The 55857-nt window shown below is 63.7% G+C and carries 55 protein-coding genes, 1 tRNA gene and 1 pseudogene (1 of these 57 only partly in view); 35 read left to right on the forward strand and 22 right to left on the reverse strand.

Annotated features, from left to right (window positions below):
- The first annotated feature begins 14 nt into the window (after positions 1–14).
- A complete protein-coding gene (locus Q2941_RS13150; protein WP_458192745.1) occupies positions 15–305 on the forward strand; it encodes a MarC family protein in 291 nt (96 codons plus the stop codon).
- A gap of 416 nt (positions 306–721) precedes the next feature.
- Here Q2941_RS13150 and Q2941_RS13155 read toward each other — a convergent pair whose 3' ends face one another.
- Both Q2941_RS13155 and Q2941_RS13160 read right to left on the reverse strand, forming a co-directional pair.
- The gene (locus Q2941_RS13155; protein WP_458192746.1) at positions 722–1309 is read right to left on the reverse strand and encodes a hypothetical protein; all 588 of its coding nucleotides are present in this window, start codon (positions 1307–1309) and stop codon (positions 722–724) included.
- 78 nt (positions 1310–1387) lie between these two features.
- Positions 1388–1900, reverse strand: a complete 513-nt coding sequence (locus Q2941_RS13160; protein WP_027526446.1) for a DUF1269 domain-containing protein — start codon at positions 1898–1900, stop codon at positions 1388–1390.
- A gap of 877 nt (positions 1901–2777) precedes the next feature.
- On the opposite strand from Q2941_RS13160, the gene Q2941_RS13165 reads away from it, so the two are divergent.
- The 4 genes from Q2941_RS13165 (at position 2778) to Q2941_RS13180 (ending at position 6633) form a co-directional block, all read left to right on the forward strand.
- The gene (locus Q2941_RS13165) at positions 2778–3128 is read left to right on the forward strand and encodes a hypothetical protein (RefSeq protein ID WP_051390030.1); all 351 of its coding nucleotides are present in this window, start codon (positions 2778–2780) and stop codon (positions 3126–3128) included.
- A 498-nt stretch (positions 3129–3626) separates the two neighbouring features.
- The gene (locus tag Q2941_RS13170; protein WP_458192747.1) at positions 3627–4133 is read left to right on the forward strand and encodes a cupin domain-containing protein; all 507 of its coding nucleotides are present in this window, start codon (positions 3627–3629) and stop codon (positions 4131–4133) included.
- Positions 4134–4820: 687 nt separating this feature from the next.
- Entirely contained in the window at positions 4821–5507 is a 687-nt protein-coding gene (locus Q2941_RS13175) for an alpha/beta fold hydrolase (protein WP_254111773.1), read from the forward strand.
- A gap of 301 nt (positions 5508–5808) precedes the next feature.
- The gene (locus tag Q2941_RS13180; RefSeq protein ID WP_027526442.1) at positions 5809–6633 is read left to right on the forward strand and encodes a hypothetical protein; all 825 of its coding nucleotides are present in this window, start codon (positions 5809–5811) and stop codon (positions 6631–6633) included.
- 113 nt (positions 6634–6746) lie between these two features.
- Here the strand turns inward: Q2941_RS13180 and Q2941_RS13185 are convergent, their stop codons facing one another.
- Complete coding sequence (locus Q2941_RS13185) at positions 6747–7646, reverse strand: helix-turn-helix domain-containing protein (protein ID WP_458192748.1); 900 nt, start codon at positions 7644–7646, stop codon at positions 6747–6749.
- A gap of 193 nt (positions 7647–7839) precedes the next feature.
- On the opposite strand from Q2941_RS13185, the gene Q2941_RS13190 reads away from it, so the two are divergent.
- From Q2941_RS13190 to Q2941_RS13200, 3 genes are read left to right on the forward strand one after another with little or no spacing between them, the layout of a single operon-like run.
- Positions 7840–9966 (forward strand): molybdopterin-containing oxidoreductase family protein, encoded by a 2127-nt coding sequence (locus Q2941_RS13190; protein ID WP_458192749.1) that lies wholly within the window; start codon positions 7840–7842, stop codon positions 9964–9966.
- 2 nt (positions 9967–9968) lie between these two features.
- The gene (locus Q2941_RS13195) at positions 9969–10274 is read left to right on the forward strand and encodes a ferredoxin family protein (RefSeq protein ID WP_027526439.1); all 306 of its coding nucleotides are present in this window, start codon (positions 9969–9971) and stop codon (positions 10272–10274) included.
- Positions 10271–11587 carry an FAD-dependent oxidoreductase gene (locus Q2941_RS13200; protein ID WP_458192750.1) on the forward strand — a complete coding sequence of 439 codons (1317 nt, stop codon included), beginning with the start codon at positions 10271–10273 and terminating at the stop codon, positions 11585–11587. Before Q2941_RS13195 ends, Q2941_RS13200 begins: the two co-directional genes overlap by 4 nt.
- A gap of 37 nt (positions 11588–11624) precedes the next feature.
- Here the strand turns inward: Q2941_RS13200 and Q2941_RS13205 are convergent, their stop codons facing one another.
- Entirely contained in the window at positions 11625–11843 is a 219-nt protein-coding gene (locus Q2941_RS13205) for a DUF3126 family protein (RefSeq protein WP_007602550.1), read from the reverse strand.
- Positions 11844–11976: 133 nt separating this feature from the next.
- Positions 11977–12801, reverse strand: coding sequence for a serine O-acetyltransferase (gene cysE / locus Q2941_RS13210; protein WP_458192751.1), 825 nt, complete (start codon positions 12799–12801; stop codon positions 11977–11979).
- Positions 12802–13071: 270 nt separating this feature from the next.
- Between cysE and Q2941_RS13215 the strand changes: the two genes are divergently transcribed.
- Positions 13072–14448 carry a hypothetical protein gene (locus Q2941_RS13215; RefSeq protein ID WP_458192752.1) on the forward strand — a complete coding sequence of 459 codons (1377 nt, stop codon included), beginning with the start codon at positions 13072–13074 and terminating at the stop codon, positions 14446–14448.
- Here the strand turns inward: Q2941_RS13215 and Q2941_RS13220 are convergent.
- Both Q2941_RS13220 and Q2941_RS13225 read right to left on the reverse strand, forming a co-directional pair.
- Positions 14434–15189, reverse strand: coding sequence for an alpha/beta fold hydrolase (locus tag Q2941_RS13220; RefSeq protein WP_027526435.1), 756 nt, complete (start codon positions 15187–15189; stop codon positions 14434–14436). The two genes, Q2941_RS13215 and Q2941_RS13220, sit on opposite strands and share 15 nt — an antisense overlap.
- A gap of 36 nt (positions 15190–15225) precedes the next feature.
- The gene (locus Q2941_RS13225) at positions 15226–16365 is read right to left on the reverse strand and encodes a hypothetical protein (RefSeq protein WP_458192753.1); all 1140 of its coding nucleotides are present in this window, start codon (positions 16363–16365) and stop codon (positions 15226–15228) included.
- Positions 16366–16667: 302 nt separating this feature from the next.
- Between Q2941_RS13225 and Q2941_RS13230 the strand changes: the two genes are divergently transcribed.
- Positions 16668–16913, forward strand: coding sequence for a zinc-finger domain-containing protein (locus Q2941_RS13230; RefSeq protein ID WP_027526433.1), 246 nt, complete (start codon positions 16668–16670; stop codon positions 16911–16913).
- A gap of 20 nt (positions 16914–16933) precedes the next feature.
- The gene (locus Q2941_RS13235; RefSeq protein ID WP_458192754.1) at positions 16934–18136 is read left to right on the forward strand and encodes an FAD-dependent monooxygenase; all 1203 of its coding nucleotides are present in this window, start codon (positions 16934–16936) and stop codon (positions 18134–18136) included.
- A gap of 15 nt (positions 18137–18151) precedes the next feature.
- Here Q2941_RS13235 and Q2941_RS13240 read toward each other — a convergent pair whose 3' ends face one another.
- Positions 18152–18598, reverse strand: coding sequence for a hypothetical protein (locus tag Q2941_RS13240; protein ID WP_027526431.1), 447 nt, complete (start codon positions 18596–18598; stop codon positions 18152–18154).
- 212 nt (positions 18599–18810) lie between these two features.
- Here Q2941_RS13240 and Q2941_RS13245 point away from each other — a divergent pair.
- Positions 18811–18899: transfer RNA gene (locus Q2941_RS13245), tRNA-Leu, on the forward strand.
- A gap of 82 nt (positions 18900–18981) precedes the next feature.
- Here Q2941_RS13245 and Q2941_RS13250 read toward each other — a convergent pair.
- Positions 18982–19563 carry a peroxidase family protein gene (locus Q2941_RS13250; RefSeq protein ID WP_458192755.1) on the reverse strand — a complete coding sequence of 194 codons (582 nt, stop codon included), beginning with the start codon at positions 19561–19563 and terminating at the stop codon, positions 18982–18984.
- Positions 19500–20576, reverse strand: coding sequence for a peroxidase family protein (locus Q2941_RS13255; RefSeq protein WP_458192756.1), 1077 nt, complete (start codon positions 20574–20576; stop codon positions 19500–19502). Before Q2941_RS13255 ends, Q2941_RS13250 begins: the two co-directional genes overlap by 64 nt.
- Positions 20577–21277: 701 nt before the next feature.
- Between Q2941_RS13255 and Q2941_RS13260 the strand changes: the two genes are divergently transcribed.
- Complete coding sequence (locus Q2941_RS13260) at positions 21278–22528, forward strand: multidrug effflux MFS transporter (protein ID WP_254111761.1); 1251 nt, start codon at positions 21278–21280, stop codon at positions 22526–22528.
- A gap of 59 nt (positions 22529–22587) precedes the next feature.
- Positions 22588–22719, forward strand: coding sequence for a hypothetical protein (locus Q2941_RS13265; RefSeq protein WP_256375318.1), 132 nt, complete (start codon positions 22588–22590; stop codon positions 22717–22719).
- A 6-nt stretch (positions 22720–22725) separates the two neighbouring features.
- Here the strand turns inward: Q2941_RS13265 and Q2941_RS13270 are convergent, their stop codons facing one another.
- Together Q2941_RS13270 and Q2941_RS13275 are read right to left on the reverse strand one after the other, a co-directional pair.
- Complete coding sequence (locus Q2941_RS13270; protein WP_254111760.1) at positions 22726–24327, reverse strand: glycosyltransferase family 39 protein; 1602 nt, start codon at positions 24325–24327, stop codon at positions 22726–22728.
- 219 nt (positions 24328–24546) lie between these two features.
- A complete protein-coding gene (locus Q2941_RS13275) occupies positions 24547–26151 on the reverse strand; it encodes an ABC transporter substrate-binding protein (protein WP_254111759.1) in 1605 nt (534 codons plus the stop codon).
- Between Q2941_RS13275 and Q2941_RS13280 the strand changes: the two genes are divergently transcribed.
- From Q2941_RS13280 to Q2941_RS13330, 11 genes are all read left to right on the forward strand, one after another.
- Positions 26138–26449 (forward strand): hypothetical protein, encoded by a 312-nt coding sequence (locus tag Q2941_RS13280; RefSeq protein WP_254111758.1) that lies wholly within the window; start codon positions 26138–26140, stop codon positions 26447–26449. The genes Q2941_RS13275 and Q2941_RS13280 overlap by 14 nt on opposite strands.
- Positions 26424–27554: a M20/M25/M40 family metallo-hydrolase gene (locus tag Q2941_RS13285; RefSeq protein ID WP_254111757.1), complete on the forward strand. Its 1131-nt coding sequence runs from the start codon at positions 26424–26426 to the stop codon at positions 27552–27554. The genes Q2941_RS13280 and Q2941_RS13285 overlap by 26 nt, the downstream gene beginning before the upstream one ends.
- A 235-nt stretch (positions 27555–27789) precedes the next feature.
- Positions 27790–28731: an ABC transporter permease gene (locus tag Q2941_RS13290; RefSeq protein WP_027526424.1), complete on the forward strand. Its 942-nt coding sequence runs from the start codon at positions 27790–27792 to the stop codon at positions 28729–28731.
- 9 nt (positions 28732–28740) lie between these two features.
- Positions 28741–29628 carry an ABC transporter permease gene (locus tag Q2941_RS13295; RefSeq protein ID WP_027526423.1) on the forward strand — a complete coding sequence of 296 codons (888 nt, stop codon included), beginning with the start codon at positions 28741–28743 and terminating at the stop codon, positions 29626–29628.
- A 122-nt stretch (positions 29629–29750) separates the two neighbouring features.
- Positions 29751–31397, forward strand: a complete 1647-nt coding sequence (locus tag Q2941_RS13300; protein ID WP_458192757.1) for an ABC transporter ATP-binding protein — start codon at positions 29751–29753, stop codon at positions 31395–31397.
- 264 nt (positions 31398–31661) lie between these two features.
- Positions 31662–33167 (forward strand): M81 family metallopeptidase, encoded by a 1506-nt coding sequence (locus tag Q2941_RS13305; protein WP_458192758.1) that lies wholly within the window; start codon positions 31662–31664, stop codon positions 33165–33167.
- Between the two features lie 15 nt (positions 33168–33182).
- Complete coding sequence (locus Q2941_RS13310) at positions 33183–34355, forward strand: M20 aminoacylase family protein (protein WP_458192759.1); 1173 nt, start codon at positions 33183–33185, stop codon at positions 34353–34355.
- Positions 34348–35769 (forward strand): amidase, encoded by a 1422-nt coding sequence (locus Q2941_RS13315; protein ID WP_458192760.1) that lies wholly within the window; start codon positions 34348–34350, stop codon positions 35767–35769. The genes Q2941_RS13310 and Q2941_RS13315 overlap by 8 nt, the downstream gene beginning before the upstream one ends.
- A 139-nt stretch (positions 35770–35908) precedes the next feature.
- Positions 35909–36799 (forward strand): crotonase/enoyl-CoA hydratase family protein, encoded by an 891-nt coding sequence (locus Q2941_RS13320; protein WP_027526418.1) that lies wholly within the window; start codon positions 35909–35911, stop codon positions 36797–36799.
- On the forward strand, positions 36796–37467 hold the full coding sequence (locus Q2941_RS13325; RefSeq protein WP_027526417.1) for an alpha/beta fold hydrolase: 672 nt from the start codon (positions 36796–36798) through the stop codon (positions 37465–37467). Before Q2941_RS13320 ends, Q2941_RS13325 begins: the two co-directional genes overlap by 4 nt.
- 480 nt (positions 37468–37947) lie before the next feature.
- A complete protein-coding gene (locus Q2941_RS13330; RefSeq protein ID WP_198031877.1) occupies positions 37948–38568 on the forward strand; it encodes a hypothetical protein in 621 nt (206 codons plus the stop codon).
- A gap of 727 nt (positions 38569–39295) precedes the next feature.
- Here the strand turns inward: Q2941_RS13330 and Q2941_RS13335 are convergent.
- Together Q2941_RS13335 and Q2941_RS13340 are read right to left on the reverse strand one after the other, a co-directional pair.
- Entirely contained in the window at positions 39296–40270 is a 975-nt protein-coding gene (locus Q2941_RS13335) for an NADPH:quinone oxidoreductase family protein (RefSeq protein WP_254111751.1), read from the reverse strand.
- Positions 40270–40880: pseudogene (locus tag Q2941_RS13340) on the reverse strand (DsbA family protein). The gene Q2941_RS13335 and the pseudogene Q2941_RS13340 overlap by 1 nt, the downstream one beginning before the upstream one ends.
- Positions 40881–41008: 128 nt before the next feature.
- On the opposite strand from Q2941_RS13340, the gene Q2941_RS13345 reads away from it, so the two are divergent.
- Together Q2941_RS13345 and Q2941_RS13350 are read left to right on the forward strand one after the other, a co-directional pair.
- Positions 41009–42031: a methionine synthase gene (locus Q2941_RS13345; RefSeq protein ID WP_458192796.1), complete on the forward strand. Its 1023-nt coding sequence runs from the start codon at positions 41009–41011 to the stop codon at positions 42029–42031.
- A gap of 23 nt (positions 42032–42054) precedes the next feature.
- The gene (locus tag Q2941_RS13350) at positions 42055–42255 is read left to right on the forward strand and encodes a hypothetical protein (RefSeq protein ID WP_245288176.1); all 201 of its coding nucleotides are present in this window, start codon (positions 42055–42057) and stop codon (positions 42253–42255) included.
- 94 nt (positions 42256–42349) lie between these two features.
- Here Q2941_RS13350 and Q2941_RS13355 read toward each other — a convergent pair whose 3' ends face one another.
- The 4 genes from Q2941_RS13355 to Q2941_RS13370 are packed head-to-tail and all read right to left on the reverse strand — an operon-like array spanning position 42350 to position 45119.
- Positions 42350–42994, reverse strand: coding sequence for a hypothetical protein (locus tag Q2941_RS13355; protein WP_458192761.1), 645 nt, complete (start codon positions 42992–42994; stop codon positions 42350–42352).
- The gene (locus tag Q2941_RS13360; protein ID WP_458192762.1) at positions 42994–43806 is read right to left on the reverse strand and encodes a class II aldolase/adducin family protein; all 813 of its coding nucleotides are present in this window, start codon (positions 43804–43806) and stop codon (positions 42994–42996) included. Before Q2941_RS13360 ends, Q2941_RS13355 begins: the two co-directional genes overlap by 1 nt.
- Positions 43807–43825: 19 nt before the next feature.
- Complete coding sequence (gene gpt, locus Q2941_RS13365; protein ID WP_458192763.1) at positions 43826–44350, reverse strand: xanthine phosphoribosyltransferase; 525 nt, start codon at positions 44348–44350, stop codon at positions 43826–43828.
- Positions 44351–44381: 31 nt separating this feature from the next.
- Positions 44382–45119, reverse strand: a complete 738-nt coding sequence (locus Q2941_RS13370; RefSeq protein ID WP_458192764.1) for a competence/damage-inducible protein A — start codon at positions 45117–45119, stop codon at positions 44382–44384.
- 281 nt (positions 45120–45400) lie between these two features.
- Here Q2941_RS13370 and Q2941_RS13375 point away from each other — a divergent pair, with 281 nt between their 5' ends.
- The 3 genes from Q2941_RS13375 to Q2941_RS13385 all read left to right on the forward strand — a co-directional run bounded on the left by Q2941_RS13375 (position 45401) and on the right by Q2941_RS13385 (position 48751).
- The gene (locus Q2941_RS13375) at positions 45401–46819 is read left to right on the forward strand and encodes a circularly permuted type 2 ATP-grasp protein (RefSeq protein ID WP_027526408.1); all 1419 of its coding nucleotides are present in this window, start codon (positions 45401–45403) and stop codon (positions 46817–46819) included.
- Between the two features lie 5 nt (positions 46820–46824).
- Complete coding sequence (locus Q2941_RS13380; RefSeq protein ID WP_458192765.1) at positions 46825–47769, forward strand: alpha-E domain-containing protein; 945 nt, start codon at positions 46825–46827, stop codon at positions 47767–47769.
- 139 nt (positions 47770–47908) lie between these two features.
- The gene (locus Q2941_RS13385) at positions 47909–48751 is read left to right on the forward strand and encodes a transglutaminase family protein (protein ID WP_027526406.1); all 843 of its coding nucleotides are present in this window, start codon (positions 47909–47911) and stop codon (positions 48749–48751) included.
- A gap of 116 nt (positions 48752–48867) precedes the next feature.
- On the opposite strand, the gene Q2941_RS13390 is transcribed toward Q2941_RS13385, so the two are convergent.
- Positions 48868–49254, reverse strand: a complete 387-nt coding sequence (locus tag Q2941_RS13390; RefSeq protein ID WP_458192766.1) for an SEL1-like repeat protein — start codon at positions 49252–49254, stop codon at positions 48868–48870.
- Between the two features lie 154 nt (positions 49255–49408).
- Between Q2941_RS13390 and Q2941_RS13395 the strand changes: the two genes are divergently transcribed.
- A complete protein-coding gene (locus Q2941_RS13395; RefSeq protein ID WP_458192767.1) occupies positions 49409–50167 on the forward strand; it encodes a proteasome-type protease in 759 nt (252 codons plus the stop codon).
- A gap of 23 nt (positions 50168–50190) precedes the next feature.
- Complete coding sequence (locus Q2941_RS13400) at positions 50191–50949, forward strand: SDR family oxidoreductase (RefSeq protein ID WP_027526403.1); 759 nt, start codon at positions 50191–50193, stop codon at positions 50947–50949.
- 107 nt (positions 50950–51056) lie between these two features.
- Here the strand turns inward: Q2941_RS13400 and Q2941_RS13405 are convergent, their stop codons facing one another.
- Complete coding sequence (locus Q2941_RS13405; protein ID WP_458192768.1) at positions 51057–52277, reverse strand: MFS transporter; 1221 nt, start codon at positions 52275–52277, stop codon at positions 51057–51059.
- Positions 52278–52439: 162 nt separating this feature from the next.
- Between Q2941_RS13405 and Q2941_RS13410 the strand changes: the two genes are divergently transcribed.
- Complete coding sequence (locus tag Q2941_RS13410; protein WP_458192769.1) at positions 52440–53690, forward strand: NupC/NupG family nucleoside CNT transporter; 1251 nt, start codon at positions 52440–52442, stop codon at positions 53688–53690.
- A gap of 117 nt (positions 53691–53807) precedes the next feature.
- Here the strand turns inward: Q2941_RS13410 and Q2941_RS13415 are convergent, their stop codons facing one another.
- The gene (locus tag Q2941_RS13415) at positions 53808–54341 is read right to left on the reverse strand and encodes a cupin domain-containing protein (RefSeq protein WP_027526400.1); all 534 of its coding nucleotides are present in this window, start codon (positions 54339–54341) and stop codon (positions 53808–53810) included.
- A 162-nt stretch (positions 54342–54503) separates the two neighbouring features.
- A complete protein-coding gene (locus Q2941_RS13420; RefSeq protein ID WP_027526399.1) occupies positions 54504–54791 on the reverse strand; it encodes an usg protein in 288 nt (95 codons plus the stop codon).
- Positions 54792–55169: 378 nt separating this feature from the next.
- Here Q2941_RS13420 and groES point away from each other — a divergent pair, with 378 nt between their 5' ends.
- Positions 55170–55484, forward strand: coding sequence for a co-chaperone GroES (gene groES, locus Q2941_RS13425; RefSeq protein ID WP_212407848.1), 315 nt, complete (start codon positions 55170–55172; stop codon positions 55482–55484).
- A 91-nt stretch (positions 55485–55575) separates the two neighbouring features.
- On the forward strand, positions 55576–55857 hold the 5' portion of the coding sequence (gene groL / locus Q2941_RS13430; protein ID WP_458192770.1) for a chaperonin GroEL. Its footprint extends 1359 nt past the window's final position; only the first 282 of its 1641 coding nucleotides appear in the window; its start codon is at positions 55576–55578; the stop codon falls past the right edge of the window.

The raw sequence follows: 55857 nt of genomic DNA on the forward strand, positions 1-55857 counted from the left end.
GTGTATAAGAGACAGTGTGTGGACCGGGCGCAATCGCGACAATCCTCGGAATGGCGTCGACAATCAAGCATTCCGCGACTGAACTCGCCTCGTTTGTCGCTATCGCGGCGGCCATCCTGGCTACGATGTTTGTGAGCTTTCTGTGTCTTGTTTACGCAGGCAAGCTTTCGGAGAAATTAGGTGCGATGGGGATTGATGCCATCACTAGGATCGTCGGCTTTTTCGTCTCCGCTATGGGCGTCGCCCTGATCTTTAACGGCATCATTGAGGCATTGGAAACGCATGGCGTCACCTCTCTCCACTGAAAGCGATTGCAGAAATGGTCCGCAGCATGATCTGCCGCCCTTCACCCGTCTTTGACCGGTTCTAGAACCTGATCGAGGATGCAGCTTGCCACATCGTCTCTGATACAAAATTGCCACAAGCGACTAGCTCTGGGCCTGCGCCTCACCCCACAGCGGCGCGGCTGATCGTGCCGGGAAAGGCCTGCCCCATCATGCCGCCACCGGCGGCCACGAGGACGAGGAAGAACGTTCCGAGCAGCTCGGAGAAGAGACGGCGCCACTCTTGGTTCGGATCGCGGAAGTCGTTCAGCGCCGCGACAATCTCGTGATCCAGATGACTCAGTGTTTGGTCGGCCTCTGCGTGCGCCGTGAGCAGCTCCTTCCTCTAGTCGATGCCCCCGTCCGTTAGCCTCTCGCAGCCATGCTTGCCCACCTCGTTATCGCCCTGCGGCGCGCGTCAGGATGGCGGCCATCAATTGGCTCGTTGTCTGACCCGAGGCTGCGGCTTGGCTCCTGAGCTCCCGAAAGACGCCGGGAAGAAGCGGAACGTTGGCGACGATCAGCTCCCCTGGCGCCATCAAGTTCGCCGCGATCTGCTGTTCCACAACGCTGCTGAACTGGCGCATGCGGCTCCATCGCTCGGCGGCGGTGAACCCCGCTTTGCGGGCGACGACGCGACAATACGCTGCAATCAGCACATTCTGCACGTCGCTCCACGAGACATTCGGATTGGCGAGTTGCAGCCGATTGATCGCCTCGTTGATTTCGTTAGCGAGATCGACGCGGTTTTCACTGACGAACAGCCCGCCGCCGGAAGCGTCGCCCATGAGATCAGAAACGGACGCAGCGCTGATTTCCGGACATTCCAGATTTTCGGCGCCATAGCTGTTTTGCGCACCCCAGCAGAGAAGCATCAAGAGCACAAACACCGAGGTGACACGTCGAAAGCCGTGCTCTAAAATCACGATCAGCGAACGCGATCGTGCAACTTCTCCGACGCGAAGTCGGGTTGGTCCGAATGACATGGCATGGCCTCTCAATGTCCGTTACCGCCGGACGGCGACGCTCGCTTCCAGCCTCGCCGTCGAGTTCGCGACGGCCAGTCAGGCGGCCGCAGCGGGCATGGCCGCCTTGACGCCGGCTAAAGCCGCCTGAAGCGCTGCTTCCTTCGTGTGATCGAGCGAGGTTTTCAGCACTGTACCGCCTTCCCCCTTGAGACCTTCCAGCACCTTGTCTGCGGTTAGCTTCCGCACGAGGACGAACAGCGCCGCTGTCCCCGGCTTGATCGCAGCCGCCGTGTCCTTCATGAACTTGTCGTTGATACCAACATCCGTTAAAGCACCGCCGACGGCACCGCCGGCGGCGCCCAAGGCGGCACCTGCAAGCGGCATCAAAAATATCAAGCCGATCAGTGTACCCCAGAATGCACCACCAACAGCGCCAGCTGCAGTCGTGTTTATCATCTGATTCAGCTTGATATTGCCCTTGTCGTCCTTCACCGCGACCACGGCATCGCCCAATTCGAGCAAATATTCCTTTTGCATGGCCAGCAGTTTCTGACGGACTTCTTCTGCCTTCGTCTCAGTCGGAAATGCGATTACGACGAGATCACTCATAGGATCCTCCTTTACGTTCATACTTTTCAGCGCACCGCACTCACGCGCGTACACAACTGAGCGCCCCAAAACACACGACGGTTCGCGCCATCTCTCTGACCATGAACCAAAGTTAGTATGGGAAACTATGCGCTTTCGGCAGATTTAGTTGCAGTGAGCAGCCGAGGTCCGCTCCCGGTCAAAAGCAGCGGTGCATGCGAGCATGGATCAGCGTCCGGTGTACTGCTAACAGCAGACCTATCCACACCCACGACGCTCAGTAGTCCGGCGGCATCGGCCTCCCTTGGATAACCCGACCAAGTGGCAATGGCGCTGCGGCTTCTATCCCGGATCACGTCCCAACGAATGCACCTCCGGCACCGCCGTGAGCTTCGAGAGCGCACGCGCAGCTTTCTCGGCGGCGTGGGCGATGCTCTTGTTCAAGCGGACCGAAGCCGACTTTGAGGCGTGGCGAGAACAGCTAGATTGGACGGCGCGGAAGCATGCGACATGGGCGCGCAGCGATTAGCTGTCTGCCCGACGAACGACAACCATGACATTGTCCTGATCAGGGAAAGGCGGGACCGAAAGCCCCGCGCCCTTTGCGCGACCGCCTTTTCCCTGAGTGAAACACAACGCCGCCCGCTCGAAATAAATGCAGGCGGCGCTGTCCAGCCCCGGGACGGGTGCTGCAAAATCCCGGATCCTGTCAGTATGGTTGATGCGTTTCGAATTGTCAGTTCGGTAAGCGACATTGGCGAAGGCGGTGGGCTGACGTTCAAAATCTTACCGCATACCCGATTGAGGTAATCCGCATTTGCAAGCCGCCCGTGGCATAAGCCCGCTTGGGCGGTGTTCATCGTCACAGCCTTCCACTTCCGGGGCGGGAGTGTTTGTTATGTCTCGCTCGCCACCCATCGTGCCGAAAGATTTAAACGACGACACCTACATCGTGCTGGACGCCTCCGGAACTTGGGTAGGGCGCACCTGGTGGTACGGTGAGGATAACCATGAAAGACTGATCTGCGACTTATTGGAGGGCCGCTATACCCCTCCCCTGCGCATCGTCTGTTTTAACACCACCGAGGGCTGGTCGCGCGTTGTAACGACAGACATCGCCGCTGAGCTGCAGCGGCGTTCGGCCGAAGGGGAAAATATCCCAGCCTTTCTGCAATATTTGTTGCAAATGGCCATCCCCACAGAGCAGAAACACCTTGGAGCTGCCCGCCGCTCAAAACGCCCCCGCTAAGGGGCGAGGCAGCGCGCAACGGTTCGTCCTAGGTGGCTCGGTCGGTCCCGAGCGTTTCCGCGCGGCGCGCAGCATGGGGCGCGAGGGCCTTTTCTCCAAGCACCGCGATCGACCTTACCGAGGCCAGCGGCAGAAGCATCGGGTCAAGGTGAAGAACCGGCAGCATCCGGCGATGGAGCGAGAGCTCTAAAGCGGTCGAAAAGTGACAGGCCGCGCTGGGTCGTACACGTCGTCAGCGACCAGAACTGCTTCTGCTTCGCAGGTGTATCATTCGCCACCGTGAGCTTATGGCCAGCTTGCAGCGGCCCCACGGTTACAGCGTGACCGTGAAGGACGGGCATAGTAAGATGGTTGCAAGTCCGAAAGGCAAGTATGCCGATTTCCGGATCATTGGCGTCGAACAGAAACAAGCCACCGTATCTGGGCGCTACGAGGGGGGATGCCCAACCCTCTAGCTTGTGGTGAGTGAAGTGAGAAGTAAGCCAAGGAGGAAAGGAAATGAAGCGACCAACCGTATCACTTGCCGTTGCTTCTGGCCTTGCTGTCGTAGCAGCAGCACAGATCATCCTGCCGAAGGCGGCACCGCAGGCCGCCGAGATGCAAATGAAGCCTCCAGTCAATGTGGAAGACATTAAGTGGGGTCCCGCTCCACCGACCATCCCGCCCGGCGCGCAGCTCGCCGTCGTAGCTGGTGACCCCAGCAAGGAGGGGCAGTTCACAATGCGGTTGAAGATGCCGGCCAACTACAAAGTTCCGGCCCATAACCATCCCACCGACGAATTCGTGACAGTGATCTCCGGTGACTTCCGTGTCGGTCTCGGCGACAAGCTCGATATGGACAAGGGGCAGTCCCTGAAAGCCGGAGCTTTTGGCGAAATGCCAGCAGGCATGAACCACTATGCCTGGACCACGGAAGAGACCGTGGTTCAGATCGCCGGACCCGGGCCGTTCGCTATCAACTACGTCAATCCGGCCGACGACCCGAGCAAACAGGCCATGAAATAACGGGTGAGCGAGAAGCCAGCATTATGAATGCCGGCGATCGACCGCCTACGCCTTATGCGCTTCGAACTGCCAGATGATCTTGTCGAGCGCTAGGTGAAAAGCGAATGGTGGCAGGGCCAGAGCGTCGCAAGGTGGCGCGGCGTGCGCAACCCCTATTTGCGACGATGCGGCTTGTATTTCGGAGGGTCCGTCCCCGTAATTGCCCGATACCACGCGGCGTCTGATTGCGCCTGTGCTCTGGCAGCGGCGAGCTCCGATTGTCCCTGATAGAACTGGCTTAGGGCGAGGTAGCAATCGGTGCGTGCCGGTCCGCGAGGTATCGTGCTGCAGTCCCTCTGCGCGATCGCGGTGGCAGGACAATTCAAGAGCCCAATCGCGACGACGCTCGCGGTCAAATATCTCATGACGCCTCCGCGCTGCATTGGTCCAGGTCGAAATCAAGTCCTCGCCGCAAGAGGAGCATAGCGGATCGTCTCAATGGCGACCTCCCTTGATTTCGAACATCAACTGTTCAGGGACGGAGAAAGAGACAAGGTCGCTGCCACTCCCTTGTCGGGAGTGAATCGACTTCCTCTGTGCAGCTCGTGACTCCAACCAGCCCGGCCTCACATCATAGTGAGATCAATCCCGATCAAGCGGGGCAAGCTCGTTGAGCAACTATTCCGGCAGCAACGGAGGAGAACTCATATGGGAACATTCGTCCTTGTCCCCGGGGCAGGCGGCATGGCTTGGTATTGGCACCGCGTGGCCCCGCTCATTCGCGCGGCGGGGCACGAAGCCATCGCGGTCGATCTGCCTGGCGACGACAGAAACTCCGGTCTCGCGGCGTATGCTGACATCGTCATCCGCGCGATCGCGAAACGAAGCGACGTGATACTTGTCGCCCAGTCGCTCGCGGGCTTCACGGCTCCCCTCGTTTGCAAGCGTGCGCCCGTGCGGATGGCCGTGCTCGTCAACGCGATGATCCCCGAACCCGGGGAGACCGCCGGCGCATGGTGGGGCGCCACGGGAGCGGTCGAAGCGCGGGAAAAAGCTGCGACGCGCCGCGGCTATGCGACGGAATTCGATGTCGCAACCTATTTTCTGCACGACGTGCCGCAGGACGTGCTGCGCACCGGCCCGGAACACCCACGCGAGGAAGCCGATGCCGTTTTCGGCGAGCCCTGTCGCTTCGAGCGCTGGCCCGACATCCCCATTCATGTTCTTGCGGCAAAGGACGATCGTTTCTTCCCGGTCGAGTTTCAACGGCGTGTCGCGCGTGAAAGGCTTGGAAAGGAACTAGAGGAAATTCCCGGTGGCCATCTCGTCGCCTTGTCGAATCCGAAAGGACTGACCGATCGCCTTCTTGCGTATGAGAGGCGCCTGGCACGCTAGCCCGTAGGATGGTGGAGCGCAGCGATACGCGTCCTACAAGCCGCGTTGGAGTCGTCTCCCGTGCATCAGAGCAGAGAGCCATGAAACGGGCGACGAGTTTTTTTCTCCCGACGGGTCAGGGTTCCTTCCGTAGTTCTCCGGCCGTGAACATAGTTCCGCCTTCTCGGCTGCGTTAAACCGAGCCCTGGAAAGCGTCGCAGACTCAAGAACCATCTGCGTTCCGTTGAACATAGCTTCGCCGCAGCGCAGATGCGTGGACCGCTCTCAGGCGGATGCCAATGCATTTGATACGGAGCAGCCAATGAATTCCACGCTGGACGACAATCTCGCGGAAGGACAGATCGCGAGCCTGGAGGAACAGCTTTCGAATTTGGCACGCGAAGCGGGGGTCAGTGCCACGGACCCGCCGACCAGCATCCCGCTGGCTAACACGAAGACGTCTCGCGCCCCCCTGGCAGCGATTCATCGATTGGCAGATTGGCGCTATGCGGCTCTCGCCGGTTCTCTGTTGGCGGCTTCCATTGGTATCGCTGCCTCGTGGTCGTCATCCTCCGTTGATACCGCGATAATGCCCCCCGCAGACACCGCACGTCTGACACACGCCACGCCCGACATCGCCGCGCCGAAAGACGTCGCGCCAACTGTCGTGGACCTGCATTCCGAGTTGGCGCAGCAGCTCCAACCGATCGCACGCGACGTCGCTGCCTTGAGCCAAATGGTCGAACAGCTCAAAGCGAGGCAAGACCAATTGGTCAGCGACAATGAAAATCTCGCGACCCAGCTCAAGGCGAGCCGGGATGAAAGCGCGCGCAACAAGAGTATCATCGACCAGATCAAGGCGGACCAGACCGAGATGGTGCACGAAAGCCAGATGCTTGCCGAACGGTTCAACGCGAGCCAGGAACAACTCGCCCAGGTCGTCGCCAACACTTCCGAGCCAAAGGCGACGCCCGACACGCCACCAAAGGTGAGCCCCGAAGAGCCAAAGGTAATGCCCGCAATACCACTGCCGCGTCCGCGGCAGGCGGCCAGTGTCGCCCAGACGCAAAAGCCGGCGCAAACCGCGGAGCGGTCGCAAGCCAAGAAACCGCAACCATTATTGGCATGGCCATGGTCAGCGCGCTAATCCGGACAGCAGCCGCTTGGCGACTGACCGGTCGCCCTCTCAAGACTACCAAGCGCCAACCTTGCGTTCCTCCCATCCTATGAGTCGCGCGGGGCCGAGGGCAGCCCGCCGCGTCAGTCGCGAACCTTCTGCGCGCGATAGAGGCTCGGCGTCGTGCCGACGGCCTTGCGGAAAGCGCGGTTGAAATTGGCCTGCGACGAAAATCCCGTGGCATAGGCGATATCGACCAGCCGGCGATCGCTGGTGGCCAGCAGCCGCTTGGCTAGATCGAGACGCTGACGGCTGACATATTCATGCGGCGCCGCACCGGTCGCCGCCTTGAAGCTGCGGGAGAAATGCGCGGGGCTCATGCAGGCCACCGACGCCAGATCCTTGACCGTGAAATCGCGCTCGACGGATGCGTCGATGAACTCCGTCACGCGCGACAGCCGCTTGGCGTCGAGCGGCCTTTGACCGGCATTCAATCGCCGCAGCCTGACCGCCGTGGCCGAGTAGGCATGCACAAGATGGGCGGACAACGCACGCCCGAGGCTTTCGATCAGGAGCCGGCCGGTGGAGGTCTCCTGTTCGAGCTCCTTCAAAATCCGATCCGCGACGTGCTCGATGAACATGTCCTGATCGATGCTCTCGTAGCGGATCGAGATTCCCGAGGGGTCAATGTCGAGATCCCGGAGCATGGTGTCGTCGAACGGCTGGCCGGGAAGAAAGAGATGCAGGCATTCCTGCATCTGGTTCTCGACGCGGATGAAATCTTCGCGAATGCCGGCCGGACAGAGCCACACGGTGCCCTTTCTGCCGAAGGTCCGCTGCCGCATGCCCGCGCCTTCGCGATCGACGACCGAGTTGCCACGCAGCAGGATTGCGATCTCGGTGTCGCGCGGCAGTTGCGGCGGCAGATCGCCCGGCTCATGACTCCATCGCTCGGCGAGGAGATGCCCCCATCGCCGGTCGTTGGACGTCTGAAGCATTCTGCCGGTAACATATTTATCGACAGAATTGCCAAGCATACCCATCGGGAATCTCCGCCAGATAACGCGATGTGGGTAAAAAGGTATTGCTGGGTCCAGCAATTACCATGCCAGAGATCCGGCAGGCCGTCCATCAACCCAGAGCAGTCCGGGACAACAACACCGCACGTTTTGAAAAGCCAGGCCGCGCCCGGCCGCCGCATCCTTCACCGTCTTGAATCGGGAAACGGAGAGACCCATGGCCCGGACCACGGTAATTGGCGCGTGCCCCCACGATTGCCCGGACACCTGCTCCATCCTGACCACGGTCGAGGACGGCAAGGCCATCGCCGTCCGCGGCAATCCCGATCATCCGTTCACGCGCGGACGGCTCTGCGTGAAGGTCAACAACTATGAGGAACGCGTCTACAGCGACAAGCGCATCCTCCATCCCCTGAAGCGGGTCGGCCCGAAAGGCTCCAGGCAGTTTCAACGGATCTCCTGGGACGAGGCGATCGAGACCATCGTATCGCGCTGGAAGTCGATCATTGCCGAGCACGGCGCGCAGGCGATCCTGCCCTACAGCTATCTGGGCACGCAGGGCATCATCAACGGGCTGAACGTCGGCGATCCGCTCTTCAACAAGTTAGGGGCGACGGTTCTGGAACGCACGTTCTGCGATTCCGCGTCATGCACGGCGTACATGATGACGATCGGGCATACGCCGGGCGTCGATCCCGAGAGCTTCGTGCAGTCGAAATACATCATCCTGTGGGCCTGCAACACGCTGAGCACGAACTCGCATCACTGGCCGTTCATCGAGCAGGCGAAGAAGGCCGGCGCCAAGCTCGTGGTGATCGATCCCGTGCGGACCCGCACGGCGCGCCTCGCCGACTGGCATATCCCGATCCGGCCCGGCACCGACGCTGCGCTAGCACTCGCGATGATCCACGTCATCATCAAGGAGAATCTCGTCGATCGCGATTACGTCGACAAGCACACCGTCGGATATGATGAGCTGGCGGAGCGGGTGTCGAGCTACACCCCCGAATTCGCGTCGCAGGAAACCGGCATTCCCGTTGACGACATCGTCAAGCTGGCCAGGGAATTTGCGACCACGCCGCCGGCCGTCGTGCGCATCGGCGTCGCAGTCGAGCGGCATGCCGGCGGCGGCCAGACCGTGCGCGCGATCGCCTGCCTTCCGGGATTGATCGGCGCGTGGAAGCATGTCGGTGGCGGCCTGCTCCAGCTTCCGATCTGGGCATTCCCGGTCAGATGGGACGTGCTGATGCGCCCCGATCTGCAGCCCGAGAAGATGCGCGTGCTCAATTCCTGGCGCCTCGGAGCGGCGTTGACCGGCGAACTCGGCTTCGACCCGCCGATCAAGTCGCTGCTCGTCTACAACGCCAATCCGATGGCGATGGTGACCGAACAGGGCAAGCTCGAAAAGGGGTTGGAACGCGAGGATCTCTTCACCATCGTCAGCGAACACTTCCTGACCGACACCGCAAAATATGCCGACATCGTTCTGCCCGCGACCACCCAGCTCGAGCAGAAGGACATCATGTTCTCCTGGGGACATCTCTATTTGTCCTACAACAATCAGGCGATCAAGCCGCTCGGCGAAGCCGTTCCCAACACCGAGCTGTTCCGCCGGCTCGCGCGCGCGATGGGCATCACCGACCCGGCCTTCTTCCGGACCGACGACGAGATCATCGAAGGCTCGCTGGACTGGAGCAGTCCGGTCCTCGAGGGCATCACGCTCGATGACGTCAAGGCCAAAGGCTATGCGCGCCTCAACATGCCGGCACCTGCGGACTGGGCGCCGCATCGCCATGGCAATTTTCCGACCGCGTCGGGCAAGTGCGAATTCAAGTCGACGATCGCCGGCGGCGGCAACTTCGTGGTGCCGCTGTTCCGCCAAGGCTACAATGGCGACCAGGACGGCGCGCTGGTTGATCCCCTGCCCCACTACATCCCGCCGAACGAGAACGCGCGCACGGCACCCGCGCTCGCAACGCGCTACCCGCTCAGCCTGATCTCGCCGAAGAGCCACGCCTTCCTGAATTCGAACTACGGCAACCTGCCGGCCCAGACGGCCCAGGCCGGCGAGGAACAAGCGGTGCTTCTCAATCCGGACGATGCGGCACAACGCGGGATCGTCGCGGGTGCGCCGATTCGCGTGTTCAACGATCGCGGCGCGTTCGAGGCTTTTGCGACCGTTTCATCCGACATCATGCCGGGCGTCGTGGTGGCTCCGTCCGGCTACTGGCAGCGCTCCAATCGCAAGGGCGCGACGGTGCACGCGCTGACGCCGCCCGCGTTCGCCGATCTCGGCCGGGCCCCGACCTTCTCCGACATCCTCGTTCAGGTCAGCGGAGCCTGACGATGACGTATGTGGTCACCGACAATTGCCGCGGATGCCGGTACACGGAATGCGTCACCGTCTGCCCCGTGGAGTGTTTCCATGTCGACGACGCCATGACCTATATCGACCCGGAGAATTGCATCGACTGCGGCGGCTGCGCGCCGGCCTGCCCGGTCGGCGCGATCGAGCCCGACTATCGCTTGCCTGCGGACAAGAAGTTCTGGATCGACGTCAACCGCAAACGCGCCGCCGAAACCCCTGTCCTCAGCGCGCGCCTGCCCCCTTTGCCAGGCGCCGATGAACGCAGGCAGGCGCTGGGCCGATGACGGCCCCGGCTGAAAGCGCACGCCGCGTCGCCATCGTCGGCAGCGGACCGAGCGGCTTCTATACAACTGAGGCGTTGTTGCGCTCGGGCACAGCGGTCGCCGTCGATATGTTCGAACGGCTTCCGGTGCCGTATGGGCTGGTGCGGTTCGGCGTTGCGCCCGACCATCCCAAGCTCAAGCAGGTCACGACGGCCTTCGACCGCATCGCCGCCATGCCAGGCTTTCGCTTCATCGGCGGCGTTGCGGTCGGAGACGACGTCACGGTCGACGAGCTGCGCGAGGCCTATGACGCTGTCGTGCTCGCGACGGGCGCCGAACTGAGCCGGGCGCTCGACATCCCCGGCGAGGCACTGCCGGGCAGCCACAGTGCCGGCGATTTCGTCGCGTGGTACAACGGGCATCCCGATTTCCGCGATCGCCAGCTCGATTTTGACCATGAGGCGGCGATCGTGATCGGCCATGGCAACGTCGCGCTCGACGTTGCGCGCATTCTTGCCAAGACCGCTGACCAGCTGCGCCAGACCGATATCACGCGCCATGCGCTCGAGGCTTTGGCGGAAAGCCAGATTCGCACCGTCTACGTCGTCGGCCGCGGCGGGCCGGCGCAGGCCAAATTCACTGCGAAGGAATTGCGCGACTTTCTCGAATTGAGTGCATGCGACCCGTCGGTCGAGGGGCGCGACGTTGCAGCAGATGAATTCGAGCCGCGACGTCCCGATGATCCAGAGCTGGCCGAAAAGCTGTCACTGCTGCGCACGTTCTCGCAGGCGGCAACCACGAAGCCGCGGCGCTGTGTTTTTCGATTTGGCCTGTCGCCCGTCGCAATCAACGGACGCGGTCGCCTGGAGACGATCTCGTTCAGGGACCGGTCGGGCACTGTGGAGAACATCGCGTGCGGCCTCTCGTTCAGCAGCGTCGGCCGCAGGACGGCGCCTGTCGCCGGTGTTCCCTATGACGCGCATCGCGGAGTCCATGCGAACATCGACGGACGCGTCGCGATCGGTGATTCCCTGCTCGAGGGTCTCTATGCCTGCGGATGGAGCAAGCGCGGACCGAGTGGCACGATCGGCACCAATCGCGGCTGCGGGATTGCGACGGCTGAGGCCGTTCTCGCCGATCTTGGCCACCGGCGGCCGCGTTCGGATACTCCCGATGCACTGCTTGCGCGCCTCGCCGGCCGCGTCGCGCGCATCGTGAGCTATCCGGATTGGACCACGATCGACGCGGCCGAGAAACGCAGGGGAGCCCTGCTCGGCAAGCCCCGGGAGAAATTCGTCACGATCCCGGACATGCTTGCCGCAATGGATGCGTGACCCCGAACGGGCCGCAGGCCCCAGAGCGGGGCGGCGCCTACTCCTGATCGACGAGATCGTCCTCGAGGATCGCCATCTGGAACTGGAACGAGCGATCATCGTCCTCGTCATCGACGAACAGCACGCCGATGAACTCCTCGCCGATATAGACTTCGGCGGAATCGTCCTTCTTCGGCCGCGGCACGACACGAATCTTGGGATTGCCAAACACGCGCTTCAGATACGCGTCAAGCTTCCTCACTTCTTTGACGTCCACGGCAAGTCTCCAATCGAAATCTAACGTGGCGGGGTTTTAGGACGAGACGCGACGAACCGCCAGCATGAATTCCCAAAGAATTCTGGGGACGATCGGGGCCGGAAGGCAGGCCCCGATTCAAGGCAAACTGGGATCAAAGCCCCATGGCGTTGATCATCTGGTCCATGGTGCGCGACGGCTCGGCACAACCGGCCTCGCCGACGATCTTGGCGGGAACGCCGGCAACGGTGACGTTGTGCGGCACGGGCTTGACCACGACCGAGCCGGCCGCGATGCGCGCGCAATGGCCGACCTCGATATTGCCGAGGATCTTTGCGCCGGCACCGATCATGACGCCGTGACGGATTTTCGGATGGCGGTCCTCGTTCTCCTTGCCGGTGCCGCCGAGCGTGACGCCATGCAGGATCGAGACGTCGTCCTCGATGAGCGCGGTCTCGCCGCAGACGAAGCCGGTGGCGTGGTCGAGGAAGATGCCGCGGCCGATGCGCGCGGCGGGATTGATGTCGGTCTGGAAGACGGCGGAGGCGCGGCTCTGGAGATAATACGCAAAGTCCTTGCGGCCCTTCCTATAGAGCCAGTGCGCGAGACGATGGGTCTGGATCGCGTGAAAGCCCTTGAAGTAGAGCAAGGGATCGATGAAGCGGGAGGTCGCAGGGTCGCGGTCGTAGACCGCGACGAGATCAGCGCGGAAGGCGTTGCCGAGATCGGGCTCGTCGCGCAGCGCCTCGTTATAGGTCTGGCGCACGAGATCGCCCGACAGCGAGGCATGATCGAGCCGATCGGCCAACCGGTGCACGACCGAATCTTCCAACCGACTGTGATGCAGCACAGTCGAATAGATGAAGGTCGCAAGCTCGGGCTCGCGCTGGACGATGTCTTCGGCCTCGCCCCGGATCCGATCCCAGATCGGATCGAGCGCTGCGAGCTTTCCTGCCGGATTGACCTGATGCATTGCCATGGCGTGCTCTCGAAATTCGCTCGTTTCGTTTGACCTATAGCACAGTCTAGCGTGCCCTGTCCTTGCAGGCTTGCCTGAGAGCGAACACGGAGTTACCCACGACACCCCCTCAAAGCCTTGAATCAAAAGGATTTCTTCTGACGTCCCACACGACGAGGTCGGCTCAAAGTGGTCAGAGTTCTGCCAAATTCAAGCCGGGCAGCGTCAAACTATTGGTGAATTCCGTCTCAACGGTTATTGCGGGCATGGTCGAGAGACGACGGAGACGATTTGAGCATTACGACCGACATTCTGCGCGCCCGCGCCGCGGGGTCCTTGTGGCTGCGGCTCGTCGCCGTCGCCCTGCCCCTCCTCCTGATCGCGCCGGCGTTCTGGAACGGATACCCCCTGCTTCAGTGGGACACTGGCGGCTATCTGGCGCGCTGGTATGAGGGCTATCTGGTCCCGAGCCGCTCGACGGTGTTCGGGCTCTATCTGCATTTGGGCGAGAGCTCGAGCTTCTGGCTCAACCTCGCCGTCCAGTCGCTGGCAACGCTGTGGCTGCTGCAACTGACGCTCCGCGCGCTCGGCCTGATGCAGACCTCCCGCTTCGTCGCGATCAGCCTGGTCCTGATCCTGTCGACCGCGCTGCCGTGGCTTGCCAGCATGCTGCTCACCGACATCTTCGCCGGGCTTTCGGTGCTGTCGCTGTTCATCCTAGTGGTCGCGGGCAACCGGATCTCCGGCATCGAAAAAATCTCGCTGTTCGCCTTCACCGCCTTTGCCGCAGCGACCCACAGCGCGACGCTCGGCGTCCTGTTCGGGCTTTGCGCCGCCGGCTGGTTGGTGCGGCCGCTGCTCGGCAGGCGCCTTCCCCTTGCAGGGCTTGCGCAAGGCAGCCTGACCATCGTCGCCGGCGGGGCCATGCTGATCATGGCGAACCACGCGCTGTCGGGCCAATGGGCCTGGACGCCGGGCGGCTATGGCGTCGCTTTCGGCCGCATGATGCAGGACGGCATCGTGGCGAGGTTTCTGGGCGATCACTGCCCGCGCGAGAGTTTCAAGCTCTGCCCCTACCGCAACGAATTGCCGGCGACCGCGGACGAGTTTCTGTGGGGCAAAAGCATGTTCAACACGCTGGGCCGCTTCGAGGGGATGAACGACGAGATGAGCTACATCGTCGTGCATTCGCTCGCCGACTATCCGGCCTGGCAGGCGGGCGCAGCGCTCCGTGCGATGGGCCAGCAATTGCTGCATGTCGCGACCGGCGAAGGCACCAATGGCTGGATCCCCCACACCTACGGCATCATCGAGCGCTACATCCCCTCGCAGATCGTCCCGATGCGCGCGGCGCGGCAGCAGAACTGGAATCTTGATTTCGATTACGTCAACTGGCTGCACGTGCCGGTCGCGCTCGCCTCGATGCTGGCACTCCTCGCCCTGCTCGGCCATGCGCTGGCAAGCCGACGGCTCGATGATCTGACGCTGCTCGCAACGACCGTGACGCTGGCACTGCTCGGCAACGCCTTGATCTGCGCCGTCATCTCCGGCCCCCACGACCGCTACGGCGCACGGATGGTGTGGCTTGCGACCTTCGTCGTGCTGACGGCGCTGGCGCGCGCCTTCGGCAGCGACGAGCCGGCAGACGACGCCTCAGCCGCGGCGTGACAGGAAGTCGATCACGCCGGTCTTGTAGACCTTGTCACCGACCGCGCGCATGTGATCGCGGTTCGGGATATCAAGCACTTCCGAACCGGGAATGATCTTTCCCAACTCTGAGGCTGAGCCCGCGACATCGTCGGTGGTGCCGACGGCGATCAGGACCGGCACGTCGATGCGTGCGGCTTCCTCCCTCTTCATCAGATCGCGGGTGCCGCGCAGGCACGCGGCGAGCGCCTGGCGGTCTGAGCGGGTTTGATCGGCGAACGCACGAAAGGTGCGTCCGACGGGATCGGTGACGTCGTCGAGCGAGGGTGCTTCCAGCGCCTCGGCCACGTTCTCGCCGGGCCCGGTGCCCTCGATCAGGCCGCCGATGCCGATGCCGCCGAGGATCGCCGAGCGCAGGCGCTGCGGCTCGTTGAGACCGAGCCAGGCGGTCATCCGCCCGCCCATCGAATATCCCATCATGTCGGCCTGCGGGATGCCGAGATGGTCCATCAGCGCAAGTACGTCGCCGGCCATGACCGGAATGGAATATTGCGCGGGATCGTAGAGTTTTGCGCTCTCGCCATGGCCACGATTGTCCAGCGCAAGCACGCGGCGGCCGTTCTTGCGCAATTCCGAGACCCAGGTCGGATAGACCCAGTTCACGTTCTTGCTCGAGGCAAAGCCGTGCACCAGGATGATCGGGTCACCCTCGCCTTCGTCGAGATAGGCAATTTCGACTGCGCCGTTGTGAAAGCTCGGCATCAACATAAGTCCGCGTCTGTTGGGGAGAGGGTGATATTAGGCCGCGGCTTCGCCGCCCGCCAGCGCAAGTTGCGCCCGGCGCAGCCGCCGCGCCCGCCTGCGGTCACACCAGGCCTGCGTCAGCCGCTCGGTGGTGGCCTTGATCGAGGACAGGACGCCGAACAGTGTCACCAGCGCGCCGAACAGCCACAGTGCAAGATCGAACGCACCGGTCGCAAGTAGCAGCGCACCGCGGCCGAGCAGCTTCATGATCGCGCGGGTCTTGCCGCCTTGGGCCTCGGCGAGCCGCGCCGCACGCGCAACGTCCTTCGGCCCCTCGGCGACGCGCAGCGTATCGAGCGCGCCGCGGGTGCCCGCCTTTTCGGTAACGCGGGCAACGTCCTTGCCGAGCCTGACCAGTGCGCCAGCCTTTTCGACCCGGAAAGCGGCCTTGATCGCGCTCGCGGTTTCGCCCGGCCGCAGCACCGAACCGGTGGCGACCGCGTTCTGGAGCATCGGCGTGTCCACCACCTCGCGCGCGGAGCGGCCGGCCCATGCCGCGAGCCCCTCGCCGAGCCGCCCGACCTTGCGGGCGTCCTTCACCAGCGACAGGCCGGCGCGCACCGGCGCCGCACCGCCGACCGAGACATAGGTCGCCGCCGTCACCGCAAGTCCTGCCGCGGCGAGCCCGAGTACGAGGCGGTCGGTCTCCTCGCCCATGGCCAGATGCTTGCCCTCGCGCACGATGTCCCTGACATCACCGATCACGAAGAGATCGCCGGCCACCGTCCCGGAAAGGCTCGCGACGTCGTCGGCATTGCCGGTGACGAGACCGGTGGCAAAACGTTTGGCGAAATGCGAGGTGGAGTTTTCCTCCCGCGCGGCGTCGTTGACCCGGCTCAAGAGGTCGTCAGGCAGCGCGATGCTGCGATCGCGCGCGAGCTCGACGAAGCTGTTCGCAAGATCGGCGTCGCGGGCTGCGAGCGCCGCTTCGATATTGTCCTGAACAAGCGCGGCGTTCTCGCCCGGTGTATTCTTGCCCAGAAGGGAATCAAGCTTCAGCTCCGACAGCACGGCCGGATCGTCTTTCGCCGCCAGAACAGCACCCGCCTCGCGCGCATGTGGCACGACCTGCACGAGTACAACGCTGCATGCCACGAGGGTGGTCAACGCGGTGCTGATTCGCAGCCACTTCATGCTCAAGCCTGGATGCCTGCCTGGAAATTCGTTTGGGAATTCGCCTGCCGCCCGGATTTTCGTTCGTCCACAGACATAGTATGCCAGATTTGCGACACAACGGCCCCGACGAAAGAAGGGCTTCTCTGAGGCGACAAGATTGTGTCGAATTTGCATGAGCAAATGAGCATGGGGCAGTTGCAACCTTTTGGTTCCACTGGACTAGCAATCATCTGCACCCCCCAGTATGGTCCGCGGCGTTCAATGATGCCGCGTCAGTTTTGATTGTGTCTGCCGCCATTGCCACTCCAGGATGAGTTCCGATGTCCGACCATGTCGTCCCGCACTTCCACAACGATGCCGGTGTCCCCGTCATCGAAATCGGCTCGCAGGAGTTCATGTGCGTCGGCGCCAACCCTCCGTTCGACCATCCGCACGTCTTCCTTGATCTCGGCAACGACAACGAGATCATCTGCCCCTATTGCTCCACGCTGTACCGCCTCGCGACCGACCTGAAGGCCGGCGAAGCGCGCCCGCCCGAATGCGTGCTGAAGGACAAGGTGGCCTGACCGGCGGCATCCGCTAAGGGGTGGCCGTCTCCCGAACGATCATCATTGCCGGTGCCGGAATCGGAGGATTGACGGCCGCGCTCGCGCTTGCCGCCAAGGGCTTTCGGGTCGTCGTGCTGGAGAAGGCCGAGCGGCTGGAGGAAGTCGGCGCCGGCCTGCAATTGTCGCCCAATGCGAGCCGCATCCTGGTCGAGCTCGGGCTGCAGGACCGGCTCGGCTCGCGCGCGGTGACGCCGGAGGCGGTCAGCATCATGAGCACGCGCGCCGGCGGCGAGCTGATGCGCCTGCCGCTGGGTGCGGCGGCCGCCGAGCGCGCCGGCGCTCCCTATTGGGTGGTGCACCGGGCCGATCTGCAGGCAGCGCTCGCCGCCGCGGTCGCGGACCATCCCGATATCGATTTGCGGCTAGGTGGGACTTTCGAGGACGTCGCCGCGCACGCCAAGGGACTCTCCGTCGTCTATCGCAGCGGCACGTTGCGCCGGAGCGAAGTGGCAAGCGCGCTGATCGGCGCCGACGGCGTCTGGTCTACAGTACGCCAGCATCTGTTTCCGGACGTCGCACCGCGCTTCTCCGGCCTGATCGCCTGGCGCGGCACGTTCGAGGCGACGCAGCTGCCGAAGGAGTATACCTCGCGCCGCGTGCAGCTCTGGATGGGGCCGAACGCCCATCTCGTCGCCTATCCGATCGCAGGCGGACGCCAGATCAACGTCGTGGCGATCGTGCCCGGCACCTGGAACAGGCCGGGCTGGAGCACGCCCGGCGATCACCGCGAGGTGATGGACGCCTTCGCGGCGCCACGCTGGCCAGGCCCGGCGCGGATGATGCTCACCGCGGTCGACAGCTGGCGCAAATGGGCGCTGTTCACGCTGCCCGAGGGCGTCGCGTGGAGCAAAGGCGCGATTGCGCTGGTCGGCGACGCCGTGCATGCGATGCTGCCCTTCGCCGCGCAGGGAGCAGGAATGGCGATCGAGGACGCGGCCGTGCTCGCCGAGCACCTGAGCGGCAACGCCACCGAGAGCGCAGCCAGTATCGCCGCCGCGCTGGCGCGTTATGGCCGGGCGCGCGAGAACCGCGTGAAGCGCGTGCAGCGGACCGCGCGGCAGCAGGGCCGCATCTACCACCTCGCAGGCCCTCTCGCGCTGGCGCGCGATCTTGCGATCCGCACGCTCGGGCCGGAGCGCATGCTGGCGCGGCAGGACTGGATCTATCGCTGGCGCGCGTGAAACGCGACGCTGACTTCAGTGAACGGCGCTGCCGGACTTCGCGCCAGGCGCCGGCTTTGCCCCAGGCTTGGCGGCGGTCGGAGGCACGGGCGGCGCTGGCGGGGGCGTCGGCTCCATGTCGCTGTCGCGGCACTTGTTGCGGCGCCAGTTCTCTTCCACAAGCTTCTGCTGCCCGCGCAGGGAGATATAGTCGTTGCGGTAGGCCAACTCCGAGACCACCGCGCCGCCGGTGCCCGTCTCCGCCTTCGCCATCAGCTTCTCCAGGTCCTCGACGCGCTTGGCGAGGCTCTTGCGCTCGGGGCCGAGCTGCTTGCAGTCCCAGAGCTCGTATTTGCCGGGATCGACGAAGGCCGGGCTGATGGCGTCGCTCACGCCGGCACAGCCGGAGAGCACAGCGCCCAGCGACAGCAGCGCGACCAGCGCAAACGCGCGACGGCGGCGGTTCAGAATCGAAACAGACATGCCGGATTGGTAGTCCCCGTAGATTGACATTGCCTAAAGCAGCCAGAGATGTCCGGATTGAGGCTTGGCCTCATATCCCGGATTGAGGCTTGAGCGGATTGAGGCTTTGCCTTGTGCGGCCGGCTCGCTTAAGGAAGGGCACCCCTCGCCCCGTCCGGGTCCCAAGCCAGGCGGCCAGCAAGGGCTTTAAGTGTTTGATCCCGTTGGATCAAGCGGGCATGGCGGAATTGGTAGACGCAAGGGACTTAAAATCCCTCGGTGCGCAAGCGCTGTGCCGGTTCGACCCCGGCTGCCCGCACCATCACAGGCGCACTTCCGATGCCAAAGGCCCGGCGCGGCGCACCAGGCCCTTGTCTCTCGCGTTCTCGTCAGGCGCGCCGTCCTCAGACCTCGCCGATATACCGCAGCATGTCCCACAGCGTGATGGTGGGCGCGTTGGGCTTGACGACGGAGGTCCAGCCGCTGGCATTGGCGACAGAGCTCTGGTCGTCGTCGAGGATGCCGAAGAAGACTTCGAGCACGATGCGGCCGCCGACCGGGCCGAGCTGGGTGCCGGCGTTGGAATCCTTGTCGGCGACCTTGACGCCGTCCTCGATCTTCATGTCGAACGTGCCGTCGGCCTTGGCGAGGCAGGCCTGGGCTTCGGCCAGCACGTAGAGCCAGAGCGGTGTGCTGTCTTCTAGCTTGCTTGCGTCCGCACTTGGCATTTCTGGCATGTCCTTGAACGACAAGAGGCGCTCGCCGAATACCAGAGGCGGCTGGCTGCTCACGCCGAGCACTGCGGCGACATCCTGGCCCGAGGGCAGCGAGAAATTATAGCCGCGCTTGAGGTTGCGCGCCGCGAGCGAGCGGAACAGCATGTCCTGTCCACCGATCCGCGGCGGCAACACCAGGAGCGGATTCACAAGGCTGGTGTCGATCTTGTAGCTGTATTGCAGGCGGTGTTTGTCGGGCCCGACGTCCACGCCGCCGACCTGTGAGGGGTTGTCGCCCTTGGTACCCGGCGCGAGCTGATCAGTGACGAACACGACCAGTCGATGCGGTGACTCTCCGGCAGGTCGCCGAAGCCGACCAGGCTTTCGGCGGCGTTGTCGGCGCCATCGAAGATGCGGCGCTGGAAATTCTCGTTGAGCCGGTAGGCGTTGCGGATGGCCGAATGGCCGTAGCGATAGGCAGCCCCCGTGAATTCCAGCGGCAGCGCGGTGCGATCGCCCTTCTTGTAGAGCTTGTAGGCCTCATCGCCGTTGGCTGCCCGGTCCTGGACGAAGCTGTCATAGACCGGCTTCTGCACGATGCGCTTGAGGAGGTCGGTGACGATGATCGTCTGGTAGGTGAAGCGGACCTCCTGCTGCGCCGTCTGGAACAGCGTTTGTCCGGTCAGGCCCTGCGACTTGAAGAACGCGATCATCGCATTGTGGAAGTGGATGAAGGCGAGCTGAAGCTGGCAGACGATGGAGTTCTCGTCATTGCGGGGATCGCCGATGATGGCGCGATGGCTGCCGGCATCATCAGGCTTATAGTAGATCGTCGAACGCGGCAGGTCGTAAGGCCGATCCATGTTGGTCGCGAGCCGCCCGTCCTCGTCATACATGAAGGGCGATGCGGACGGCCCGAGGCCGTAGAGGCAATCCATGTCGAGCCGCGGCGTGCGCACGTCGTTGGGGAAGCTCGACAGGCCTGGCGGGAGCGTTGCGAGCGTCGAGCGCGTGTCGAAGGTCAGGTCGTGGTCGATGAACTGGCCGAGATAGGTGTAGGCGGCGGGCACGAAGGGATTTTCCTCGTCGTCCGGCGTATCGGAGGCATCGTCGAGGCCCTGGTCGATCGCCTTGGCGATGATGCTCACGATCGTGTCGGGATCGGAGAGCTGCAACGATTGATACGTGTCGCGCTTCAACAGGCGCATGAAGCTCGCTTCATCGGAACCCTGCCCGCCATGTCCGCCCTGCAACTGGTCGCTTTTCATTTTCATATCCGACATTTCAACGCTCCTTCAAAATGGCTGTTTTGAATCAATTCGCGTTATCGTCGCGCCACGCCCCCATAAATCCATTGCGCAGCGGCTGGCGGCAGATCGCCCTCCAGTTGCAAATTGGTCTTTTAGCCATCCGTCCGGTTCAACGCGGCGCACGTGACGCGTCGATTTGATGCAACACGTGATCGCGCGCGCGACCTTTGCGGTGTTTGCCGATGAAGGATTGAGCAAATGGAACTGTGGCTAGGTTGTATATTTACTATTTCACAACTGTTACACACGCCGCTCGCGTGACGAGACCGTGATGGCTCAGGTGTGAAGTGCGTCACATGCGATCATCTTTCTCGCGAACGATGCGAACAGGCGCGCAGCTGGAAGGGCTATGTGGAGCCCGAATGGGTGCGGCCGGCCAACTCGAATGAAGCTGCAGCTCGCACGGAAGCTCCGAGCTCGGCGGTTTCGGACAAATGCTGGAGCGCTGGGAGAGCAGAGAACGGGACCGAAAACTGTGGGTCTCTTCCTGATAAGGCGTTAGCGCCCATAGCGCGGCACCATTTGGCAGCCTAGGTCGCCCGGCCCAATTCACCATCTCCAAGCGGCGCCAATTCTTGCCGGATTCCTGCCCGCCTACCTGCCATCCCCAAATGTGGGTTGTGCAACGCAGCATGCCTACTAAGACAGCCTCTGCAAATGCAGAGGTAGCTTCCTTGTCCGACGTCAATGCCGACAGTTGGGTGTCCTCGGGACACCGCCCGATGGGGTTTCCGGAATTCGTGATCGTGATCGCCGCCATCATGGCGCTGAATCCGCTCGCGATGGACATGATGCTGCCCGCCCTGCCGAACATCGGGGCGGCTTTCCACATTCCCGTCGCCAATCATCTCCAGCTCGTGCTGTCGACGTTCCTGATCGGGTTCGGCGCGGGACAGTTCGTGATGGGGCCGTTGTCGGACCGGTTCGGCCGGCGGCCGGTGCTGCTCGGCGGCATGACGGTCTATGCGATCGCCAGCGTGCTCGCGGTCGCGGCGCCCTCGTTCGAGACGCTGCTGCTGGCGCGCGCGCTGCAAGGGCTCGGCACCTCGGCAACGCGGGTGATCGCGACCTCGATCGTGCGCGATTGCTATGTCGGCCGGCGCATGGCGAGCGTGATGTCGCTGGCAATGATGGTATTCATCGCCGTGCCCGTGATCGCGCCGTCATTTGGACAAGCGGTGCTGCTGGTGACGCATTGGCGCGGCATCTTCATCGTGCTGATGGCCTACGGCCTCCTGGCGCTCGGCTGGACCGTGCTGCGGCTGCCGGAGACCTTGCCCGAGAGCGAGCGCAAGTCCTTGGCGCCGCGCGACGTGCTCGACGCCTTCCGCCAGACCCTGACCAACCGGCAAACGCTCGGCTACGCGGTTGCCGCGGGCTTCGTCATCGGCTCGCTGTTCGCCTTCGTGTTCTGCGCGCAGCAGGTGTTCACCGGCATCTACCATCTCGGCCATTATTTTCCGCTCGCCTTCGCGGCGATCGCGGCCGGCACCGCCATTGCGGGCTTTGCCAATGCGCGGCTGGTCGGCCGCCTCGGCATGCGCGTGATCTCGCATGGCGCGCTGGTCGGCTATGCCCTCGTTGCCGGCCTCATGCTGCTCACCGCGATCCTGCACGTGCTGCCGCTGTGGCTGTTCATGGTGCTTTCGGCGCTGATGATGTTCTCGTTCGGCATGATGATCGCCAACTTCACCGCGCTCGCGATGGAGCCGCAGGGCCACATCGCCGGCACAGCGTCCTCGCTCTACGGCTCGATCACGACGCTGTTCGGCATCGTCGTCGGCATGACGATCGGCCAGAGTTTTGACGGAACGTTGCTCCCGTTCTCGACCGGCTTCTTCCTGTGCACGCTGGCCGCGCTCGCGGTCGTCGCCGTGGTGGAGAAGGGCCGGCTGTTCCAGCCGCACCATCGCGCGGGCGCTTAAGTCGCGCGCAGGAACTTCCCTCTCCCCTCCATGTTGTCCTGCAGCAATGGAGTTACGACATGGAACCAGAGCGCAAGGATCAGCGCGCGCACGACGTTGACGAGGTCGAGCAGGACGTCTCGGAACGAGAGGAGCCCACCCTGCCCTTCGCGAGCGAAGGCCTCGAGCAGGTGCGCGACACCCACTGTTGATGGAGCTTACTCTCGCGGCGCGCGCCTGCTCGCGCTGAAATCATCTGCGTTGCTGGCGGGCGGATTGTGCCCGTCATCATGCGGCGGCACGAGTAGCACGACGAGCTTGCGCGAGACGCCGCCCCGGCCGAGCAGCGCCGCCTGAAGACTGAATTCACGCCTGACGAAATCGCCGGCACGTGCCGAGGTCTGCTCCATCCAGCCGAGGCAATCGGGCTGGTCGTGGAAGCACAGCGCCGCCCAGCCGCGCTCGAGCGTGCTCTTGCGCGGCAAGCCCCACGTATATTGGTAGGCGAACGGCCGCGAATAATGCGGATGATCGGGGCTGTAGAAGGCGGTGGCAAAGGCCAGCGCATCGTCGCCGCTGACGGCCGAGAGTGGCACGCCGGTGAGATCGCGCCACTGCCGCGTGAGCTCGGCGGCCGCCTCGTGATAAAACTCCCTGCCCTCTTCGTAGCCGTGCGCGTTGCGGTAGGCGGCATGGATGGGCCCCACGACCACGAGCGCGACGAGGCTGACGCCGGCAACCAGCACCGTGGCATTGACGGCATAGAAGCGCTCGATCGGATAGCGCGTGCCGCACACGATCAGCACGACGAACAGGAACAGGCCCTGCAACGCCCATAGCGACGGCAGGTCTGTGCCCACGGCGAGCGAGGTCAACATCGGCAGGAGCAACGTACCGAGCGCGACGTAGAACAGCAGCTTCAATCCTGAATCCATCGCGACAAAGTCCGCCGGCAGGCGTTTCAGCCGGTGACCTGCAATCATTACCCAGGTGACTGCTGCCGCGCTCATCGCCGCAACGAGGCCGAGCGCAAATGACTTCACCTCGCCGATTGCCGTGACGAGGTCGGCATTGGCATGCGTCAGGGCGTAGGAGAAGGTCGGGGCCCCCGTAGTCGCGAGCCAGTGGAGATGCGGCGACAGAGCCAGAAGCCCCGTGACGGAAGAGATCCAGGGCGAGGCCGACATGAAATAAGCGCGGCACGCCGGATGCATCGCCGCGGCGAGCACGAAGCTCGCGACCAGGAAGACCGAATAGTATTTCCCGACCATCGCCAGCGCCGTCGCAAGACCCGCTGCAATGGCCCACCGCACCGCACGCGTCTCGAAGGCGCGCAGGAAGCAGAAGGTCGCGAGCGGCCAGGTCGCCAGCAGCACGCTATTGGCGTTGAAGCGCTGGGCGTGAAATTGGTAGGCCGGCGTCAGCATCAATAACAGCAGCACCAGAAGCCGCTTGTGCCGGCTCACGAAGCGGCGCGAAATCAGGTCGACGAACCACAGCGCCAGCGCGGCGTTGGCCATCGCCATCAACTGCATCGACCAGTCGCTCAACGCGAAGATCGCGGTCCAGGCGGCCGCCACCCACCCCATCAGCGGCGGATGTTTTGGATAACCCCAGGCAAAATGCCGACCCAGCGTCCAGGCCTCGAGCGTGTCTGGATGCAGGCCGGCGCCGAGATAGGCGATCACGAGATAGAGCGTCCAGACTGCGGTGAAGGCGGTGAGCAGCAGCGGCACGGCCCAGCCGGTCTCCACACCATCGAGCCAGCGCAGGAAGGGACGGCGCCAGCGCGCAGGCGCGTGGTCCGAGCGTTCGGCCATCGCCTGGAATGCAAAATCTATCGGCACGTCATTCAAATCGACGGAGGGGAAAAGAGGCGGAAGAGCGGCGCCATCTATTTCAGCCCTCGAAACAAATGGCAACAATCGAAGACTGGAAAAGTTAAAGGCGGTTGCCTGGCCCAATACGCGGATCACGACGAAAATGGCCGGGTACAAAGTACCCGGCCATCATCGTCAAATCGTCAGGCGGCCTGCCGCCTATTCGGACTTGTCCACGTTCCACCACACTGGCGTCGCCGGGCCATCGAGCACGCCGGTGAGCGACTTGCGCCAGGAGCTCGGCGCCAGATACTGCCCGAGCGGGACGTAAATCACCTGATCGTAGGCTTCCTTCTGGATCTCAGTGGCGATCTTCTTCTGCTCGTCGAGCGAGGGGGCGCGCACGAAAGCGTCCTTGAGTTGCTCGATCTTGGCGTCTTCCGCCCAGCCGAACCAGCCCTTCTTGCCCAGGCCGCCGATCGAGAGATTGGCGATCGGGTTGGAGACGTCGGCAGACACCCAGTTGGTGAAGAACATGTTCCAGCCGCCCTCCTTCGGCGGCTTCTGGCTGGCGCGGCGGCTCACCACGGTCTGCCAGTCGGTCGCCTGGAGGTCGACCTTGAAGCCGGCCTCGCGGAGCTGCTGCGCCGCCACGATCGGCTGCGCCTTCAGCGTGATCACGTCGCCGGGCGCCATGATCACGACAGGCGTGCCGTCATAGCCGGATTCGGCGAGCGCCTTCTTGGCTTCCGCCAGGCCACCGCCCTTGACCAGCGTCTCGGAGCCGACGTCGGTTGCGAACGGCGTGTCGCAGATGAAGAAGGCGCCGCACACCTTGTAGTATTTGGGATTGCCGACCAGCGCGTCCAGCACGTCCTTCTGGCTCATCGCCAGCAGCGCTGCGCGCCGCACCTTCGGATTGTCGAAGGGCGGATAGAGAAAGTTCATGCGGCCGAGCGTCTGGTAGCCGAACTTGTTCAGCACCTCGATCTTCAAATCGCTGTTGGCCTCGAGCACCGGCAGCATGTCCCACGGAATGTTTTCCATGAAGTCGATGTCGCCCGATTGCAGCGCGTTCACCGCAGTCTGCGAGTCCGGCATCGTGACCCACTCGACGCGGTCGACCTTCACCACCTTGCCGCCGGCCGTCCAGCTCGACGGCTCCTTGCGCGGCACATAGTCCTTGTTCTTCTCGTAGACCGCCTTCACACCCGGCTGAAATTCAGCCTGCACGAATTTGAAGGGGCCCGAGCCGATCTGCTCGGGGATCTGCTTGTCGGCTGGTGTCTCGGCGAGGCGCTTTGGCATCATGAAGGCGACCCGCGAAGACGGCTTGCCGATGGAGTCGAGCACGAGGCCGTACGGTTCCTTGAGCTTCAGCGTGATGGTCTTGGCGTCGGTCGCCTCCAGGCTGGCTGTGAAGTCCATCAGCTTCTGGCCCATGCCGTCGACCTTGGCCCAGCGTTGCAGCGAGGCGACGCAGTCTTCGGCGGTCACGGGCGTGCCGTCATGCCACTTCAAGCCGTCGCGCAGCGTGAAGGTATAGGTGAGCTTGTCGTCGGAGATCTTCCAGTCCGCCATCTGCGGCTGGATCTTGAAATTCGAATCGGTCGCGATCAACGTGTCGTAAACCATGTAGCCATGGTCGCGCGTGATGTAGGCGGTGGTGAAGATCGGATCGATGATCCTGAGGTCGGAGTGCATCACCGCCGTGATGGTCTTGCCGGCGGCAAGCACCGGCGGGGCCAGTGCCGTGAGCGCGACAGCCGACAGCGCAAGTTTGGAGACGATTGCGCGGCGTCCCCGGCGCATGAAGTGGAACATCGAAGTTTCTCCTGACGTGAAACTGGTCAAAGGCAGGTTATTGGTTGAGCATTCGGATCGTTCCTTAGGCGAACCAACCTCATGCAATGCCTTTATCTTTTCGAGACTTGCAGAGAGCATCGAAAGCGTCAATCCGCTTTCGCTGCATGCCCATGCCGGCGCGCGCACGGGCTCCGCCCTTGCGCGTTTGGTTCTACAACGCGTCACGCCGATCGTTTCCCGACGCGCAGCGATGCGCGCCCCACGCGTTGCGAAGCCTGAAGAGACCGCCCATGAATCCAGCCAATCTCCCCTTTGATTCCGAGGCCATGCTGCAGGGCCTGCGCGCATGGGTTGAATGCGAGAGCCCGACCTGGGACGCGGTTGCCGTAAACCGCATGCTCGACCTCGCCGCGCGCGACATGGCGATCATGGGCGCGACGATCGAGCGCATCGCTGGACGGCAGGGTTTTGGCGGCGTCGTACGCGCGCGCTTTCCGCATCCAAAGCAAGGCGAGCCCGGCATCCTGATCGCCGGGCACATGGACACCGTGCATCCCGTCGGCACCATCGAGAAGCTGAGATGGCGGCGCGAGGGCAACAAATGCTACGGCCCCGGCATCTTCGACATGAAGGGCGGCAACTACCTCTCGCTCGAGGCTATCAGGCAGCTGGCCCGCGCCTCGTTCGCGACGCCGCTGCCGATCACGGTGCTGTTCACGCCGGATGAAGAAGTCGGCACGCCGTCGACCCGCGACATCATCGAGGCGGAGGCGGCGCGCAACAAATATGTGCTGGTGCCCGAGCCCGGCCGGCCCGACAACGGCGTCGTCACCGGGCGCTACGCGATCGCGCGCTTCAACCTCGAAGCGACGGGGCGGCCAAGCCATGCCGGCGCCACGCTCTCCTCGGGCCGTTCCGCGATACGGGAAATGGCGCGGCAGATCCTTGCGATCGACGCGATGACCACGGAGGATTGCACCTTCTCGGTCGGCATCGTGCATGGCGGACAATGGGTCAATTGCGTCGCCACCACCTGCACCGGCGAGGCGCTCTCCATGGCCAAGCGCCAGGCCGACCTCGACCGCGGCGTCGAGAAGATGCTGGCGCTGTCCGGCACAACCAATGATGTCGGCTTCAAGGTGACGCGCGGCGTCACGCGGCCGGTCTGGGAACCCGATACCGGGACCATGGCGCTGTACGAGAAGGCGCGCGGGATTGCCCGCGAGCTCGGCGCGGAGCTGCCGCATGCCAGCGCCGGTGGCGGCTCCGATGGCAACTTCACCGGAGCGATGGGGATTCCGACCCTTGACGGCCTGGGCGTGCGCGGCGCCAATGCCCACACGCTCGACGAGCACATCGAGGTCGATAGCCTCGCCGAGCGCGGGCGGTTGATGGCTGGGCTATTGGCCACGCTGGAATGAATTGAACAGTGTCATTCCGGGGCGCGTCGAGGACGCGAACCCGGAATCTCGAGATTCCGGGCTCGATGCTTCGCATCGCCCCGGAATGACAGTGTAAGCGTCTCGCAAAACGCGTTGGCTGCATCGCAAAAAGCGCGGTCCGGATGGCACGGGAATTGCTGAATTCTTGGGCTTACGGCAGAACCATGCCATGATGGTGCGTGCTGCCGGTTGACTCTAATCTGACGGATCCAACTTGCTCGGATATCTCGTTCGCCGCATCCTCGCCGCCGTTCCCGTGATGGGCGTGGTCGCGCTCTTCGTCTTCCTCCTGCTCCGGCTCACCCCGGGCGATCCCGCCGCGATTCTCGCCGGCGACAACGCGACGCCCGAGCGGCTCGAGCGCATCCGCGCCTCGCTCGGCCTCAACGAGCCGCTGATCGTGCAATTCATCACCTGGATCAACAAGCTCCTGCACGGCGATCTCGGGACGTCGCTGATTTCGAACCTGCCGGTGTTGAAGATGATCGGCCAGCGCGTCGAGCCGTCGATCTCGATCGCGCTCTCCACCATCATTCTCGCCGTCGTCGTCGCAGTGCCGCTCGGCGTGATCGCGGCGTGGAAGCACGGCACCTGGATCGATCGCTTCGTGATGGGCCTGTCGGTGCTCGGCTTCTCCGTGCCGGTGTTCGTGGTCGGCTACGTCCTGATCGAGATCTTCGCGATCGACCTGCGCTGGGTGCCGGTGCAGGGCTTCAAGAGCATCACGGCCGGTTTCGGACCGTTCTTCGAGCGCATCATCCTTCCGACCTGCGCGCTCTCCTTCATCTATATCGCGCTGATCGCGCGCATGACGCGGGCGGCAATGCTCGACGTACTCGGCGAAGACTATGTGCGCACCGCGCGCGCCAAGGGCATCAGCGAGGTCGCGGTCATGATGCGGCATGCGCTGCGCAATGCCGCCGTTCCCGTGATCACCGTGATCGGCACCGGCTTTGCGCTTCTGATCTCAGGCGTCGTCGTCACCGAAAGCGTGTTCAACATTCCCGGCATCGGCCGCCTCACGGTGGATGCGGTGCTGGCGCGCGACTATCCGGTGATCCAGGCGATGATCCTGCTCACGTCACTGATCTACGTCGTCGTCAATCTTCTGATCGACGTCGCCTACACGCTCCTTGATCCGCGGATCAGGTACTGAGGATCAAGCATGTCGGTCGATACTCTTCCCCAATCATCCATCCCGATCACCTCGCCGCTGCGGCCAAAGTTCGGATTCCTCACGTCGACGCCGATCATTGCGGCCGCGACGATCTGCCTCGCGCTGATCGCGCTGATCTCGATCCTCGCGCCGCTGATCGCGCCGCATGATCCGGTTCTGCTCGCGCCCTCGCAGCGGCTGAAGCCCTCCTCCGCGCAGTTCCTGCTCGGCACCGACGCCTTCGGCCGCGATCTGTTGTCGCGTGTGATCTATGGCGGCCGCGTCTCGCTGCTGATCGGGATCGGCTCGGCGATCCTCTCGATCGCCATTGGGCTGGCGATCGGCCTCGTCGCCGGCTTCTTCAAGCTGGTCGATTCGATCATGATGCGCGTCATGGACGGCTTGATGGCGATGCCGAGCATCCTGCTCGCGATCGCCGTCGTCTCGCTGTCGGGCGCCAGCATCTGGACCGTGCTGGTCGCGATCACCATTCCCGAGATTCCGCGCGTGGCACGCCTGGTGCGTTCCGTCGTCCTGTCGGCGCGCGAGGAGCCTTATGTGGAGGCGGCAATCTCGGTCGGCTCGTCACTGCCGAAGATCATGTGGCGCCACCTGATGCCGAATACGATCGCGCCGCTGATCGTGCAAGGCACCTATGTCTGCGCGTCCGCGATCCTCACCGAAGCCATCCTCTCCTTCCTCGGCGCCGGCATCTCGCCGGAGACGCCGACCTGGGGCAACATCATGGCCGAGGGGCGCCAGTTCTTCCAGATCAAGCCCTCGCTGATCTTCTGGCCGGGCCTCTTGCTCTCGCTCGCGATCCTCAGCATCAACCTGATCGGCGACGCCGCCCGCGACGCGCTCGACCCCCGCATGAAGCAGCGGGAGGGCAAGTGATTGTCCCGCCGGCCCTACCCCTTGTTCCGTCATTGCGAGCGAAGCGAAGCAATCCAGACTGCATCCGCGGATTCTGGATTGCTTCGTCGCTTCGCTCCTCGCAATGACGACGGAGTAATTTGATGACCAACACCGTCCTCGACATCAACAACCTCACCGTCTCCATCGGCAGGACGCCCAATGGCCCAAAAATCATCGACGGCATCTCCATCCAGGTCCGCGAGCGCGAGACGTTGTGCCTCGTCGGCGAGAGTGGCTCGGGCAAATCGGTGACCTCGCTCACCGTGATGGGCCTGTTGCAGAAGGGCTCGCTGACGCCGACCGGCGGCAGCGTCAAGCTCGTCGGCGAGGAACTCCTCACCGCGACCGACCGCCGCCTGCGACAGTTGCGCGCCACGCAAATGGCGATGATCTTCCAGGAGCCGATGACCGCGCTCAACCCGGTCGTTCACGTCGGCCGCCAGATCGACGAGGTCCTGCGCGCCCACACCAATCTCGACGCCAAGGCGCGGCGCAAGCGCATCCTCGAGATGATGGAGCAGGTGCGGCTGCCGCAGGTCGAGCGCATCTTCGCCTCCTACCCGCACCGCCTCTCCGGAGGCCAGCGCCAGCGCATCATGATCGCGATGGCGCTGGTGCTGGAGCCGAAACTGCTGATCGCAGACGAGCCGACCACCGCGCTCGACGTCACCACGCAGAAACAGATCCTCACCTTGATCCGCGACCTCCAGCGCGATCACGGCACCGCCGTGCTTTTCATCACCCACGACATGGGCGTGGTGGCCGAGATCGCCGACCGCGTCGCAGTGATGCGGCAGGGCCGCCTGGTCGAGACCGGCACGCTTGATGCCGTGCTGCGCAATCCAACCATGGAATACACCCGCAACCTGCTCGCCTCGGTGCCGAGCCTGGTGCCGCGCGCGGCACGGCCTGAGACCAAGGAACCGGTGGTGCTGGAGGCCAACGACCTCGGAAAAGTCTATCGCGAGCGCACCTTCTTCGGCAAAGGCCGCGAGGTGGTCGCCGCCGACAAGGTCACCCTCACCTTGCACAAGGGTCGCACGCTCGGCATCGTCGGCGAAAGCGGCTCGGGCAAGTCGACGGTGGCGCGCTGCATCGTCCGCCTGATCGACCCGACCTCCGGCGGCGTGCGCCTCGCCGGCCGCGAAATCTCCGACCTGTCGCGGCGGCTGCTCCAGCCGCATCGCCAGAAGATCCAGATCGTGTTCCAGGATCCCTACCGCTCCCTCAATCCGCGCGTCAGCGTCGGCGAAAGCATCGCGGAAGGCCCGATCAACTACGGCGTCTCGCGCGCCGATGCGCTGAAGCGCGCACGCGAGCTTCTGGAACTAGTCGGCCTGCCGGGCGATGCGGTGTCGCGCTATCCGCACCAGTTTTCGGGCGGCCAGCGCCAGCGCATCGCGATTGCGCGCGCGCTCGCGCTCGATCCCGACGTGCTGGTTGCAGATGAAGCGGTCTCCGCACTCGACGTCTCCGTGCAGGCACAGGTGCTGGAACTTCTGGATGAGATCCAGAAGCGGCTCGGCATCGCCATCCTGTTCATCACCCACGACTTACGCGTCGCCGCGCAGATCTGCGACGAGGTCGTCGTGATGCAGCACGGCCGCGTCGTCGAACAGGGCCCGGCGGCGGAGGTGCTGACGCACCCGAAGGAAGCCTACACCAAGTCCCTGCTCGATGCGGCACCGGGCCGCGGCTGGGATTTTGCCAATTTCCGGCCGGTGGAAGGCGCGGCGGCGAGCGCGTAGGCCGCACACTCCTTTCGTCATTCCGGGGCATCGCGAAGCGATGAGCCCGGAATCCGTAACCACCATCGTGAGTATGGATTCCGCGCCCAAGGGGGCGCGCCCCGGAATGACGACGGAGGCATTCGGCTGCGCTCTCCAAACACGGCGACATCCGCACCATTCCCAAAACGGCTTGAGGCCATGCGCGGCGCGATTGTCTGCCTTGCTTGCTCTTGCCGCAAAGGCGGGTAACGTCGCGCATCATTTGCGTTGGACCAGAATTGAATGACCCGTATCGCCGTCGGCGGCTTCCTGCACGAGACCAACACCTTCGCTCCGACGAAGGCGACGTTCGCGGACTTCCAGCACGGCGGCGGCTGGCCGGCGATGACGCAAGGCGCCGATGTGCTCAAGGTGATGCGCCGCATCAATGTGGGTCTCGCCGGTTTCGTCGAGGCGGCCGAGACCACTGGCTGGGAACTCGTTCCCACCATCGCCTGCGGCGCGAGCCCCTCGGCGCATGTCACCAGGGATGCCTTCGAGCGGATCGTGAAGGTGATGATCGACGGCATCAAAGCGGCCGGCCCGCTCGATGCGGTCTATCTCGACCTGCCCGGCGCGATGGTCACCGAGCATCTCGACGACGGCGAAGGCGAGATTCTCGCACGCGTGCGCCGCGTCATCGGTCCGCATGTTCCTCTCGTCACCAGCCTCGACCTGCACGCCAATGTCACGCCGGAGATGGTCGCGCACGCTGATGCGCTGATCGCCTACCGCACCTATCCGCATGTCGACATGGCCGACACGGGCCGCGCCTGCGCCAGGCACCTCGAGCTCCTCCTAAAGACCAAGCAGCGCTTCGCCAAGGCGTTCCGCCAGCTGCCGTTCCTGATCCCGATCAGCTGGCAGTGCACCAACGACCAGCCCACCAAGAGCATCTACGAAAAGCTCGCCGCGCTCGAGAGCGAAGCGGTGCCGACGCTGTCCTTTGCGCCCGGCTTCCCCGCCGCGGATTTCCGCGACTGCGGGCCGAGCGTGTTCGCCTACGGCAAGACGCAAGGAGATGCCGACCGCGCAGCGGAGGCAATCGTCAAACTGATCGAAAGCCATGAGGACGATTTCGACGGCAAGATCTTTTTGCCGGACGAAGGCGTGCGCCATGCGATGGAGCTTGCGAAGTGCGCGAGCAAGCCGATCATCATCGCCGACACCCAGGACAATCCCGGCGCCGGCGGCGATTCGGACACCACGGGCATGCTGCGCGCACTGGTGCGCAACAAAGCGAGCGCGGCGACCGGCGTGATCTATGATCCGGTCTCCGCCACGGCCGCGCATGCGGCCGGCGTCGGCGCGACCGTGGCACTGTCGCTCGGCGGCAAGTCCGGCATTCCCGGCGATGAGCCCTATCAGGAGACGTTCGTCGTCGAAAAGCTGTCCGACGGACGCTTCATCGCGCCGGGCCCCTATTACGGCGGCCGCGAGATGGAGATGGGTCCCTCCGCCTGCCTTCGCATCGGCGAAGTCCGCGTGGTCGTGAGCTCGCACAAGGCGCAGCTCGCGGATCAGGCGATGTACCGCTATGTCGGCATCGAGCCGACCGAGCAACAGATCCTCGTCAACAAGAGCTCGGTGCATTTCCGCGCCGACTTCGAGCCGATCGCCGCAAAGCTGCTGATCTGCGCCGCGCCCGGCGCGATGCCGGCGGATACCGCCTCGCTGCCCTGGACACGCCTGCGCCCGGGAATCCGCATCAAGCCGAACGGCCCCGTTTTCATTCCTCCATCACGCTAAGGGATCAAGGACAAGATGCCCACCATCGACCGCATCGACGGCTATGCCGACGAACTCACCGCCATCCGCCGCGACCTGCACGCCCATCCCGAGATCGGCTTCGAGGAGGTCCGCACCTCCGGCATCGTCGCCGACAAGCTGAAGAGCTGGGGCATCGAGGTGCATCGCGGCTTGGGGGGCACCGGCGTGATCGGCGTCATCAAGGGCAAGGGCTCGGGCGGAAAGCGCATCGGCCTGCGCGCCGACATGGACGCGCTGCCGATGGAGGAGAACACCAATCTGAAATGGCGCTCCACCATTCCTGGCCGCTTCCACGGCTGCGGCCATGACGGCCACACCACCATCCTGCTCGGCACCGCGCGCTATCTCGCCGAGACGAAGAATTTCGACGGCACGGTGCATCTGATCTTCCAGCCGGCCGAGGAAGGCCTCGGCGGCGCGCGCGCCATGATCAAGGACGGGCTGTTCGAAAAGTTTCCCTGTGACGAACTCTACGGCCTGCACAACGCGCCCGACCTCAATCTCGGCGAGGTCGCGATCCTGCCGGGACCCGCAATGGCCGGCGCCGACTTCTTCGACCTCCGCATCAACGGCTATGGCGCGCATGGCGCGATGCCGGAGCGCTCGAAGGACGCCGTGGTGATCGCAACCACGCTGGCGCAGGCCATTCAGACCATCGTCAGCCGCAACGTCGAGCCGCTCCAGGCCGCCGTCGTCTCGATCACCCAGATCCATGCCGGCTCCGCCTACAACGTCATCCCCGGCGAAGCCCATCTCTGCGGCACCGTCCGCGCCTTCTCCGATGAAGTGCGCGCCCTGATCCGCGAGCGCATGCGCACGATCTGCGCCGGCGTCGCCAGCGCCTTCCAGGTCGAGATCGAGGCCGACATCCGCGACGCCTTTGGCGTGCTGGTGAACCAGGTCGAGCAGTCCAAGGTGGTCGAAGAGGTCGCGCGCACCGTCGTCGATCCCGCCAAGGTCATCACCCGCACCCAGCCGAAGATGGGCAGCGAGGATTTTGCCGACATGCTGCAAACCATTCCCGGCGCCTATTTCTGGGTCGGGCATGACGGCTCGGTGCCCGTGCACAATCCCGGCTACGTGCTCGACGACAAGATTTTGCCGATCGGCGCCAGCATGTTCGCCCGCATCGTCGAATCCCGCATGCCGGTCGGTGGCCATGCATAAACCGCGCGCCGACGAGAACGTCACCTCGCTGCACGATCTGTCCGCGGTCGATCTGATCGCGGGCTACAAGGCCAGGCAGTTCTCGCCGAGCGAGGTGCTGGAGGACGTGATCGCGCATGTCGCGGCGTGGGAGCCGCATCTCAAGGCGCTCTACGCCTACAATCCCGACGGCGTGCGCGAGGCCGCAAAGGCCTCGACCGCGCGCTGGTCCGGCGGCGAGCCGTCCGGTCCGCTCGATGGCGTGCCGGTCACGGTGAAGGACAACATCGCGACCAAGGGCGTGTCCGTGCCGCTGGGCGCGGCGAGCGTGAAGCTCGTGCCGGCGGCGAAGGACGCGCCGCCGGCCGCGCGCCTACGCGAAGCCGGCGCGATCATCTTCGCCAAGACCACCATGCCCGATTACGGCATGCTGTCGTCGGGTCTTTCCAGCTTCCATGCGCTGGCGCGCAACCCTTGGGACCTCTCGAAAAATCCCGGCGGCTCGAGCGCGGGTGCCGGCGCCGCAGCGGCCGCCGGTTACGGGCCCCTGCATCTCGGCACCGATATCGGCGGCTCGGTGCGGCTGCCGGCCGGCTGGTGTGGCCTCGTCGGCTTGAAACCGAGCTTTGGCCGCGTGCCGATCGATCCGACCTATGTCGGCCGTGTCGCAGGTCCCATGACCCGCACGGTCGACGATTGCGCGCTGATGATGAGCGTGATCGCAAAGCCCGACCGGCGCGACGGCATGAGCCTGCCGGCCGACACCATCAACTGGAAGACGCTGGAGAAGTCGCCGCGCAAGTTGCGCATCGGCCTGATGCTCGATCTCGGCGTTGGCCTCCCGCTGGAGAAGCCGGTGCGTGACGTCGCGGTGAAAGCCGCGAAGGCGTTCGAGTCCGCCGGCACTGTCGTCACCGAGGTCGACGGCATCTTGACGCGCGAGATGCTCGATGGCCTCGACAATTTCTGGCGCGCGCGGATGTGGGACGATCTCGCGAAACTCTCGACCGAAGACCAGGCCAAAGTGCTGCCCTACATTTTCAAATGGGGCGAGTCCGGCGCAAAGCTCTCCGGCGTCGATGTGATCCGCGGCTTCAACCAGACCATGGCGATCCGCGCCGCCGCGGCAAAGCTGTTCTGCGAGCTCGACTACGTGATCTCGCCGACGGCGCCGAACGTCAACTTCCCGGCGGAGCTCGCCTCGCCTACCAACGATCCGATGAAGCCGTTCGAGCACATCTGCTATACCGTGCCGTGGAATATGTCGGAGAACCCGGCGATCTCAGTCAATGGCGGCTTCGACGCCAAGGGCTTTCCGATCGGCGTGCAGATCGTCGGCCGCCGCTTCGACGACATCGGCGTGCTCGGCATGGCCAAGGCGTTCGAGGGACTGCGCGGTGCGCAGCGGCCCTGGCCGAAGCCGCCGAAGAAATAACCCTTCCGTCATTCCGGGGCGCGCGCCAGCGCGAACCCGGAATCTCGCGCCACATCTCCAGATTCCGGGTTCGATGCTTCGCATCGCCCCGGAATGACGTGCTAGGTATCAAGACAAGAAACGAGGGAAGGAAACCACCATGGCGTATGAGACGATCAAATACGAGGTCGCCGACGAGATCCTCACCATCACGCTGAACCGTCCGGACAAGCTCAACGCCTTCAACGCCAAGATGCAGGCGGAGCTGATCGAGGCGTTCGACGCCGCCGACAAGGACGACAACATCCGCGCCATCATCGTCACCGGCGAAGGCCGCGCCTTCTGTGCCGGCGCCGATCTCTCCTCCGGCGCCGACACCTTTGACCGCGACGCGCGGCGGGGACCGGTGAAGCGGCTTGCGAGCGGCCAGGTCGATTACAGCGATCCGCAGGTGCGCGATGGCGGCGGCCAGGTCACGCTGCGCATCTTCAAGAGCCTGAAACCCGTGATCGCCGCGGTGAACGGGCCTGCGGTCGGCATCGGCGTCACCATGCAGCTTGCGATGGACATCCGCATTGCCTCGGAGGCGGCGCGCTTCGGCTTCGTGTTCTCCCAGCGCGGCATCGTGCCGGAGGCAGCGTCGAGCTGGTTCCTGCCGCGCCTCGTCGGCATCTCGCAGGCGCTGGAATGGTGCTACACCGGCCGCGTTTTCCCGGCGCAGGAAGCCCTCGCCGGGCGGCTGGTGAGCAAGGTGCTGCCGCCGGATGACCTCCTGCCGACCGCGCGCGCGCTCGCCAAGGAGATTGCAGCCAAGACCGCGCCGGTGTCGATCGCGCTGATCCGCCAGATGATGTGGCGCATGATGGGCGCCGACGATCCGATGGAAGCGCACAAAGTCGACAGCCGCGGCATCTATGCCCGCGGCCGCTCGGACGATGTCAAGGAAGGCGTGACGTCGTTCCTGGAGAAGCGCCCCGCGCAGTTCAAGAACAAGGTGTCGAGCGACATGCCGGACTATTTTCCGTGGTGGACGGAGCGGGAGTACAAGTGAGCCTGGAGCCGACGAAGCCGCAAGACGGCGTCGTCCTCCTGCACGGAATCAGCAGGACGGCGCGCTCGTTTCGCAAGATGGAGATTGCGATCGAGCGCGCCGGCTACGCAACGCTCAACCTCGACTACGCCAGCCGTCGCAAGGCGCTTCAAGAGCTCGCGGATGACATTCATCCCGCGATCGAATCATTTGCCGGCTCAGTAAACGGCTCCGTGCATTTCGTCTGCCACTCCATGGGCGGCCTCCTGGCACGCGTCTATCTCGCGCGGCACCGGACGCAAAACCTCGGGCGCGTCGTGATGCTGGGGACGCCCAACGGCGGCAGCGAGATCGCCGACCGACTGATGGGCTCTTTCCCCTACCGTGCCTTCTTCGGCCCGGCCGGACAGCAACTCGGCACCTATCGCGACGCCGCAACCACGGCGCTGCTGCCGCCAATCAGCTATCCCCTCGGCATTATCGCCGGCGACCGCTCGATCTATCCGGTGGCGGGCGCCTTGCTGCCGCGCCCCCATGACGGGCGGGTCTCGGTCTCGAACACCACGGTCGACGGCATGGCCGACCATATCGTTGTACACGCGTCGCATCCGTGGCTGATGCGAAATGACGAGGCGATCGCCGCGACCATCGCCTTCCTGCAGAACGGATGTTTCCCGACGGATTCGTGATCGTAGGCTGGGTTAGACTAGCTTTGGTCTCTCAGGAGGTTGTCCATCTGGTCTGAACCGAGGAAGCTGAGGTTGCGAAGCTTCAGTGTTCCAAGGAGAGACCAGATGAACGTCCACAAGAGAAGAAGCTCGACGAGATCGCGCCACGACGCACACGCGACGAGGTGATCGACGTGCCGTCGATGCGAGCAGTGAACTGACGGCATGTCCGCTTTCGAGGGTGGAGCGGAAATCTTGTGCTCGACCTTGGTATTACGGCCTATGCCCCTCAACGGACATTACTTTCAATTAACCGAGAACACACGATGGCTTAGCGTTCTCGGGACTACCTAGGCGGCTTGATCAATGCTCTCGATCGAATAGCAACCTGCAATCCGGACAGGCGTTAGGTGCCATCACCGCGCGGACCCCTGTCAGTATTGGTGATGAGATCGCCCGTCAGGCGCTCCCGCCTCACTCTAGCCTTGGAAAGAGTGCGCCATGCGACGACGCTCACAGCCCCATACATTTGAAGAGAATCCGAACGCGGAGAAAGCCCGCTTCGAAGCTGCGTCGCCGCAGAGCTCACCATCATCGATCATGCCGCAGGATGCGGACCATGACATGTATCTTGTACTACTGGACGCCTTTGGGACATGGGTAGGCCGCGCCTGGGGCGAGACCGACGATGATGAGGGTACGTATCGCGAGATGCTAATCCGCGACCTCTTGGACGGCGCGTACAGTCATCCGGTGCGCATCGTCGCCTTCAACACCGCCGACGGATGGTCGCGCAATATCACGACCGAAATCGCTGCCGAGTTGAAGCAGCGCAGAGACGAAGGGGAGAATATCCCCGCCTCCGTACAACATTTGCTGGAAATGGCTGGCAACTCACGGGTACTAAACCAAAGGCCGAATCCGGCGCGAGAAATGGCAATGGACAGCGCGAAGCACTGCCAAGATAAGGCGGCGGAATGCCTTCGCATGACCAAAAAGTCGAAGTGCGACGAAGAGGCTATGATTCTGAGGAATATTGCTCAAAGCTGGTCAAGACTTGCGGGCCAGATCGACCGATACAACGCGGTCCTGCGCGAACAAAGCCGCATAGTCCGAAAGTAAGGCGGCGGCCTCTTTAATTCGGCGAATGTCACGTGTTGGCCCATCTGCGACCTCGTGCGACGTCCGCTTTGCTGCTGTTGAGGGCATAGCGGACATCGTTAAAAGGGGCCGGGGCGGGGTCAGAAAAGTAGAACCCCCGGAGGGTTCCGAACGCGGCGGCGGTCGCACCTTAGTCCCCGTAAGTTACGGAATTTAATCCTAGAATGAAATTCTCTCGATATGCTACGCTTTGTTTGCCCCTCCCCAACCAAGGCGCTCGCAATACAGGATTGCAAGGTCTGCTTGTGAAAGTGCCTTGAGATACTCGATGTCATCGGCGTCTTTCATCCACTCAAGCAACTTTTCACGGGGGGTAGATTTGTCGAGCCGGGATTTCCTTTCCTTCTGCATCCGGGATTAAGTAGGTCTCCCCAAAGCGCAGCCTTGGCGGCGCACCTTCAGGCGCGAACGCAAACTCTGGATTTTCGCCGTCACGTTCGGCGACGAGCAGCAGCGTATGCCCGTGTCGGTGAGCTTCGCTTTCATGATGCAGTCTCTCAGGGTTGCGTGTCAGCTTGCGCTAACAAAAACGGCGATACAGTAGGGTACGCTGAGAGACGGCAAGATAGAGGCGAGATACGCCAGAAAGCCTGTAACCGTAAGGGTTTACGTGTCCCACACCGTATCAGGCCGTCACACCGCGTATCTCAAAAAATATTTAGCTTCGCTAAACCCACCCTACGCAGCATCAATCCATTACCAGCGCCACGCGCCCGATCGCCTTGCGATCGATCAGCAATCGCATCGCCTTCGCATAGTCCTCCAACGGCAGGCGATGCGAGACGTTAGGGCGCAGCCCATCCTCGGCCCATTGCAACAACGCCGCCAAACGGACCTGTCCGAGCGCCGGATTTCTTCGCACGGCTTCGCCGGCACGCACCCCCAGCACGCTCGCGCCCTTGATCAACAGAAGATTGGTGCGCGCAAGTCCAATACCGCCAGTGAAGCCGATCACCAGCACGCGCGCGCCCCAGGCGATGCAGCGTAGGCTGCTTTCGAAGACTTCGCCGCCGACAGGATCGAAAACCACGTCGGCGCCTCTGCCGTCCGTGATACGTTTTACGGCGTCGCGAAACGGTTCACGCGAATAGAGCACCAGGTGATCGGCACCCTTTGCTTTCGCGATTTCAAGCTTTTCCTCCGAGGAGGCACAGGCAATCACGGTGGCGCACAGCAGCTTGCCCATTTCAACCGCTGCAAGCCCAACACCGCCACCGGCGCCGTGCACCAGCAACACCTCACCAGCTTGGAGTCCGCCGCGATCGATCAGCGCGTGATAGGCGGTGCCGTGGCCGGCGAGGAAGGTCGCGCCTTCCGCGTAGTCGAATGTCGACGGCATCGGTACCAATTGCGAGCTCGCCACGGCGGCCTCGTCGGCATACGCGCCGTAGCGCATCTTCACGATGACCTTGTCGCCGACGGCGATGCCGCGCGCCGCAGCATCGACCTCGGTCACATCGCCTGCGGCTTCCACACCCGGCGTGAACGGCAGCTCGGGCTTGAGCTGATATTCGCCGGCCGCCATCAGAATATCCGGAAAATTGAGCCCGGCGGCGCGGATCGCAACCCGCACCTCGCCCTCCCCAAGCGGCCGCGACGGGAATGTTTCGAGCCGCAAGCTTTCGGGCGGTCCGAGCTCGCGGCAAACGACAGCCCGCACCATCAGGCCGCACTCGCCTTGCGGCGAAGCAGCGCTTCGCGGATCAAAGGCAGCCGGTCATTGCCGAAATACATGTCGGTCTTGTCGAGAAAGATCGTCGGCGAGCCGAAGCCACCGCGCGCGCGACGACCTCTTCCGTGTTGGCCTTGAGCTGATCCTTGATCGCCTGCTCGGAAATGCCGGCGAAGAGTTGTTGCGCGTCGACGCCGACCGTCCTGCAGATGTCTGCGAGCACCGCGTCCTGCGAGATATCCTTGTCCGCGCCCCAATAGGCCTCGAACACCGCGGTCGCGAACGGCAGCATGTCTTTGCCGAGCCAGATGCAGCCGCGCATCGCCTTCACGCTGTCCACCGGGAAAACCGTCGGCGGCATCTTGATCGACAGGCCCGCCGAGCGCGCCCAGTCGCCGAGGTCCTTCAGCATGTAGCGCGCCTTCAGCGGCACCGGCATTTCACGCTGCGCATAGACGCTCGGATTGACGCTGTTGAAGATGCCGCCGACCAGGATCGGCCGCCAGGAAATCTCGACGCCGAGCTCCTTTGCCAGCGGCTGGATGTTGTGGAAGGCGAGATACGTCCAGGGGCTGGAGCAGTCGAAGAAGAACTCGATCATGGGGTTTCCTTTGTCTCCATTTGTTCCCTGTCGAGACCGCCGGAATATGAGCCGACTTTTGTTGTTCTGTACCTCGACGTTAAGACATGGCAGGAAGGTGCGCAATGATATCAGATACGGAGGGCGCCATGCTGTTTCCGACCACCATCGCCGGCTCCTTGCCGAAACCGGAATGGCTCGCCGAGCCGAACATGCTCTGGGCGCCCTGGAAGTCGAAGGGGAACGAGCTCCTGCGCGCCAAGCGCGACGCGACGCTGATCTGGCTGAAGATCCAGGAAGACGCCGGCATCGACATCGTCACCGAGGGCGAGCAGGCGCGGCAGCATTTCGTGCACGGTTTTCTCGAGAAGATCGAGGGCATCGACTTCGCGCACAAGGTCGAGATGGGAATCCGCAAGGATCGCTACAAGGCGATGGTGCCGCAGGTGGTCGCGCCGTTGCAGCTCAAAGATCGCGTCCACGCCTTCGAGGCGCGCGTGGCGCGGACGCACACCAAGAAGAAGCTGAAATTCACCCTGCCCGGCCCGATGACCATCATCGACACGATTGCCGATCGCTACTACGGCGATCGGGTCAAGATGGCCTTTGCGTTCGCCGACCTCCTGAACGCGGAGGCCAAGGCACTGCAGGCCGACGGCGTCGATCTCATCCAGTTCGATGAGCCCGCCTTCAACGTCTACATGGACGAGGTCAACGACTGGGGCATCAAGGCGCTGGAGCGCGCTGCCGAGGGCCTCACCTGCACGACCGCCGTGCACATCTGCTACGGCTACGGCATCAAGGCCAATACCGACTGGAAGGAAACGCTCGGGAGCCAATGGCGGCAGTATGAGCAGATCTTCCCCGCGATCGACGCGAGCTCGATCCAGCAGGTTGCGATCGAATGCCGCAATTCCAAGGTGCCGCTCGATCTGCTCGCGCTGTTGAAGGGCAAGATCGTTCAGGCCGGCGTCATTGATGTCGCCAGCGACACGGTGGAGACGGCGGACGACGTCGTTCAGGTGATCGACGCGGTGTCGAAATTCGTGCCCAAGAGCAACATCATCGCGACGACCAATTGCGGCATGGCGCCGATGCGGCGAGAGATCGCGGAAGCCAAGCTGATGGCGCTCGGCGCCGGCGCTGCGCTCGCGCGCGAGAGGCTGAGTTGATGCGGCTTGCGTGCAGCATCGGATTGCTGGCAGCGCTTGCGCTGCCGGCGCACGCCGAGGATCGTTCCGTGCTCGTCAATTGCAAGGCGATGGTGGAGCGCGCCGCGAAGGATACCGGCACGGCAAGCGATGCGGAGTTCGCCCGCTGCCGCCAGGTGATCCGCGAATGGGCCCTGCGCGATGCGCGGATGACAGTGGACGAACAGGGACGGCCGCTGCGCTAGAGTCACAAGCACACTGCGTTCCCTTCCCCCTTGCGAGGAAGGGTTGGGGAAGGGGTGCCACAAGCGCTGACCTCACCCGGGGCTACCCCCCTCCCTAGCCCTCCCCCGCAAGGGGGGAGGGAACGGTCCTTGCGCTGGGATGCAGTGTAGCCTCGTAACCGGCGTGCAGTGCGCGCAGCGTCGACGGCGGTGTCAGCAGCATTGCTTCGTCGAGCTCACGCTTCGCTTCCACATAGCCCGCCGGCGACCACAACAGCACCCTGCCCTGCGTGACCAGAAAGCTTTCCTCGCCTTGGCTCACCATTGCGCCGACCGGAAGCTGGTCGAGCGGCATCAGCAGCGCATGCAGTCGTTTCTGACCGTGATCGAGTCGCTCGTGGTGCAGCACCGTGTCGATGTCGTGCATGCGCGCATCATGCACGCGATTGCCTTTCTCCCATGCGGCCCGGAAGCGATTGGCATCGTCGCGGCGGCAATAGAAACAGGGACGATGTCCGGCAGCAAGCGCGGTGGCCTCGTCCAGGAAGAACAGCTCGGTCCAGCTCTGCGTCGCCATCACCTCGCGGCGACGGCCGCGGAATTCGCACGTGCAGGTCAACCAGGCCGGCGTCGACCAGCGCTTTTTGAGCAGCGTCTTCGTCGCGGGATCATGGATGATGCCGCGGTTGCCCGTGAACATGCCGCGATGTGGGGCGGCGATGATTTCGCCCGTCGGCATGACGCGGTTTTGCAGCGGCACTATTTTGGTGGCGCCGCGGTGACGCGCATTTTCCACAGGTTCCAGACACGGTCGAGAACCTGCAGATTGATCGCATCGGCCTTGGCGCCCTCCGCTGTCGTCAGATAGTTCACCTCGCCGCCAAGCGCGATCGCCTGCGACTGCAGCCGCGCGTTGACGTCGGTGTAGTAGGCGCGGAAGACCGCGACTCTCACGGACGGGCCGACGGTGACATCACCATGGCCGCGCATCAGCACCACCGACTTGTCGGCGAGCGCGAGCGCCAGTCCCTTGCCGATAGCCGAATTGCTGACCAGCATGTTGGTCTCGCCGAAGTCTTTGCGGATGTCCCAGACCGGCGCACCCGCGGCGAGGAACGCCGCGTTGTGGAAGACCGGGCGCAGCGCAACCTGGCTGATCGTGAACGGGATCACGCCAGGCGAGTGCGTGTGCACGACCGCCATCACATCGGGACGGGCCTTGTAGATCTCGCTGTGAATGAAGCGCTCCAGGAAGACGCTACGCCCCTTGGCATCCACGGCATTGCCGTCGAGATCGAACTCCATGATGTCGTCGGCGCTGACGAGCGCCGGCGCCAGCGAGCGCGACATCAGGAAGTGATCGGGATTTTTGGGATCACGGGCGCTGACATGGCCAAAGCCGTCGAGCACGCCGAGGTCGGCGAGAACGCGGCTGCCGACCACGATGTCCTCGATCACGGCAGGGTCGAGAGCCGAGGCCTGGCGATCCTGGCATCGGGCCTCAGCCGCAAGCAGTGTCCCTGCGAACGCGACGACGACGCCGAACCATGCCAACCGCGCACGTCCGGCCATCGTGATCGGCTCCCGTGGCTTACGCCGCACCGTCGCGGAGCGGCGGGTGATAGGACAGCGCTGTGTCCCAGGGGAAGAAGATCCAGGTGTCCTGCGAGACTTCCGTAATAAAGGTGTCGACCAGCGGGCGGCCCTTGGGCTTGGCGTAGACGGTGGCGAAATGCGCCTCCGGCAACATTTCGCGGACCAGCTTGCCGGTCTTGCCGGTGTCGACGAGGTCGTCGACGATCAGAAGCCCCTTGCCGGTGCCGCCGCCGAGCTTTATGGCCGCGTCGGAAATGCCCTTGAGAACCTGCAAATCACCCTGCTTGTCGTGGTCGTAGCTGGCGATGCAGACGGTATCGATCACGCGCACACCGAGCTCGCGCGCCACGATCGCGGCCGGCACCAGGCCGCCGCGGGTAATCGCGATGACCGCGTGGAACGGGCCGACCTCGTTGAGGCGCCAGGTCAGTGCCCGACAGTCCCGGTGAAACTGGTCCCACGAGACCGGAAAGGCCTTGCCGGCCCGCTCCTGCGCACTCAGTTCCGGTGCCTCACCCATCGTCGTCTCCATTCCTCGCAATCGTCTTCTGCTAGCGGGTGATGCTCAATCCCGCCAGCATTTCCTTCACCGCTGCCATTGCTGCTGCCAACTTCTCCGGATCGCGCGAGCGTACCACCAGATTGGTGTTCGGCTTCTGCTCCTCGTCCATGAAGGGATAGCTGCCGATGATGGTGTCGGGATGGGCGCCGGCGATTGCACGCAAGGGGCCGCCGATGTCGCCCTCCCGCGCATTGGCACGGACCGATTCGGAGAGCATGCGCACGCCGGATTTCAGCTTGGGCGAGACGATATCCATCATCGCCTGCATGATCGACGGCACGCCGGCCATCACGATGACATTGCCGATCTTGAAGCCGGGGGCGAGAATGGTCGCGCTCTGGATCAGCTCGGCGCCGTCGGGGATGCGGGCCATGCGCAGGCGGGCTTCGTTCAAATCCTGCTCGCTCCAGCGCTCGCGGAAGCGGGCGACCACCTCGGGGTGATGATCGATACCGACGCCGAAGGCCTTTGCGACGCTGTCGGCGGTGATGTCGTCATGGGTCGGCCCGATGCCGCCGGTAGTGAAGACATAGGTGTAGCGATGCCGCAGCGCATCCAAAGCCGCGATGATGTCGGGCTCGTCATCGGAGACGACCCGGACCTCCTTCAGGTCGATGCCGATATTGGTCAGGTATTCGGCGATGAAGCCGATATTCTTGTCCTTGGTCCGGCCGGACAGGATCTCATCCCCAATGACCAGAATGCCCGCCGTGACGATCTCGCTCATAAACTTGTCCCTCACCTGTAGCGTCGACTTTGCCGAGGTAACGCGTTGAAGTCACGCGGTTTTGCTGCCGAAATAAGCAGTCCTCAGCCATTTTTTCAGGCACCTTTCCGGCCATGTCAGGCAAATGCCCACAGTCCATGCTTATCGCGCTGGCCCGGCCCTTGCTACTACCGGGGTAAGTCATGCACTCTCGCAAGCATGGCCACAGGACGTTGCGGTCTTCACCAAGACCTAGACGACCTGACCAGTGGCGCAACGCCTGGGGAGAACAGTCGGGATCTATGGCAGTCGCGTTTGACGAAATGAACATTCCCGGCGGGGACCTGCGCCCCGCCTATCAGGAGCTGGCACGCTGGCTCGAGGAGACGCCTCCCGAGGCGCTCGAATATCGCCGCCAGGAAGCGGAGCTCCTGTTCCGCCGGATCGGCATCACCTTCGCGGTCTATGGGGATTCCGAGTCCACGGAGCGGCTGATCCCGTTCGACGTGATTCCCAGGATCATGTCGGGCAAGGAATGGGCGCTCCTGGAGAAGGGCCTCAAGCAGCGCGTTCGCGCGCTGAACATGTTCCTGCGCGACATCTATCATGGTCGCGATATCCTGCGCGCCGAGGTCGTGCCCGACGACCTGATCTTCCACAACCCGGTGTTCCGGCCCGAGATGAACGGCCAGCAGGTGCCGCACGACGTCTACGTGCACATCGCCGGCATCGACATCGTCCGGGTCGACGCCAACGATTTCATCGTGCTGGAGGACAATGCGCGCACGCCGTCCGGCGTGTCCTACATGCTGGAAAACCGCGAGATCATGATGCGGCTGTTTCCAGACCTGTTCGCCCGCCACAGGGTGGCGCCGGTCGAGCGCTATCCGGATGAGCTGCTGGCCGCCTTGCGCTCCGTCGCGCCGCTCAGTGCCTCGGCCGAGCCGACGGTCGCCCTGCTCACGCCCGGCGTCTACAACTCCGCCTATTACGAGCACTCTTTCCTCGCCGACAAGCTCGGCATCGAGCTCGTCGAGGGCAGAGATCTCATCGTCAAGAACAACGAAGTGTTCATGCGCACGACGGAGGGGTTGAAGCGGGTCGACGTGATCTATCGCCGCGTCGACGACGACTTCCTCGATCCACTCACCTTCCGCCCCGACTCCGTGCTCGGCGTGCCTGGGCTGATGTCGGCCTATGCGGCCGGCAACATCACGCTCGCCAACGCCGTCGGCACCGGGATTGCCGACGACAAGGCGATCTACTCCTACATGCCGGACATCGTGAAATTCTACCTCGGCGAGGAGCCGATCCTGAAGAACGTGCCGACCTGGCGCTGCCGCGAGCCGAAGGACCTCGCCTATGTGCTCGACAACTTAAGCGAGCTCGTCGTCAAGGAGGTGCACGGCTCCGGCGGCTACGGCATGCTGATCGGCCCCGCCGCGACGAAAGCGACCATCGAAGCCTTCCGCGAGAAGCTCAAGCGCGAGCCCGAAGGTTTCATCGCGCAGCCGACACTGGCGCTGTCGACCTGCCCGACCTGCACCGCAAGCGGCCTCGCGCCGCGCCATGTGGATTTGCGGCCCTTCGTGCTGACGGGCAGCAAGCGCACCACCATCGTGCCGGGCGGGCTCACCCGCGTGGCGCTGAAGGAAGGCTCCCTGGTCGTGAATTCGAGCCAGGGCGGCGGCACCAAGGACACCTGGATACTGGACGAGTAGAGAGAATGCTGTCGCGTACCGCCGAAAACCTCTACTGGCTCGCCCGTTATGTCGAGCGCGCCGAATATCTCGCGCGCACCATCGATGCGACGCTGCGTGTCACCGCTCTGCCGGCAACCTATGTCGGCAAGACTAACGAATGGGACTCGGCGCTGCTCACCGCCGGCGTCGCCGCAAGCTTCTATCAGAACTATGAGGAAGCCAACGAGCACAACGTCATCGACTATCTCTCGTTCTCTTCGACCAACCCGTCCTCGATCAGGAACTGCATCGAAGCGGCGCGGCTGAACTCGCGCTCGGTGCGCACTGCGCTGACCAGCGAGATGTGGGACACCATCAACTCGGCCTGGATCGAGCTCCAGGCCGTCTGGAGCAAGGGCGCCTCGACGCGCGAGGACCTGGCAAAATTCCTGCGCTTCGTGCAGGAGACATCGCTGCGGTTCGACGGCTCGGCCTACCGGACCATGCTGCGCAACGATGCCTACTGGTTCTCGCGGCTTGGCCTGCATCTGGAACGCGCCGACAACACGGCGCGCATTCTCGACGTCAAGTACCACCTGCTGCTGCCGGAGGAGGAACACGTCGGCGGCCCGCTCGACTTCTATCAGTGGAGCTCGATCCTGCGTTCGGTCTCGGCGCTCACCGCCTATCACTGGGTCTATCGCGAAACGTTGAAACCCTGGCTGATCGCGGACCTCTTGATCCTCAACGACACGCTGCCGCGGTCGCTGGCGAGCTGCTACGGCAATCTCGTGCGCAATCTCGACCAGATCGGCGTCGCCTATGGCCGCCAGGGCCCGGCCCAGCGCCACGCCCGCGGCATCCGCAACCGGCTGGAACACTCCAACATGAACGACATTTTCCAGCACGGCGTGCATGAATTCATTCAGGAATTCATCGCCGACAATTCAAGGCTGGGCGAAATCGTCACGAAGCAGTATTTGATTTAGCCGAACAGGGACCCACCTCAGCCCTCGTCATTCCGGGGCGCGCGCAGCGCGAACCCGGAATCTCGAGATTCTCTGGGGCGCAATTGCGCACCATAGCTCGGTCCTGCGGACCGCCCCGGAATGACGGAATCAAAACACCATGCGCCTGCGAATCCAGCACACCACGACCTATCGCTACGAGCCGGCGGCAACGAGCGTGATCCAGATCCTGCGCATGACGCCCGGCAGCCATGACGGGCAATATGTGGCGGAATGGCAGATCGACGTCTCCACCGACACCAAGCTCGACATGCACGAGGACGCCTTCGGCAACGTCACCCATGTGCTGTCCTGTGGCCCCGTCGCCGACATCAAGATCAGCGCCGAAGGCCTGATCGAGACCCACGACACCGGCGGCGTGCTGCGCGGCGCCGACGAGCGCTTTCCGTCGGGGCTGTTCCTGCGCTCGACCGAGCTCACCGCGGTCAATCCGGCGATGGCGAGCTTCGCGCGCCAATTGCGCAGCGAAGCCGAGAGCGACACGCTCGGATTCCTGCACGCGCTGATGTCGGAGGTCAGCGAGCACATGACGTTCGACGAGGACCCGACCAACAGCGGCACCTCGGCGGTCGAGGCGTTCACGCTCAAGCGCGGCGTCTGCCAGGACTATGCGCACATCTTCATCGCCTGCGCCCGCACAGCCGGCGTGCCGGCGCGCTTCGTCTCCGGCCATTTCCTGCGCTCGGACGGCACCGTCCACCAGGACGCCGGCCATGCCTGGGCGGAAGCCTTCGTGCCTGATTTGGGTTGGGTCGGCTTCGATCCCGCCAACTGCATCTGCTCGACCGATGCCCATGTCCGCGTCGCGATCGGGCTCGACTATCTCGGCGCCGCCCCGGTGCGCGGTACCCGCTATGGCGGCGGCGCGGAGACGCTGACGGTCGCGGTGAAGGTGGATCAGGCCGGACGTTCCGGACAGTCGCAATCGCAGTGGCAGGGATAGTTGTCTAGCTCGTCATTCCGGGGCGCGCCTCTTGGCGCGAGCCCGGAATCTCGCGCCCCAATCTCGGGATTCCGGGTTCGATGCTTCGCATCGCCCCGGAATGACGGCGCTGGAAATCAGTACTCGCAATTCCTGTAGTCGGACGTCTCGCAGGCCTGCATCATCTCTTTCGCGCGCGCCGTGTCTTCCGGCGTCATCGTCGCGGAGACGGTCCTGAGCTCCGCCTTGGCCGTGGCATCACCGCGGGAAGCAGCCAGGCTCAGCCACATGAAGGCGTGCGCCGAGCTTTTCGTCACACCCTGCCCGCGCTGATACATCGCGCCCAGCATGGCTTGTGCCTTTGCATTGCCGGCCTTCGCCATGCCGCGGAACACGTGGATCGCCGGCACATAATCGCCGCGGTTGTAGGCAGCCATGCCGTCCTCCCACGGGCCGGCCATGGCCGCAGAGCTCGTCATGCCCAGCACAGCCGCAATCAGGCTGCCGATCACCAGCTTTCTCATCGCCCGCTCCCTCGTCCCTCACCTGCCTTCTAGCGGGTTGCTACGGCGCGCGCCAAGGAAAGGTTTCACGGGGCCGCGGGCGGGGAAATGGGTTGGAGGGCCACGCGAAATTGGCTACTAGTCTTGCGCAACTTGTTCGCGTTCGGGGACAGAAATGACCTATTGCTGCGGAATCCTGGTTCGGGAAGGTCTGGTCATGATCGCCGACACCCGGACCAATGCGGGGCTGGACAACGTCTCGACCTTCCGCAAGCTGCACATCTTCTCCAAGCCCGGCGATCGCATCATGGCGGTCGCCAGCGCCGGAAATCTCGCGATCAGCCAGTCCGTGCTGTCGACGCTGACCGAGGGTATGGAGGATCCCGACACGGGCGACATCGAGACGCTGATGAACGCGCCGACCATGTTCCAGGCGGCACAGCGCATCGGCCGTGCGATCCGCGAAGTGCACGCCACCGAGGCTGCGCCGCTCAAGGCCGAGGACATCAATTTCGACGTCTCGTTCCTGTTCGGCGGCCAGATCAAGGGCTCGCGGATGCGATTGTTCATGGTCTATCCGGCTGGCAACTTCATCGAGTGCACCACCGACACGCCGTACCTTCAGATCGGCGAGCATAAATACGGCAAGCCGGTGCTCGACCGCGCGATGCATTACGATATCGAGCTCTATGAGGCGCTGAAGACCGGCCTGATCTCGATGGATTCGACCATGCGCTCCAATCTCGGCGTGGGCCTTCCGATCGACGTGCTGGTGGCTCGCACCGATGCCTGCGACGCCGACCTCAACCACCGCATCGAGGCCGGCGAGCCCTATTTCCACGACCTGCGCTCGCGCTGGTCGGCGGCCTTGCGCGCCGCGCATCAGAACATTCCGCGGCCGCCCTACAAGAACGACAAAGAACCCAAAACCTGACAGAGAAGAAAAGGCAGGAAACGATGAGTGAAGCGAAAAAGATCGCAGTGGTGACCGGCGCCGGCACCGGTGTCGGACGCGCAGCCGCACTGGCGCTGATGAACGCCGGCTTCACCGTGGTGCTGACCGGACGCCGGCTCGAGATGCTCGAGGAGACCGCAAAGCTCGGCCCCGCAGGCAAGAGCCTCTGCGTCTCCGCCGACATGACCAACCCCGGCTCGATCGCCGCGCTGTTCACCAAGGTCAAGGACACCTATGGCCGGCTCGACGTGCTCTTCAACAATGCCGGCATGGGCGCGCCTCCCGTGAACTTCGAGGATCTCAGCCTCGAGCAGTGGCAGGCGGTGGTGAACACCAACCTCACCGGCCCCTTCCTCTGCACCCAGCACGCCTTCCGCATCATGAAGGACCAGAACCCGCGCGGCGGCCGCATCATCAACAACGGCTCGATCTCCGCGCACGCGCCGCGGCCGTTCTCGGCCGCCTATACCTCGACCAAGCACGCGATCACGGGCCTTACCAGGGCTTCCAACCTCGACGGCCGCGCCTATGACATCGCGGTCGGCCAGGTCGACATCGGCAATGCCGCCACCCCCATGACCGACCGCATGGTCAACGGTCCCGGCGTGTTGCAGCCCGATGGCACGACGAAGCACGAGCCGCGCATGGACGCGAATGCGGTCGGCGATGCCGTCGCCTACATGGCCGGCCTGCCGTTAGACGCCAACGTGCTGTTCATGACGGTCATGGCGACCAAGATGCCGTTCGTGGGACGCGGCTAACTCTGTCTCTCGCTCTCCCCGCATTGCGGGGAGAGCGTCGCCCCTGCTCTCAAAAAACCGAAAACAACCCCATGCACAGTAGGCGCAGCGGCGCCGACGGTATCATTTTACTCCAGCCGCTCCACTTTCCGCAGGCTCGGGAACAGCTTCATCCATAGCAGCGCGACCGCGATGGTGCCGATGCCGCCGAGCACGGCGGCGGGCATCGCGCCGAACAGCGCGGCGGTGAGCCCGCTCTCGAACTGGCCGAGTTGGTTCGAGGCGTTGATGAAGAGGAAGTTGACCGCGCCGACGCGGCCGCGCATCTCGTCGGGCGTTGCGAGCTGCACCAGTGAAAAACGGATCACGACGCTGATCGTATCGGCCGCGCCCAGCACCGCGAGCGCCAGCACCGAGAGCCACATCCACTGCGACAGCGCGAACACGACGGTACCGATACCGAACACGATCACCGCCTGAAACATCCTGATGCCGACGTGACGAGCAATGGCGTGACGTGCCAGCACCATGGTCATCATCAGGGCGCCGACCGCAGGCGCGGCGCGCAGGACGCCCAGACCGAGAGGGCCGGCCTGGAGTATATCGCGGGCATAGATCGGCAACAGCGCGGTGACGCCGCCAAACAGCACCGCGAACAGATCGAGCGAGATGGTGCCGAGGATCGCCGGATTGGAGCGGATGAAACGCACGCCGGCAAAGATGTCATCGTCCGCCGCGCCCCTGGCGGTCGCCTGCGGGCCCGGCTGGATGAAACCGGTCAGGATCATGCCCAGAACCCAGAACAGCACCATCACGGCATAGGCGAAGTGCGGCGCGACCGCATAGGCGAAGCCGCCGAGCGCCGGTCCGGTGATGGTCGCGACCTGCCCCGCGCCGCTGGCAATCGCAGTCGCCCGCTGGAGCGAGCCCTGCGGCGCGATCAGCGGCAGCAGTGCCGCGGTGGTCGGGCTTTCGAACGCGCCGGCGATGCCGAGCGCGAAGGTCGCGACGAAGATCTGCACCTCGCCGATCGCGCCGAGATATGTGCTCGCGGCGAGATAGAGCGCGGTGGCGGCTTCCGCGAGCTGGCAGAGCTGGACGACGCGCTTGCGCTCGAAGCGGTCGGCGGCGTGGCCGGCGACGAACACCAACAGCGCTGTGGGGAGGAACTGCACCAGCCCGACCAGGCCCAGCGCAAAGGCCGAACCCGTGAGATCGTAGATCTGCCAGCCGATCGCAACCGCCGCGATCTGGCTGGAAAAACGCGACAGACTGCGCGAGAGCAGGAAGAAGAGGAATGGCGGGTGCTTGATGAGTTCGCCGGCTCTGACCGGCGGGTTCGCGGACATTGGCTGCTCTTGAGCGAGGCCCGTGGCGCCCCGCGCGGCTGGTGTTGACGTTGACGCGTGACTGAGGCCGGAGGTCTTGTCAACAACCGGTCGGCTCCGGCGCGCCCGGCATTGCCTTTACGACGGCCCGGCTGCCATAATCATTGCGGGATTGGGGACATCATGCTGCGACTGCAATCGGCACTCGGCGTTTTCGCATTGCTGTTGATCGCCTTCGCGCTGGCGGAGAACCGTCGCGCGGTATCGCTGCGCCAGGCGGGAATCGGCCTCGTCGTGACCTTCCTCACCGCGATCGTCCTGCTCAAGCTGCCATTCGTCGCGCATGCTTTCGGCGCCATCAACGACGCGGTCGGGGCGATCTCGGCGGCCTCGCGCGCCGGCACGTCGTTCGTGTTCGGCTATGTCGGCGGCGGCCCCCTGCCCTTCGACCTCAAGGCACCCGGCGCCGACTTCATCCTCGCCTTCCAGGCGCTGCCGATCGTGCTCGTCATGAGCGTGCTGACGACGCTGTTGTTCTATTGGCGCGTGCTGCCCCCGATCGTGCGCGGCATGGCGTGGCTGCTCGAGCGCACGCTGGGGGTCGGCGGCGCAGTCGGGCTGTCGACCGCGGCGAACATCTTCCTCGGCATGGTGGAAGCGCCGCTGTTCGTGCGTCCGTATCTGGCGCAGATGACGCGCAGCGAATTGTTCCTGGTGATGACCGGCGGCATGGCCGGCATCGCCGGCACCGTGCTGGTGCTCTATGCGACGCTGCTTGCGCCGCTGATCCCGGATGCGGCCGCGCATTTCGTCATCGCCTCCGTGCTCGGCGCGCCGGGCGCAATCCTGATCAGCCTGATCATGGTGCCGGAGACCGGTGACCGGCTCACCGGCGGCTCGCTCGAAGACCCTGACATGCACGCCTCCGGTACGATGGATGCGATCGTCAAGGGCACCTCCGCGGGGCTCGAGCTGCTGCTCAACATCGTCGCCATGCTGATCGTGCTGGTGGCGCTGGTCTATCTTGCCAATGCGGTGCTCGGCCTGTTGCCCAATGTCGGCGGCACCGCGATCTCGCTGCAGCGGGTGCTGGGGCTCGTGATGGCGCCGGTGTGCTGGCTGATGGGGCTGCCATGGGACCAGGCCGTCACCGCCGGCAGCCTGATGGGCACCAAGACGGTGCTCAACGAGCTGATCGCCTATGTCGATCTGTCAAGACTCGCCCCCGACGCGCTCGATGCGCGCTCGCGCCTGATCATGCTCTATGCGATGTGCGGCTTCGCCAATTTCGCGAGCCTCGGCATCATGATCGGCGGCCTCGGCGTCATGGCTCCGGAGCGCCGTGATGAGATCAACGCGCTTGGGCTGAAGTCGATCGTGTCGGGCACACTGACGACGTGCCTGATGGGCGCGATCGTGGGGGTGCTGAATTAGGCTCTCTCCGCCCGTCATTGCGAGGAGCGAAGCGACGAAGCAATCCAGAGTGCATCCGCGGATACATTTCTGGATTGCTTCGCTTCGCTCGCAATGACGGCGGAATTCCTGGCGCGCTTACGCCGTGATCTCCACCGTCTTGAACTCGGCCGGCAGGATGATCTCCAGCAATTCCACGTCGTCGGAATAGTCGAGGATCATGTGCTTGATCTTCGGCGGCTGCGTCCAGGCACTGCCGGCTTTCATCAGCGTTTCGCCCTGGCCGTCCATGTAGGTCTTCACCCAGCCCTTGAGCACGTAGACCATCTGGAATTCGACGTCGTGATAGTGGAGCTTTGACACCTCGGCCGGATTGCAGGGCGGCAGCAGGCGGATGACGTGGGCCTGCGCGAGACCGTGCGTTGCCGCGGCAATGCCGAGATCGCGATAATGCGCGTAGGTGCGCAGGCCGTCGGCTTTGAAATCCTCCTCACGGTGATGGCTGACGGCGATGCGTTGCTTGGGCCGGGCGCGTGTTTTCGCAGGTGTGGTGCGAGCTTTTGCCTTCACCGCCTTGCGGGCTGAAGATCGCGTAGCGACCTTGTTGCCGTGCCACTTCTTCTTCACCGCCGATTGCGCCGCGCTGCGCGAGGTCACCTTCCGTTTGGCCATGGCCTCCTCCCATTCTTGTTCTGGAGGCAAAGGCTAGCACGAATTCTCAAAACCGTAGGGTGGGCAAAGAAGCGCAAGCGACGTGCCCACCACTTCTGCGCCGTGGCGACCAAAGAGGTGGGCACGCTTCGCTTTGCCCACCCTACAGATCCGTCCAAGCCGTCAATGCAGCCTGAACACGCCGTCGACCGCGCGCAGTTCGGCCGGCTTGATCAGCTTGGAATGCGCCACCGTCACCGAATAGAGGGGGCCGTCGAGCTTCTCCTCCCAGAAGGCGAGGAAATCCGTCAGCGCCGGGAATTTCGGAAACAGATCGTAGTTCTGCCAGATGTAGGTCTGGAGCAGCGAAGGATGATCCGGCATCCGGTAAAGAATTTGCGCCGTCGTCAGCCCGTAACCCAGCAACTGTTTCCGGAGGTCGTCGGAAACGCCCCCAACCCGCAAGCCCATGCCAGCCTCCTTTTCAGGAGCGCATATTCAAGGGGTGGCCTACTCGGACTGCCCTAAAGAGCCACCCGGAAACGATGCGCTCACATGAGAGAAATGTGACGCACACTGCCACCCCATCTCAAGCCCAAAAGTTTAACAAGTTGTTGAAATTCAATGCTTTAGCAGCAGATCGCGGCGCCTGCTAATAGCCGGCGAGGCCCGGTTAACGATGGTAAATGTTTTTGGCAGACAGGCCTTCTGAGTGCTGATTTTTCTGCTAGAAGCCCTTGCTCCCGTAAAAAACCTGTCCTATCTCCATTTTGCCTGCGTAGCACTCGCGGGCATCGACTGCTAACAACCCAAAAATCTCCATCTCGTGCAAATGCTTAGGAGGACTGCATGAAATTCCGTCCGCTTCACGACCGCGTCGTGGTCAAGCGCATCGACGCAGAAGAGAAGACCGCTGGCGGCATCATCATTCCCGATACGGCCAAGGAAAAGCCCTCGCAGGGCGAAGTGATCGCCGTTGGCCCCGGCGGCCGCGACGAGAGCGGCAAGCTGATCCCGATCGACGTCCAGGTCGGCGACCGCGTGCTGTTCGGCAAATGGTCGGGCACCGAGGTCAAGATCGACGGCCAGGACCTGTTGATCATGAAGGAAAGCGACATCATGGGCGTGCTCGAAGCTCCCGCTTCGAAGAAGAAGGCCGCCTAATTCAACCGCTCGCACCGCTCACCCCTGAGGAGCGCCTGCCGGGCGCCTCGCCAAGGGTGAGATGAGACCAAGACAACTCAGGGAAACCAATATGTCAGCCAAAGAAGTGAAATTCGGCGTCGACGCCCGCGACCGCATGCTGCGCGGCGTCGAGATCCTCTCCAACGCCGTGAAGGTCACGCTCGGTCCGAAGGGCCGCAACGTCGTCCTCGACAAGTCGTTCGGCGCTCCCCGCATCACCAAGGACGGCGTCACCGTCGCCAAGGAGATCGAGCTCGACGACAAGTTCGAGAACATGGGCGCCCAGATGGTGCGCGAAGTCGCCTCCAAGTCCGCTGACGCGGCCGGCGACGGCACCACCACCGCGACGGTG

The organism is Bradyrhizobium sp. UFLA05-153 (assembly GCF_054185185.1).

What these genes read in the sequence shown, in the direction of transcription:
- Q2941_RS13155 (WP_458192746.1), bottom strand. Translation starts at nt 1,309, where the DNA reads ATGTCATTCGGACCAACCCGACTTCGCGTCGGAGAAGTTGCACGATCG.
- Q2941_RS13160 (WP_027526446.1), bottom strand. Translation starts at nt 1,900, where the DNA reads ATGAGTGATCTCGTCGTAATCGCATTTCCGACTGAGACGAAGGCAGAA.
- Q2941_RS13165 (WP_051390030.1), top strand. Translation starts at nt 2,778, where the DNA reads ATGTCTCGCTCGCCACCCATCGTGCCGAAAGATTTAAACGACGACACC.
- Q2941_RS13170 (WP_458192747.1), top strand. Translation starts at nt 3,627, where the DNA reads ATGAAGCGACCAACCGTATCACTTGCCGTTGCTTCTGGCCTTGCTGTC.
- Q2941_RS13175 (WP_254111773.1), top strand. Translation starts at nt 4,821, where the DNA reads ATGGGAACATTCGTCCTTGTCCCCGGGGCAGGCGGCATGGCTTGGTAT.
- Q2941_RS13180 (WP_027526442.1), top strand. Translation starts at nt 5,809, where the DNA reads ATGAATTCCACGCTGGACGACAATCTCGCGGAAGGACAGATCGCGAGC.
- Q2941_RS13185 (WP_458192748.1), bottom strand. Translation starts at nt 7,646, where the DNA reads ATGGGTATGCTTGGCAATTCTGTCGATAAATATGTTACCGGCAGAATG.
- Q2941_RS13190 (WP_458192749.1), top strand. Translation starts at nt 7,840, where the DNA reads ATGGCCCGGACCACGGTAATTGGCGCGTGCCCCCACGATTGCCCGGAC.
- Q2941_RS13195 (WP_027526439.1), top strand. Translation starts at nt 9,969, where the DNA reads ATGACGTATGTGGTCACCGACAATTGCCGCGGATGCCGGTACACGGAA.
- Q2941_RS13200 (WP_458192750.1), top strand. Translation starts at nt 10,271, where the DNA reads ATGACGGCCCCGGCTGAAAGCGCACGCCGCGTCGCCATCGTCGGCAGC.
- cysE (WP_458192751.1), bottom strand. Translation starts at nt 12,801, where the DNA reads ATGGCAATGCATCAGGTCAATCCGGCAGGAAAGCTCGCAGCGCTCGAT.
- Q2941_RS13220 (WP_027526435.1), bottom strand. Translation starts at nt 15,189, where the DNA reads ATGCCGAGCTTTCACAACGGCGCAGTCGAAATTGCCTATCTCGACGAA.
- Q2941_RS13225 (WP_458192753.1), bottom strand. Translation starts at nt 16,365, where the DNA reads ATGAAGTGGCTGCGAATCAGCACCGCGTTGACCACCCTCGTGGCATGC.
- Q2941_RS13230 (WP_027526433.1), top strand. Translation starts at nt 16,668, where the DNA reads ATGTCCGACCATGTCGTCCCGCACTTCCACAACGATGCCGGTGTCCCC.
- Q2941_RS13240 (WP_027526431.1), bottom strand. Translation starts at nt 18,598, where the DNA reads ATGTCTGTTTCGATTCTGAACCGCCGCCGTCGCGCGTTTGCGCTGGTC.
- Q2941_RS13255 (WP_458192756.1), bottom strand. Translation starts at nt 20,576, where the DNA reads ATGTCGGATATGAAAATGAAAAGCGACCAGTTGCAGGGCGGACATGGC.
- Q2941_RS13265 (WP_256375318.1), top strand. Translation starts at nt 22,588, where the DNA reads ATGGAACCAGAGCGCAAGGATCAGCGCGCGCACGACGTTGACGAGGTC.
- Q2941_RS13270 (WP_254111760.1), bottom strand. Translation starts at nt 24,327, where the DNA reads ATGGCCGAACGCTCGGACCACGCGCCTGCGCGCTGGCGCCGTCCCTTC.
- Q2941_RS13280 (WP_254111758.1), top strand. Translation starts at nt 26,138, where the DNA reads ATGAAGTGGAACATCGAAGTTTCTCCTGACGTGAAACTGGTCAAAGGC.
- Q2941_RS13275 (WP_254111759.1), bottom strand. Translation starts at nt 26,151, where the DNA reads ATGTTCCACTTCATGCGCCGGGGACGCCGCGCAATCGTCTCCAAACTT.
- Q2941_RS13285 (WP_254111757.1), top strand. Translation starts at nt 26,424, where the DNA reads ATGAATCCAGCCAATCTCCCCTTTGATTCCGAGGCCATGCTGCAGGGC.
- Q2941_RS13295 (WP_027526423.1), top strand. Translation starts at nt 28,741, where the DNA reads ATGTCGGTCGATACTCTTCCCCAATCATCCATCCCGATCACCTCGCCG.
- Q2941_RS13300 (WP_458192757.1), top strand. Translation starts at nt 29,751, where the DNA reads ATGACCAACACCGTCCTCGACATCAACAACCTCACCGTCTCCATCGGC.
- Q2941_RS13305 (WP_458192758.1), top strand. Translation starts at nt 31,662, where the DNA reads ATGACCCGTATCGCCGTCGGCGGCTTCCTGCACGAGACCAACACCTTC.
- Q2941_RS13310 (WP_458192759.1), top strand. Translation starts at nt 33,183, where the DNA reads ATGCCCACCATCGACCGCATCGACGGCTATGCCGACGAACTCACCGCC.
- Q2941_RS13315 (WP_458192760.1), top strand. Translation starts at nt 34,348, where the DNA reads ATGCATAAACCGCGCGCCGACGAGAACGTCACCTCGCTGCACGATCTG.
- Q2941_RS13320 (WP_027526418.1), top strand. Translation starts at nt 35,909, where the DNA reads ATGGCGTATGAGACGATCAAATACGAGGTCGCCGACGAGATCCTCACC.
- Q2941_RS13330 (WP_198031877.1), top strand. Translation starts at nt 37,948, where the DNA reads ATGCGACGACGCTCACAGCCCCATACATTTGAAGAGAATCCGAACGCG.
- Q2941_RS13335 (WP_254111751.1), bottom strand. Translation starts at nt 40,270, where the DNA reads ATGGTGCGGGCTGTCGTTTGCCGCGAGCTCGGACCGCCCGAAAGCTTG.
- Q2941_RS13345 (WP_458192796.1), top strand. Translation starts at nt 41,009, where the DNA reads ATGCTGTTTCCGACCACCATCGCCGGCTCCTTGCCGAAACCGGAATGG.
- Q2941_RS13360 (WP_458192762.1), bottom strand. Translation starts at nt 43,806, where the DNA reads ATGGCCGGACGTGCGCGGTTGGCATGGTTCGGCGTCGTCGTCGCGTTC.
- gpt (WP_458192763.1), bottom strand. Translation starts at nt 44,350, where the DNA reads ATGGGTGAGGCACCGGAACTGAGTGCGCAGGAGCGGGCCGGCAAGGCC.
- Q2941_RS13370 (WP_458192764.1), bottom strand. Translation starts at nt 45,119, where the DNA reads ATGAGCGAGATCGTCACGGCGGGCATTCTGGTCATTGGGGATGAGATC.
- Q2941_RS13375 (WP_027526408.1), top strand. Translation starts at nt 45,401, where the DNA reads ATGGCAGTCGCGTTTGACGAAATGAACATTCCCGGCGGGGACCTGCGC.
- Q2941_RS13380 (WP_458192765.1), top strand. Translation starts at nt 46,825, where the DNA reads ATGCTGTCGCGTACCGCCGAAAACCTCTACTGGCTCGCCCGTTATGTC.
- Q2941_RS13385 (WP_027526406.1), top strand. Translation starts at nt 47,909, where the DNA reads ATGCGCCTGCGAATCCAGCACACCACGACCTATCGCTACGAGCCGGCG.
- Q2941_RS13390 (WP_458192766.1), bottom strand. Translation starts at nt 49,254, where the DNA reads ATGAGAAAGCTGGTGATCGGCAGCCTGATTGCGGCTGTGCTGGGCATG.
- Q2941_RS13395 (WP_458192767.1), top strand. Translation starts at nt 49,409, where the DNA reads ATGACCTATTGCTGCGGAATCCTGGTTCGGGAAGGTCTGGTCATGATC.
- Q2941_RS13400 (WP_027526403.1), top strand. Translation starts at nt 50,191, where the DNA reads ATGAGTGAAGCGAAAAAGATCGCAGTGGTGACCGGCGCCGGCACCGGT.
- Q2941_RS13405 (WP_458192768.1), bottom strand. Translation starts at nt 52,277, where the DNA reads ATGTCCGCGAACCCGCCGGTCAGAGCCGGCGAACTCATCAAGCACCCG.
- Q2941_RS13410 (WP_458192769.1), top strand. Translation starts at nt 52,440, where the DNA reads ATGCTGCGACTGCAATCGGCACTCGGCGTTTTCGCATTGCTGTTGATC.
- Q2941_RS13415 (WP_027526400.1), bottom strand. Translation starts at nt 54,341, where the DNA reads ATGGCCAAACGGAAGGTGACCTCGCGCAGCGCGGCGCAATCGGCGGTG.
- Q2941_RS13420 (WP_027526399.1), bottom strand. Translation starts at nt 54,791, where the DNA reads ATGGGCTTGCGGGTTGGGGGCGTTTCCGACGACCTCCGGAAACAGTTG.
- groES (WP_212407848.1), top strand. Translation starts at nt 55,170, where the DNA reads ATGAAATTCCGTCCGCTTCACGACCGCGTCGTGGTCAAGCGCATCGAC.